The organism is Enterococcus sp. AZ120 (assembly GCF_050546165.1).
Lineage (GTDB): Bacteria > Bacillota > Bacilli > Lactobacillales > Enterococcaceae > Enterococcus > Enterococcus faecalis.
In genome coordinates, this window is the sequence record NZ_CP172950.1 from 280,172 (window position 1) to 337,842 (window position 57,671).

Below are 57,671 nucleotides of genomic sequence, written 5' to 3' on the forward strand. Positions count from 1 at the left end.
TCATCCCGCCACCGTGTAAATAGACGACATAGTTCGTTGGTTCAGTCGTAGTGGGGTAGATAGTAACTGTTGCGCCATTAGCGAGTGTTTGATTGTTTTTCAAGTGCACGTCTCCTCATCTTTATAATGTATGTGGCAATTTCATAATTTAACAATTGCAAGGGATTGGCTAAGTCAATATCAAGAAGTTGTTCCACTTTGTTTAAACGATAACGAATCGTTTTTGAATGAAGGAACATCGCTTCAGAGGTCTGTTTATAGTTGCGATTATTTTGGAAAAAACTGTACAAGGTTTCAAACAAATCGTAGTTGTTTTCGGCTAATTGATAAAGTGCGCGAGGAATTAATTCGTCTAAATTTTCCAATTGGTCTTCGCGGATAAAATTTTTAAATACCCCGATATCGGCTAAGGTGACAATTGGTCCGTTATAAAAAGTTTCATTAAAGCGCAGAATGTCCAGACATTCAATCAGTAGCTCTTTAATCCCTTCTCGTGATTTTAAACTGCTGACGGCAACGGTAAGCGTGTCGTTTTCTTCTAAAAGTTCAGCTAATAAACGGCTTAATTGCAGCTTTGTAATTTTTCCATCACTTTCATTGAAGTTAAAAAGGACCGCCGAATAATTTAGCTGATCGAAGAAGATGGATTTCACACGCAGGGTACGAAGTAAGGCAATAATTCGTTCTTTCATGAGTTGTGTATTGGTGTCTTTGGTAGAAAAAGCAATCGCTTGGTAAGAATCTAGCTCTTGCATTTGCACTTCACGAAGCAAACTGTTTAGCTCGTCAGGATTTTGCGGTGTATTTTGTAAAATAGCATCCGCTAAGTTGTTCAAACGAGTATACCGTTCTTTTTTTAACAAATTTTCGGTATTGAATTTTTCTTGTAAGACATCAATCGCATTTTCGATAATCACTAAATCCGTTTCTTTAACCTTTTCATCTTGTAAATAAACCAGAAGTAAACAATTAGTGGAATAACTATTGAAAATAGAAACTTCTAGTGCCAACTGTTTTTTGGGGTTGGCATGAGAATAAAGTGTTAAAAGAGAGTAATCATTTTTAGTGAACTCACTGTTTTTTAGTTTTTCTCTTGAGAGCACAATCGCATCATGGGGTAAGTCGCCATCGCTAATTTCCAGATGTTTATCCAACATTTTTAAAGCGAAGGGTAATTTAATGATGTCATAAAATTCTTGCATAATCGTCTCAACCGTTGGGTAGTGGCGCTCTAATTTGGTGAAACGTTGGCGCACATCGTAATACGTACGTAAGACATGCGACTGATAATTCAACAAAGGCTCGTAAATCGTAAATAGAATTTTTTCATAGCTAATGTCTTGTGTGATTTTAATTAAAGGAATTTCATAATTGAAACATAATTCGATAAACCACTCTGGAATCATTTTAATGAATCGATCTGTTTTCAAAATTAAGCCGCTGATGCCAATTCGGCGCATCTTTACGAAAAAATTTTCCAACTCTTTTTCGGGTAGATCATGCAATGCGTAGAAAGAAGTCAAAATTAACTGATTCTTTCTACTCCAGTTCTCGATATCAATCGCTTCTAAGACCATTGCCGAGTCAACTTCATTGTCTAAACCAATCTCTTTCGTCAAAATTTTACCTTTTTTTAAGTCACCTATCGATAATAACTCTCTTAATTTCATCGTTTTCTCCTTTTTTCCTCTTATGGATAAAAATTATACCATTTTTTTAGAATTATGTCCGATGAAAACACTTTCTCGTTTCGATACAATAGCATTGTAAGGAATAGATAGGAGGATGAACAATGTTACACACAGTAATTTTGAAAAACAATTACCAAGACTCCATCAACTTAATGTTATTGACCAATAAAATCAATGCATTAGATGGTGTAACCATGAGTCAAATCATGATGGGAACAGATGCCAACAAAGACATCCTTAACAACACGAACTTGTTAACGGATGAGGCCAATAGTGCATCTGCAAACGACATGATGATTGTGGTTGACAGTGAAAAAGAAAACATCATGGAAGAAGTTATGCCAGCGATTGATGAATTCTTAGATGATTTATCAGCAAAGGGAACTAGTGAAGAAGCACAAGCAGCAACTTCTTGGTCAGAAGCGTTTGATCTTTTACCAGAGGCGAATGTAGCGCTATTCAGTATTCCTGGTGAATATGGTGCGCCAGAAATGGAACGTGCCTTAAAAAATGATTTACACGTGTTCTCTTTCACGGATAACGTGTCAATTGAAGATGAAGTACGTTTGAAAAAATTAGCGCATGAAAAAGGCTTACTAATGATGGGCCCTGACTGTGGAACTGGTATTATTTCAAGTATTCCAATCGCCTTTACAAATGTTGTTTCTCCAGGAAACATTGGCGTTGTTGGTGCTTCAGGAACAGGGATTCAAGAAGTTACAACGATTATTGACCGCTTAGGTGGCGGAGTTGTTCACGCCATTGGTACTGGTGGTCGTGACTTAAGCGACAAAGTAGGCGCTATCACTGTGAAAGATGCTATTGTGGCCTTAGAAAATCACGAACCAACCGATGTGATTACAGTCATCTCTAAACCACCTGCAAAAGAAGTTCGTGATGAAGTGGTTGAATTATTACAAAGCATTTCAAAACCAGTCGTTGCGATTTTCTTAGGAGAAAAACCAACAAGTCACGAAGGCAAAGTTTATCTAGCTCATACATTAGAAGAAACAGCTAAAATTGCTGTTGATTTAGCAAATGATGTGGCTGTGAAGAAAAATTACTTTGAAGCATTAGCAAAACCAGCTGTACCAACATTACCAGAAGCTAAAGTTGTAAAAGGCTTATATTCAGGTGGTACATTAGCTTCTGAAGCGGGTATGTTAATTTCTGAAGCTTTAGACCTTGGCGGTTTAGTGAAAGCAGAAGGTTATGTCTTGAAATCTCACGGTTATGAAGTCATTGACTTAGGCGATGATATGTATACACAAGGTCGTCCGCACCCAATGATTGACCCAGATGTTCGTATCGAAAAAATTCGTGAATACGCACAAGATGAAAAAACGGGGATTATCTTATTCGATGTGGTGTTAGGCTACGGTGCTCATGAAGACATGGTTGGTGCATTGTTACCAGCAATTGAAGAAGCGCGTGCCACAGCCAAAGAAGCCGGACGTGATCTTTACTTTGTTGCAACTGTTTGTGGGACGACGAAAGATCCGCAAAATTACCAATCGTCGGTTGATCGTTTGAAAGAAGGCGGCGTTTTAGTTGCAGAAAGCAATGCTAAAGCTGTTCAATTAGCTCTATTGCTAAAAGGAATCGAAATTTCAGAAGACGATAAAGAAGTGGTTGCTTACAACGGACCAACTGTCGATGTACCAAAACCAGGCGAAAAAGTAATGGAACTATTAACAACCAAACCAAGAATCATTAACGTTGGGTTGCAAAGCTTTACAGAATCAATCGTTGATTACGGTGGCGAAACTGTTCAATTTAACTGGCGTCCACGTGCTAACGGCAATAAAAAAATGATTAAAATTTTGGATGCTTTGGAAGATTACAGTGAACAAATCGAAGCTGAAAATCACAAAGTAACAGACAAAATTAAAAATGCACAACCATTCTTAGTAGATGTGGTACCTGCAAAATCAGTGATTCCAGAATTAAATGATGACGCACAAAAAACATTACTTCATGCTGGACCACCAATCCAATGGTCTGAAATGACTGGACCAATGAAAGGTGCTTGTATCGGTGCAGCATTATTCGAACGTTGGGCAGACAACGAAGAAGATGCTTTGAAGATTTTTGAAGCTGGCGAAGTACGTTTCATTCCTTGTCACCATGTAAAAGCAGTTGGACCAATGGGCGGTATTACTTCTGGTAATATGCCAGTCTTTGTTGTAGAAAATCGCTTAGAAGGTAACGAAGCATACTGTATCTTGAATGAAGGTATCGGTAAAGTATTACGTTTTGGTGCTTATTCACAAGAAGTGGTTGATCGTTTAGATTGGATTAAAGATGTTTTAGGACCAACTATTGCGAAAGCTTTGAAACTTTCTGAAGAAGGCTTGAACTTAAACGTATTGATTGCGCGCTCTATTACAATGGGTGACGAGTTCCACCAAAGAAATATTGCCGCATCTTTGAACTTCTTAAAAGAATTGTCTCCATTAATTATCAAAACAGATATTCCAGAAGATCAAAAATACGAAGTAATCAAATTCTTAGCTGACACAGATCAATTCTTCTTAAATGTCATGATGGCAACTGGAAAAGCAATTGTTGATGGTGCCCGTAAAGATACCAACGGAACGATTGTCACAACGATGACTCGTAACGGCGTGAACTTTGGGGTCCGGATTGCAGAAACAGGCGATCAATGGCATACCGCACCAGTAAATACACCAAAAGGTCTTTACTTCACTGGTTTCAGCGAAGAAGACGGAAATCCTGATGTCGGGGATAGTGCAATTACTGAAACAGTAGGAGTTGGAGCAATGGCTATGGTAGCTGCACCTGGCGTAACACGGTTTGTTGGTGCAGGTGGCTTTGAAGATGCGTTAGCAACCTCAAATGAAATGGCAAAAATCTGTGAAGGACACAACCCAACATTCTCAATTCCAACTTGGGATTTCCAAGGAACTTGTTTAGGAATTGATATCCGTAAAGTGGTGGAATTAGGAATTACACCAATCATCAATACAGGGATTGCACACAAAAATGCCGGTGTTGGTCAAATTGGTGCAGGGACAGTTAGAGCACCTCTAGGCTGTTTTGAAAAAGCCCTAGAAGCGTATGCTGAGAAACTAGGCATTACGGTTGAATAACCAACTAGTCATTAGTGACTACATTTTTCCTATCCACCAATATGGCAAGATGGGAACCATTCACAGTGTTTTTGAACGTTCATTTAATCTGAAAGTCCAGGATCAATTAATCAATGTTGCAAACTTCCATAATTATTTATCAAGCTTTGGTATGTTTTTGCCAGATCAATTGTTTCAAGAAATCTTTCCGTATGTACAACAAGGTAATAAAGTCAAAATCACAGAAAATCAGTTGACCTTTTACAGTACAGTCGGCGTGAAAACGATCCAACTCACACCTGCCGAGGTCGTTTCTTTAAACATTACTCATTTCAAGTTAGAAAAAGACCAATTACGCTTGTTGCGAGACCGCTTATTAGCGAGAAACTTAGAACGTAGAATTGGCCTGCCTTTAGACGAACGAGCAAAGCATATTTTCAAAAAAATGAGCCAAAAACAAAAAGTTTGGACACTATCGGAATGGCAAGAAGTAACGAATTATCTGATTGGTCGGGGCAAAGGGTTAACCCCGAGTGGTGATGACATTTTAGTGGCGTATCAAACAATTCTGTTCATACTTGCTGATGAAAGAGCTGCGGCGTTAGCCGCTACTCTTTCGGCAGCAAATTTATCCACAACAGATGTTAGTAAAGGCTATATTGCAAGCTCGGCTAAAGGATATGTAAATTCATTGTTGTATCAGTTACTCTTGGATTTGGAGAACCATCGGGATAATAGAGTTGACGAAAATATTGACAGAATTATACAAATCGGACATTCCTCTGGTAAAGATATGTCATTTGGAATGTTACTAGCTTTACAATCTGTAGAGTTAGATGAGAAGTGAGGAGAAGACATGGAGAATAGTAAAAAAAATCAAGCAGTGCAAGTGAGCAATAGTTACTGGATTAAAGTCGTAGCCATTTTCTTCGTAGGCTGGATTTTAATGTACGCAACACGAACTATTTTTAATCCAGTGATGGGGGTCATTGGAGAACAATTTGGTCTAAGTAACACACAACTTGGTTTAGCCAATAGTATCTTCTTTTTAACCTATGCTGTTGCACAGATTCCTTTTGGGATGATTGGCGATAAAATTGGGCGGAAATTAGTCATTGCTGTTGGGTTTATCGTTCTTGCTATTTCTACTTATTTTAGTGGATTAGCGACAACCTTTGTTATGTTTTTAGTCATTCGTGCAATTGCTGGTATTGGTCAAGGAGCTTACTATGGCCCGCAATATGCGCTATCGACAGAAGCGATTCCAGCAAGTAAACGGACCATCGGTAATGCCATCATCAATAGTGGGATGGCCTTCGGTACATCAGGTGGGTACCTACTTTCAAGTAAGTTGGTTTTAGAAAATGGTGAACATTGGAGCAAACCATTCTTTATCATGGCGATTCCAACGTTTATCGTAGGAATTCTTTTCTATACAATTTTGAAAGAAAAAGTGATTCGTCCTGGTGAAGAAGCTGCACGAGCAGCTGCTGAAGAAGGACCACAAGAAAAGATCTCATTAAAAGAAATTTTCTCAAATCGTAATTTATTAGCCGCATTTATTTTATGTTTCACAAGTATTTATGCAAACTTTGTCATTATTACTTGGTTGCCACAATTTTTAATTGCTGAACGTGGCTTTACAGGAGCGAGCGTTGGTTTCATTTCATCACTTGTACCATGGGCCTCTATTCCAGGCGCCTTAATCTTCGCTCGTTTGAATGATAAAACAGGTGCGACGAAAAAATTAGTCTTTACATTAGTACCTTTAGCAATCCTATCTGTCTTTGCGATTGCTTTTGTAACAAGTCGGACATTGTTAATTTCTGTTTTAATTCTTTATGGGTTAACAGGGAAATTAGCGTTAGATCCAATTATGGTGACTTTTGTTACCAAACATGCACCAAAAGCGGCCTTAGGAACAACGTTAAGTGCCTATAATTTTATCGGGATGTCAGGGTCAATCCTAGCACCGTATGTCACAGGATATTTAGCAGATACAGCAGGCTCAATGCAAGTTGGCTTCTATCTTTCTTGTGTACTATTAGTTATTGGTTTACTAGCTTTTGCTTTCTTAGCTAAAGATGAAAGTAAACCGAAATTAGGTTAATTATCCCTTCGATAATGACTGAAACAATCAAAATGAGCAAGACAAAATCTTTCATTTCGTAAACAAATTATTTCTTATCCGTCGATACTGAAAAGATTTTGTCTTTGCTTTACTAAAAAGGAGCGAATCAATCAATGAGTTTAAACGTAATTGCCCTAGGTGGGAATGCTATTTTAGATACGGATCCAACAGATGAAGGCCAAAAAGCCGTCGTTAATCACGCGGCCAAATATATTGCAGAATTTGTTGCTAAAGGGGAACAAGTCATTGTCTGTCACGGAAACGGACCACAAGTAGGGAATTTGCTTTTACAACAAAAAGCAGGCGAAAGTGAAAAAAATCCAGCGTTGAAATTGGATACTTGTGTTGCGATGACACAAGGAAGCATCGGTTACTGGTTACAAAATGCTTTAACTAATGAGTTTGAAAAACGTAACATTGCTAAACCAGTTATCTCTGTAGTTACGCAAGTGCGTGTGGACAAAGAAGATCCTTCGTTTAAAAAACCATCCAAACCAATTGGTCCATTCTATACAAAAGAAGAAGCTGACGCGGAAGCAGCCAAAGATGGCTCTACGTATGTGGAAGATGCTGGCCGTGGCTACCGAAAAGTTGTTCCATCACCAATGCCTAAAGAAATTGTTGAAAAAGAGGCGGTTCGTGCTTTAGTAGAGGCGGACGTTTTAACTATCTGTTCTGGTGGCGGGGGCATTCCGGTCGTAGCAGAAGACGGACAATACGTAGGCGTGGAAGCGGTTAACGACAAAGATTTCTCTGCACGTGTTTTAGCTGAAAACGTTGATGCAGACCGTTTGATTATTTTGACAGGCGTTGATAACATCTACATTAATTACAATCAACCAGATCAAAAAGCATTAGAACAAATCAGTGTAGCCGAAGCAGAAGAATACATTAAAGAAGGTCACTTTGCTGCTGGTAGTATGCTACCAAAAATCGAAGCTGCCTTAGACTTCGTAAAAGGTGATGACAAACGGAAAGCAATCATTACTTCTATCGAAAACTTAGAAAACATCGATAAAGAAGCAGGAACTGTGATCAGTCAAAAGGGGTAGTTTACCATGAAAAAACCGTCCATGATCACCCAAATTGCAATTGCTGTTGTCGTAGGAATCCTCGTAGGACTCTTGATTCCTGCTAGCGGCAATTACTTGAAAATAGTTGGAGATGTCTTTTTGCGACTGATGCAAATGGCTATTCCTATCTTGATCTTAGGGCAAATTGTCCAAGCAGTTGGCAGTATTAATCCAAAAGAATTAACGAGCCTTGGGGGTAGAACAATCGCTGTTTTCGGGATTTCCTCCTTAGCTGCCGCTTTATGGGGCGTCCTAATGGCAGTCATTTTTAATCCAGGATACGGTGTTAAAATGACTGGCTTCCAAGATGCTTCTATTAAAGCGCAAGAAATCTCAATCACTGATACGATTTTAAATTTCTTTCCGAAAAATATTTTTGATTCACTGACTCAAGGATCGATTATTCAAATTATTGTCTTTGCATTATTTTTTGGTTTAGCACTGAATAAATACTTACAAAGCCATCCAGAGACGCAACTCTTCCAAATAATTGTGGACTTTAATGAAGTTATCATTACAGTCATTCGATACGTCATGTATCTAGCACCTCTGGGGATTTTTGCTTTAATTGCTTCAACAATTAGTCACTTAGGCCTTCAAATTATTTTACCGTTAGTGAAGTATCTATTGGTCTATGGATTAGGAACTATTTTATTTTTGGGCATCTGGATTTTGGTTATCACATTGTACTGTAAAGTAAGTCCACTACGTTTAATTACAAACATGAAAAATATGTCTGTGATGGCCTTGGCGACAACTTCTTCAGCAATTACTTTACCAGTAGCTTTGGAAGAAACAGAAACAAAATTAGGTTTAAGTAAGCGAATTACTAACTTAGTGTTGCCGTTAGGTATGTCATTAAACAGTAACGGTTCAGCGATGCATATGGCTTTTACTGTAATGACTATCGCTCAGATGTATCAGCTAGATTTTGATATTACGAAAATGATTTACTTAGCAATTACAGCAACGTTTGTCTCACTAGCAAACGCAGTTGTTCCCGGTGCGGGCTTAGTCTCACTGGCAGTGATTGTTCCGCAAATGGGTTTACCCATTGAGAGTATTGCAATTTTTGCAGGCGTCGAATGGTTTGTTGGCATGTTACGAACAATTTTAAATGTCAATTCAGATGTTTACTCTGCTATCCTAGTTGCAAAATCAGTGGATGAAATTGACTATACTGTCTTTAACAGTAGCAATAAGTAGTGAAAAAAGGGAGGAAATGCAAGGTCGAAGAAGAAAATCACTTGTTTTCTTTCCCTTTTTTAAGATTAATGATAAAGGAGCAAGCGCAATGGAAGAAATGGTTGTCGTTACACCGGAAAAATTAGAAAAGCTGATGAAACAAAAATTAGAAGCTGCTGGTTTACATTCTGAACATGCCGAAGAAGTTGCTCGACATTTAACTTTTGCAGATGCTAGCGGTATTCATTCACACGGGGCGGTTCGTATGGATTATTATGCGGAACGGATTGCAAAAGGCGGGATCACGATTGACCCCGAATTATCATTTGAAAAAACTGGACCGTCCACTGCCATTTTTCATGGCGATAATGGCGTGGGTCAATTTGTTTGTAACGAAGCATTAGCTGCTGCAGTTGACCTAGCCAAAGAATCAGGGTTAGCATATGTTGGCGTTTCTCAAACGAGTCATAGCGGGACGTTATCGTATTATGTTAAAAAAGCAGCGGAACAAGGCATGGTTGCTCTTTCGATGTGTCAATCTGATCCAATGGTGGTACCGTTTGGTGGTACAAGCAATTATTTTGGAACAAATCCAATCGCTTTTGCAGCACCTAGAGCAGGTCATGAACCAGTCGTGTTTGATATGGCTACGACAGTACAGGCTTGGGGAAAAATTTTAGATGCACGTTCAAGAGATGTTGAAATTCCCGACACATGGGCAGTAGACGAAAAAGGCCAGCCAACGACTGATCCTTATGAAGTACGAGGTTTATTGCCGATTTCAGGACCAAAAGGATATGGACTAATGATGATGGTCGATGTCTTAGCTGGTTCGTTGTTAGGCTTACCTTTTGGCAAACATGTCAGCTCCATGTATGCGGATTTAACGGAGAAACGGAATCTGGGTCAGATGTTTTTAGTCATTGATCCAAGCCGCTTTACAGATTCTGAACGATTTAAAGAAAATATTAATCAAATGGTGGAAGAACTTCATAGTGTGCCTACAGCAGAAGGGTTTCAACAAGTTTACTATCCAGGAGAAATTGGTCAGCTAAACTATCAAAAAGCCATGTCAGAAGGCATTGAAATTCCACAAAGTATTTATGATTATTTAGTTAGTGAGATTGTACATTACGATAAATATGGCGGGCAAGGTGCCTTTGCCAAATAATGAGGAGCGCAGAGAGTATTCGCTACTGCGTTGCTCTCGCCTTCTTTCTATTGGAGGAAAGTAAAATGAAAAAATCGTCAAAAGTAGCACTTATTTTTGCATTCTTAGTTAGTATTTTTGTGCCAGTTGCGGCCTTTGCTGATGAGATTGGGGATGTAGTTGCCCCGACAGGAATCATGGCATTAGTTGTGATTATTCCATTGATTGTTGTTTTGGTTCTATTGTTTATGAAAGTCGATATGATTATCGCTGGTTTAATTGGTGGCGTCTTAGCGATGCTGATTGGTGGCATTGGACTAGAAGAAGCGAATAAACAGATGTTGGAAGCTATCCCAATGATGTTAGGAATTACCGTTCCCATCATTAATTCAGCTGTTGCGATGGCGGTCTTTAAAGCAGGTAGTTATTCAGCTGCATTAACTTTAGCCAAACGAGGCACAAAAGGAAAAGTCGAGTATGTTTCAGCTTTTATTGTTATCTTATTAGCCGCAGCCACATATATGTCAGGAATTGGTGGCGGAAGTGCGATGGTTATTGCGCCATTGGCCTTTGCTGCAGTTGGCGTTGTTCCTGAATTAATTGCAGCAATGTCTTTAGCTGCTGCGGTATCATTTACAACATCACCCGCTTCATTAGAATCAAGTATTGTTTCAAAATTAGGCGATATCAGTGTCGGTTCATATGTTTCAACCATGCGACCTTACTGGTTATTCTTCGTAGCATTAGCGATTGTGTTAGCCTTTTGGGGAACGAAACATAGAAATGTTGGCTTTAAAGAGTCGGCAGATGATGAATTTGATAAAAAGAGCAATGGTGAATTATTTAAAATTACCTTGCCAGCCATTTTCTTATTGTTTGCTGTAATTTTTGGACCAATTGTGAATGATTTAATTGGTTTTGCCTTCTTTACGCCACTTGTATACATGATTTTAACATTAGTTTTAATTTTCTTATGTACAGATTTCTCAATGAACAAATCTGTCGAAGCGATGGTAGATGGGTCTACATATATTTTGACTCGTTTATTCCAAGTAGGGATTTTCTTAGCCTTTATTAATGTTATTGCACAAACAGGAACGTTTGCTGTAATCGCAGGTGTTGCTGAAAATGCACCAGCCTTTATTGTCGTGCCAGTTGCCATTTTAACAGGGATTTTAATTGGGATTCCAGCTGGGGCCTACGTAGGTTCTGTTTTAACTTTAGTGCTACCAGTTGCTGTATCGTTGAACTTCCCGCCGTTAGCATTAGGTTTTGTAGCAATGGGTGTTGGTTTAGGTAGTCAAATGAGTTTCGTTAATATTACTATGCAAGCTTTATCTTCAGGCTTCCAAATTCCAATTTTGGATGTTGTTAAAGGAAACGTGAAATGGTTAAGTATTGCCTCTGTACTATTATTAGTTATCGGTTTAATCTTTGGATAAAAAACAATTTAGGGAGTGGAAAACATGGATTTATTAATTAAACAAGTTCGTCTTCAAGACGGTGAAGCATTACAAGATGTAGCTATTAAAGAAGGTAAAATCATTGAAATCGCCCCAGTTATTACTGGCGATGCCAAAGAAGTCATCGAAGCAGATGGTCGTGTTTTAATCCCAGGTTTTGTAGAAAGCCATTTACATTTGGACAAGGCATTAATCGCTGATCGTAAACCAAATAAATCAGGTACGTTGAAAGAAGCAATTGAAGTAACCGCAGAATTAAAACCAACATTTACCGAAGAAGACATTTACGACCGTGCCAAACGTGCTTTAGAAATGTTAATCGTTCATGGAACCACGGCGTTAAGAACGCATGCAGAATTTGACCCAGCGCAAGGTTTTACTGGCTTCAAAACAATTATGCGTTTGAAAGAAGAATACAAAGAGTTAATTGACATGCAAGTAGTTGCGTTTCCGCAAGAAGGAATTTTTAAAGCCCCTGGAACAGAACAAATGATGTATGAAGCAATGGATATGGGCGCAGACGTTGTCGGCGGTATTCCTTATAATGATGCACCAGCGAAAGAACATATTGATTTAGTGTTTGAAATTGCTAAAAAATATGATAAAGATGTAGATTTACACCAAGATTTTGCCGATGAAGCTGATGATATGAGTATTGAATATTTATGTGAAAAAACCATCGCTGAAGGCTACCAAGGCCGTGTTTCAGTGGGCCACTTAACGGCATTGCATGCCTTACCTGAAGCAGAATTGGCGCCTATTATTGCAAAAATGGCGAAAGCAAATATTAGCGTGATGGCTTTACCAGCAACGGATTTACATTTAGGGGCTCGTGGTGATCAGTACAATGTTCGACGTGCGGTTACGCCAATTCGTAAATTACGCGATGGTGGCGTGAATGTCTGTATTGCTACGAATAATATTCGCAATGCTTTTACACCATATGGCACAGGGGATATTGTTCAAACAGCGATGTTAGCCATTCCTGTTGGGCACCTAGGTGGAGCGGATGACTTAAAAACAGTGCTACCAATGGTAACAACAAGTCCTGCTCGTGCGATGGGACTAGAAGGATACGGTGTCGCAGTTGGGAATAAAGCAGATTTAGTCTTATTAGACACAAAAGTGGTTGAACATGCGATTATTGATATTCCAGAACGGTTATATGTTATTAAAAACGGCCGTGTTACAGTCAAGACAGACAAAAAAGTCGAAATCATTCGTTAAGAAAAAAAACAAAAAGCTCAAAATGTTAGTTGTCAAAACTAACATTTTGAGCTTTTTTTGATAAAGGTAAAGCTAGGAAGGTGAAAATATGATTAATTTATCCTGTTTTAGCTATGATTCTCTATTGAAAAGTTTATTTTCAGTTTATTTTTGGTCGATTTTCCTTGATATATATAGAATCTTCAGGAAATGCTCCTGTCTGTTTAAAATTCGGAATTTCAGAAATTATTCTTTTTTGCTAAACTAGTTATAACTGGTTAGTAAAAAGAAGTATTGGACGAATAGCGCTGAAACAAGTGAATGATCCAAAGTATAAAGAAAAATGAAACCGATACCACAAGACAAGACTGTTGCTGAAAATGGTAAGTGATCATTCTGCTAAGTTTAGTGTCTTAATGTTTAGTTAACTAAGAATTGTTGGATTGTTCTTTAGAAAGAAGGGACAATATGAAGCGAAGTAAATGGAAAGAATTGATAGTAACGGGCATCTGCCATATATTAGTATTCCCCATACTAATACAGACAACTGTTTTTGCAGAAACATTACCAAGTACAAAACAAGTAAGAGAAGGAACCAATCATTCATTAACAGCAGAAAAAGCCGAAAGTGAACAACCACAGACAAAGGATAAACTACATGATGAAGAACCACTAGCATTGCCAAAAAGTGAGTTAATCGATAATGAGGCTAATGTTACAAGTCAAACGATTAGAGAAAGAATTGAGACGCCTAACCTAACTTATCGTTATGGATTTATTAATGAAGAGGGGCAGCTAGTAAACGCCAATGAGATCCTTCTACAGTATCATAGTTGGCAAGGCAATTCCCCAAATGGCATAAATGTGTGGGAAGGTGAAAGTCAACCAGTGACAGCATCTACAGTGGCTAATTTAAAAGAAGTGGTAATTCCAAGTGAGAAAGTAGCCGTCTATTCCGACATGTCAACGGTGCTTGCAGCGAGTAATCAAACATTTTTTTTACCAAGATATTATACTTCTTTAAGCTTATACAATAAGAAAGGGGAAATTGATCCCAATTATCCGCTGCCAACTATTTCCGACGCATCAGGAAACCAATATCCAACAACAATTTCGCAATTTGAATTGGAAAAAATATCTGCACAACAATATAGTCAGAAAACAGGAGTAACGTTTAACATTAGCGAGAGCCAAAAACTAATCGTTCCTTTGTACAACCAAGTGAAGGTTGATTCATCGAATCAATCTGGGCTATTGAATTACTTTAAATTTTCAGGGCCGGTTTATTATCATGTTACCAATCGCAAAGTGACAGAACATTTTGTGGATACTCAAGGGAAACCAATCCCTCCACCACCGGGGTTTAGACAAGGAAAGCAAACACTTATTGAGCGTGACCCTTACACCTTTAAACAGAAAGATCTTTTGCCAAGTAGCTATGAAATTGACTCAAAAACGTATCAATTTCAAGGATGGTATAAAGGGAAAACGAAACCTGAAAATTTAGAAAAAAGCGTAACGCCCAGTTATGATATTACCTATGACGACAATGATGATTTAACTGTTGTCTATAAGGAGATACCTCAAAAAAATTATACATTTGAGGATGTCAATGGTGTTGAAATTGCACCACCATCTGATTTTATTCAGGATCACCAACAACCAATAACTACGGATGGCTTTCGCTATTTAGCTGGAAAAAAACTGCCACAACAATACAGCGTTAACGGTAAAACTTATTTATATCAAGGTTGGTATCAAGATAAAACAAAACAAGAGAGCTTAGAAAAAACGAAGCGACCCATAAACTCCCCTGTTTTTAATGAAATGAACGCTATTACAGCAGTGTATAAGGAAATAACTGCAAAAGCTGAAATGCAAATAGAAGGACTAGTCAAAGTCATGCCAAGTGGTTATATACAAATTTGGCAGATTATGCTTACAAATGTGGGAGAAGTACCGTTAAAAAAAATAAACTTAAAGCCAGCAAGTGGTTGGTCACCAGGTCTAGCTCGGCCAATCCAAGTCACGATTCGTGTTGGATCTGAACCAAACAAAATTGTTCCTATTACTGATGAAAATTGGCGAGTTGGCATTGCTTTAAATACGGAAGTGCCTATTGGTCAGACAGCAACTATTATGATGACAACAATTGCTACAGGTGAACCAGATCAAGTGTTACAAGCGGCTGTTGAAATGAATGGAAATTTTTCTGCTGTTCACGCAGCTGATACTGTCAGAATCCAACCTAAAAATCAAGAAATTGTGGCACCAGATGAGGAAGGTTTTATCAGCACACCAACTTTTGATTTTGGTAAAGTCGCCATTTCTAGCAACACGCAGCAACATGGTTTAAAGCAGGCAGCAGATTATTATGAAAATGGTCAGGAAAATCCATATTTACGTTTGAAAAAATCACAACCCAATTGGGCACTAACTGCAGAACTATCCCCCTTTGAAGGAAGAGTGGATCAACTATCATCAATGACAAAGTTATTGTTAGGAACAACCAATGTTTCAGGTTTTATTCAGTACAATCAACCAACGGAAACCAAAGTTGCTCTTGGCAAAACAACCGCTATTCAATTAGTTGCCAACGGTGTAGCTAGCCATATTGTTGCCAATGGTCAGTTTGACGAAAGTGATGTTTATCAATTTGATTTTTCTTTTGATCAAATCAAATTAGAAATTCCAGCAAATCAAGGTAGAAAAGATCAAACTTATCAAGCAATGGTGACTTGGAATTTAGTGACAGGCCCATAAGTCCATAAAAAATAAGTTGAATAGTTTGATCAAAAACATTGCATAGAAATAATAAAAGGCGGCTCAACGAAGCGGCCTTTTTTTTGGTTCATTACCAAAATATAACGAATTTTGTAACAAAAACGTTTGCTAAAAAGAAGGAAAAATGATTAATTTTACGAAAAAAAGCATATATCGACAAAAAAGAAGCAAAATTTGAATAAAAAAAGAAAAAATATGAAAAAAAATCGAAGAATTGTTTAACAATTGAAAACACGTGAAAACTAGTCGTGACAAGGTGTAAAAGCCTTACAAAAGGTAAGTTTACCTATTATGGAGAAAGAAGGAGTGATCTGAAATGTTTTTGTAACATTTCTATTGCTTAATTGAAATATGGGTGTGGTAGAATGTTTTTGTCGTAAGAAAAGATTAAGATATTTTAAATAAACTTTAGAAATTAATTCGGAGGAATGACAAGTGAAGAAACGTCTATTTGCATCAGTATTACTATGTTCATTAACGCTATCAGCAATTGCTACCCCAAGCATCGCTTTGGCGGACAATGTTGATAAAAAAATTGAAGAAAAAAATCAAGAAATTTCATCATTAAAAGCAAAACAAGGGGATTTAGCTTCACAAGTATCTTCTTTAGAAGCAGAAGTATCTTCAGTATTTGATGAAAGCATGGCTTTACGTGAACAAAAGCAAACACTAAAAGCAAAATCAGAACAATTACAACAAGAAATTACAAACTTGAATCAACGTATTGAAAAACGTAACGAAGCAATCAAAAATCAAGCACGTGATGTTCAAGTTAATGGACAAAGCACAACAATGCTAGATGCAGTTTTAGATGCGGACTCAGTTGCAGATGCAATCAGCCGTGTTCAAGCTGTTTCAACAATCGTAAGTGCCAACAACGACTTAATGCAACAACAAAAAGAAGACAAACAAGCTGTTGTTGATAAAAAAGCTGAAAACGAGAAAAAAGTGAAACAACTTGAAGCAACAGAAGCTGAATTAGAAACAAAACGTCAAGATTTACTTTCTAAACAATCTGAATTAAATGTAATGAAAGCTTCATTAGCATTAGAACAATCATCAGCTGAAAGTTCTAAAGCTGGCTTAGAAAAACAAAAAGCAGCTGCTGAAGCAGAGCAAGCACGCTTAGCTGCTGAACAAAAAGCTGCAGCTGAAAAAGCTAAACAAGCTGCTGCAAAACCAGTTCAAGCTAAAGCTGAAGTAAAAGCAGAAGCACCAGTTGCCTCTTCTTCAACAACGGAAGCGCAAGCGCCAGCAAGCTCAAGCTCAGCAACTGAATCAAGCACGCAACAAACAACTGAAACAACTACACCAAGTACAGATAATAGTGCAACAGAAAATACTGGCTCTTCTTCAGAACAATCAACAACACCAAGTGGTAGTGAAAGTAATGGTGAGGGAACAGTTACACCACCAACACCAGAACCAGATAAAAAAGATCCAATTCCAACACCACCACCAGCTACAGGTGATGTGACGCTTGATGCATTGAACGTTCTACGTCAATCATTAGGTTTACGTCCAGTAGTATGGGATGCAGGTTTAGCAGCTTCTGCAACTGCTCGTGCAGCACAAGTTGAAGCAGGTGGTATTCCAAATGATCACTGGTCTCGTGGAGATGAAGTTATCGCAATTATGTGGGCGCCAGGTAACTCAGTAATCATGGCGTGGTACAATGAAACAAACATGGTAACAGCTTCAGGAAGCGGTCACCGTGATTGGGAAATTAACCCAGGTATTACGCGTGTCGGTTTTGGTTACTCAGGTAGCACAATCGTAGGACACTCAGCCTAATCAGCAATGATAAAAATAGACGTAAGCAGCTTCTGAAAAGAAGCTGCTTTTTTCATTACTATTTCATCCATCTCCGTTGACAAATTTGCTAAACGTGGTATTCTAATTATAATCTAATAATTTCCGTTGAATAGGAAAGTAAATACAAGACAGCTGGTAGAGAGACTTTGGTTGGTGAAAAAAGTTAGATGTCTGTATCGAAAAATGGCCTAGGAGGAATTTTTGTCGAAACGTAGGCAAAAACGTAATGTCTTTCGTTAACAAGACCGCTGATTATGATTGTCAGTTGAAGGGAAAGAGTCATCTTTCCGAAAAAAGGTGGTACCGCGATAATAATCGCCCTTTTACTAGTTACGGCTAGTAAAAGGGCGTTTTTTTATAAATAAAAATAGGAAAGAGTGAGGCAAATGAGTAGTCAGATTCCTTTTACAGTTGATCATGTGGGAAGTTTTTTACGTCCGGAAACAATTAAGAAAGCACGGAAAAAGGTCCAAGCAGGTGCGTTATCTCAAGCAGAGCTACGTCTTATTGAAGATGAGGAAATCAAAGCATTAGTAGCAAAACAAAAAGCTGGCGGTTTACGGGGAATCACAGATGGTGAATTTCGTCGCGGTTTTTGGCATATTGATTTCTTAGAAGGATTAAATGGTGTGACAGGCTATATCCCAGAAACGGGGTATAACCAAACCTTTCATGGAAAAGCAGCTCCGGCCTATAATATCCGCGTAGTGGATAAAATATCTTTTCCTGCGCAACATCCATTTTTAGAGGACTTTTCATTTTTAAAAGAGGTGGTGGAAGTTGGTGATGGCACGGTAGCCAAAGCAACGATCCCTAGTCCGACCATGATTTTACGTCAAGAAATTTTATCTAACGATGGCACCTCGCACATTCAAACAATTTATCCAGAGATTGGTGCTTTTTATAAGGATTTAGCACAAACATATAAAGATGCAATTGCGGCCTTTTACGAGAGAGGTTGCCGTTATTTGCAATTTGATGATACAAATTGGGCGTTTCTAGCGGATCAGACAAAACAAGAAGAATTACGAGCAAAAGGAATACAGCCAGAAGAAATTGCACAAGTGTGTACCACGATTATTAATGAAGCCTTAGCTGGTAAGCCAGAAGATTTAACTGTAACCACGCACATTTGCCGTGGGAACCATGCTTCGTCTTGGTTATTTTCAGGTGGTTATGAACCGATAGCAAAAGAATTATTTGCTACGAATTATGATGGTTTTTTCTTGGAATATGACTCAGATCGTGCAGGGGACTTTTCACCATTAAGACATTGGCAAAATAATGGCAGCAAAGTCGTTTTAGGTTTAGTTACTTCTAAGTTTCCTGGATTAGAAGAGACTGAACAAGTGAAAGCACGAATTGAAGAAGCCCAACAGTTTGTTCCTTTAGAAAACTTAAGTATTAGTCCGCAATGCGGTTTTGCTTCAACGGAAGAAGGAAATCGTTTGACGGAGAAAGAACAATGGCGCAAAGTTCAATTACTTCAAGAAATTGCTAGAGAAGTATGGTAAAAAAACTGGGACATAAGTCTAAACGGCTTATGTCCCAGTTTTTTCATTGTATTATTTTAAATATTGATCTTTAGTAAAATTCGTGTGTTCATACTCGCCGTTGTCACCATAAAAGCGGTTATAGCGTTGTTTGAATTTGCGGAATAAATAAATGACTGTCACTTTAACTAGGCAATACATTGGAATCCCGAAGATAACGCCCATTAAACCAAACAGTTCACCCATAACTAACAAGACAAGTAAAATAGTAATCGGATGGACTTTTAATTTATCGCCCATCACACGAGGAATAACAAAATCACCATGAATCAATTGGATGGCAAACCAGACGATAACGAATTTTACTACCATAAATGTGGAATCCTGAAAGGCAATAATCAATCCTGGAATAAAGGCAATAAATGGCCCGATATAAGGAATAATACATAAAATACCCGCAGCTAAAGCTAAAATGCTACCAAATTGTAAACCAATTAATAGAAAAGCTGGCCAATACATAATCCCTAAAACCAACGAAGCAATGACTTGACCTTTTAGATAATCGCCAATTTGAATGTTGGCAATTTGGCTATATTCATCAAAATCAGGACGAAAAGCTGGGGGAATGATGCCTTTTACAAAGCGATAAAACTTTTCTTTGTCTTTTAAAAGGAAAAAGGCGATGATAGGTCCTGTAAACAAGGTTAGGAAAGTAGAAGAGACTGCAGAAAAGACGCTTCCCAGACCTTGTGCGCCTGTTTGTAGGTAATCCCCTGCAAAGTCTTTAAAGGAGTTTGCAAGTTTGCCCCAGAGCTGATTAATCGACTCATTAGCAGATTCTAAATCTTTTGCAAAAGGTGTTTTAGCCATAAATTCTTGTACTGTTTGGAGCGTGCTTTTCCAAAAACTTGGGAATTGTTTGATTAATTCTTCCGTTTGGTCTTGGATAATTGGGAAAAGTTGCAGTCCAGCTAACACTAGTAATGCAATAATTAAGACATAGAGAATCGCAATCGCCCAAACACGGGGAATTTTTTTCTCAAGGCGTTTCACCATTGGATTAAGCAAATAAAATAGAATAATACCAAAAAGTACCGGGCCTAAGACGGCACTAAAAATAACAAAAATTGGTTTAAAGATAAATGAAACAGTGTTGAATAAAAAGATAGTTACAGCAATTAGACAAAGGATAGTTAATGTGTAAAGTAAATTTTTCCCACCTAAAAAGCGGATCCACTTGGTACTTTCTTTATCCATAAGTTGCTCCTTTCGTTAAGCTTTATTTCTAAAATGACCAATAATTTCAATGACACCCATGAAAATCAGGATAAATCCAAAGACTTGCATCAAAACTAAGAGACTTTTGAAGGGGTTGAAAACTAAAACAGCTCCAGCGATTAAAACCAGAATACTGTAGATAAGCGCGCCTGTTTGACGAGTATTTAAAGCAAAAGTCAATTGAACGAGGCCGTTTATAACGATACTAATCCCTAATAAAAACGGCAGAATCGAAACAATCACCGGTGCAAAAAATAAAAAGGCTACTGCTAAGACGACAAAGATTAAACCTGTTACGAAACCAAGCCCCCAGCTACCCGTTTGTTTTTTTATTTTGTAGTCATCATAAATATTAATTAACCCTAAAAGCATCAAATAACCAGCAATTAAATAACCGACGAACTGGAAGAAAGCACCGGGATTAAAGACAATGGCACTTCCGATAACGATAAAGACGGCGTCGCGCAATAGGGTATGGCGCCGAAAATTTTCTCTAAAAGTTTGGAACATAAAAATCCTCCTCAATGTTATTGTTTCTTTTATTCTAGCGGAAAAAAGAAAAAAGTGCGAGTGGTAGCTCTAAAAAGTGTTGGAAACTGTATCTTTAGAAAAAATAACATTAAAAATTAAAAAAGTCTTACAAATGAGCGAAAATTGGCATATAATGGAAAGTGAAATTTTATTTTAAGAAGGAGAGATTTGATGGATTTATTACCTTTATTAGGCGTATTGATCGTCATTGTCGGCTTCGCATTGAAATTTGATGCTATCTTGATTGTGATGGTTGCTTTAATAGTGACGGCTTTTACTGGCGGGCTTGGTTTGACATCAATGCTAGAAACACTAGGAACAACCTTTGTGAATAATCGAGGCATGGCTATCTTTATTATTATTATGTTAGCAACAGGAACGTTAGAAAGAAATGGCTTGAAAGAGTCAGCGGCTACGTTGATTAAACGATTCAAAAAGGTATCTGCTGGTGTGATTATTGACATTTATGGTGTCTTTCGGATTATCTTCGCCGCTTTTAACGTAAGTTTCGGTGGGGTAGCAGGTTTTGTGCGTCCGATTATTTTGCCAATGGCGTTAGGAACAATTGAATCAAAAAATTTACCAATGGTGCCAGAGTATGAAGAAGAACTAAAAGGGATGGCTTCAGCCATGGAAAATATCTGTTGGTTCTTTGGTCAAGTTTTGTTTGTTGGTGGGGCTGGGGCATTGCTTGTTCAATCAACATTGAAAGATTTAGGCTATGAAGTGACATTAGGTAAACTGGCTTTAGTGGAAGTACCAGTCGCCTTAGTTGCCTTAATTTCGGCAAGTATTTACTTTACTTTAAAAGAAAAAAGATTACGTAAAAAATATTATGGACAGGAGGGACTGAAATGAGTTTTTTCACAGATCCAAGTATTGATTTGAGTGCAAAGTTATTGGAAGTCCTTTATATTTTTATGGGGATTATCTTGTTATATACAAGTTTTCGTAGTTTTCGTGATAAAACCAATCAACATGCGTATGGGACTAGTTTATTCTGGGGGATTTTAGGGATCTTAATCGGTTTTGGTCGGTTTATCCCACCAGTTGCCTGTGGCGTACTTATTTTTGTGATGACAATTCCGGCAATTCTTCAAAAAGTGACAAAAGGAGAAAGTCGCTTACCTTCGAAAGAATACATGGAAAAAATGTCTCAAAAATTAGGAATGAAGATTTTTATTCCCGCACTAAGTATCGGGGTTTTCGCAATTCTTTTTGCCACATTGACTACTTTAGGAGCTTTAGTCGGTGTCGGTGTTGGTGTCTTTGTAGCGATTTTCATCATGATGTTCTTTTCTAAAAATAATACGCCGAAAGTATTTTTTGATGATGCGGCGGAAATGTTAGAAACAGTCGGTCCTCTTAGTACGTTGCCAATGCTATTAGCTTGTTTAGGTGCTGTTTTTACTAGCGCTGGTGTTGGTGAGATTATTTCAAAAGGAGTTAGTGCCGTAGTACCAGCAGGAAATGTCAATGTAGGGATTATTATTTATGCTGTGGGAATGGTTATTTTTACGGCTATCATGGGCAATGCCTTTGCAGCAATAACCGTGATGACAGTCGGAATTGGTGTGCCGTTTGTCTTTTCTTTAGGTGCAGATCCCGCATTAGTTGGGATGGTTGCCTTAACATGTGGTTTTTGTGGTACACTGTTAACACCGATGGCTGCGAACTTTAATATCGTACCTGTAGCCATGTTGGAAATGAAAGATAAGTACGGCGTCATTAAAAATCAATTGCCGATTGCACTTTTCATGTTAATTTTCCAAATTGTTTATATGATTCTATTCAAATAAGAAAGGATGATCGAAATGAAAGTTGTCGTTACTGGCTTTGATCCATTTGGAGGAGAAGCAATCAATCCTGCCTTTGAAGCAGTCAAAAAATTACCTGCTGAAATTGCAGGAGCTGAAATTATTAAAGTTGAGGTGCCAACTGTTTTTGGCACTAGTGGTGAAAAAGTGGCTGAAGCAATTGAAACCCATCAACCAGATATGGTGATTTGTGTTGGACAAGCAGGCGGCCGTCAAACAGTCACTGTTGAAAAAGTGGCGATTAATTTAGCGGAAGCGCGTATCCCGGATAATGCAGGACAACAACCAAGCGATGTGCCGCTGGTTGAAGATGGAGCAACAGCCTATTTTACAAATTTACCGATTAAAGCGATGGTAAAAAATTGTCATGACCATCAATTACCTGCAGCGATTTCTTATACAGCAGGAACCTTTGTATGTAATGATATTATGTATCACTTACTACACTTAATTAACACTAAATATCCAACTATTCGTGGCGGATTTATTCATGTTCCGTTCCTACCAGAACAAACAATTGATAAACCAACGTTTGCTTCTATGTCATTAGAAGCAATCACAGATTCTTTGTTCTATATGATTGAAGCAGCAGTAAAAACGCAAGAAGATATTCAACTACAAGGTGGCACAACCCATTAATTAACAGGAGCGTGGAACAAAAATCACTTTGGATTTTTGTTCCACGCTCAAAAACTGATAAACGGCGGGAATAGAAGCAACTCCTTCGGAAATAAGCCGAAATTCTCCAAAAATTAAAGAACAATTTTCGGAAATTCCTTCTTATTTCTCGGAGTTAAACGCTGCTGTCCCGACCTCTTTCTATTTTTACAAAAAGAAAAAGTAATTTTTGTTGGCGTGTGAAAAAAATTTTTTATACTATTTTCGTTGACAAGTCGGTTTCTTCTTGGTATATTGAGATTCATAAATTATTAGCCCAGTAGGAAATAGATGTTTTGTTCAGAAAGTCGATGGTTGCTGCGAATCGATCAAGTCTATTTGTGAATTACACTAATAAGTAGTAACAATTACATAATACATAAGCGAGAAGCAAGTAAGCTTCTAATTAAGGTGGTACCGCGGAGAGATTCGTCCTTATTCTTTAAGGATGAATCTCTCTTTTTATGTAGCTTTAGGAGGCGTTTTCAATGAGTTGTGGAGGGGTTATTCGTTATCATAAGATCCTTTAATGTCAGAGTATTCAGAAAAAAGATTAGAGGAGAGTAACGAAATGAAAGAAAAACAGAAAAAGAAGACCGTGAGTGTTCGAGAAGCAAGTATCGTATTATTAATTATTGTGGCAGCTATTGCAACAGGAGTAATTGGCTTAAAGATATCGCCAAATATTACTATTTTGTTTGTGATTGCATTGATTTTAGGCTACGCAATGTTTCGTAAAGTACCATTTGATCAAATGCATAAAGGGATTGTTGATGGCTTGAAGCCAGGAATTATTCCAATTTTTATTTTCATTTTAGTGGGGGCATTGATTGCCGTTTGGATTCAAGCAGGAATTATTCCAACGATTATGGTTTTTGGTTTTAAAATGATTAGTGTTAAATGGTTTGTGCCGTCAGTTTTTATTGTCTGTGCGATTGTCGGCAGTGCAGTAGGTAGTGCTTTTACAGTGATGTCAACAATTGGAATTGCCTTTTTCGGTATTGGCAGTACCTTAGGGTTAAATCCTGCTTTAGTTGTGGGGGCGATTGTTTCTGGTTCAGTTTTTGGTGATAAAATGTCACCTTTATCAGAATCAACAAACTTAGCCGCAGCGATTGTTGAAGCGGATTTGTTTAAACATATAAAAAACTTGATGTGGTCGACTGTACCAGCATTTATCGTCTCTTTAATCTTGTTTATGATTTTAGGACAAACGTACGCGAATACTAGTCTGACAGAAGTAGTTCAAGTTATTCAAGTATTGGAAGACCACTTTACCATTTCAATTTGGTCATTGTTACCATTAGCCTTAATGTTAATCTGTGCCTGGCGCAAAATTCCAGCGATTATCACGATTTTGTTGAACATTATTGTGGCAGTAATTATGATTATTATTCAAAATCCGAAAGTATCGTTGCAGGCATTAGGAAACACGTTGGAAAATGGGTTTGTTTCTCAAACGGGGAACGCACAAATTGATCAATTATTAAGTCGTGGCGGGATTATGAGTATGATGCCGACTGTGGCACTTATTATTCTAACGTTGTCTCTAGGTGGCTTATTAATGGAATTAGGATTGATTTCTGCGGTCATGGAAGTTGTTTCGCAGAAAATGAGCAGTACACCGAAATTGATTTTATCAACGTTATTAACAGGAATTGGCGTAAATATTTTTATTGGTGAACAATTCCTATCGGTTATTTTACCAGGGAATGCCTTTAAAGAAGTTTACAAAAAAGAAGGTTTGGATCCGACTGTTTTAGGCAGAACCTTGGAGGATGGTGGGACGGTTATTAACTACCTCATTCCTTGGGGGATTGCAGGTAGCTTCGTAGCGGGGACCTTTGGCGTACCAACGTTGACTTACTTACCATTTGTTTTCTTTAGCTTATTATCGCCTGTCTTCTCAATGGTCAGTGCATTTACTGGTTTAGGAATTAAGCGGTTATCAGCAGAACCTGTTACCGAAAAATAGATTGATTAAAATAGAACAGTTGATGGGGAATACTGTAGTTTCTCCCTGTCAATTGTTCTATTTTTCTTGTAAAAAAGGTTGCATTTTTAGAAAGAAACAGTTATAGTTGACTAGTCAATTGTTGACGAGTCATCTTTTTAAGGAGGAAACTATGTCGTTATCATTACGGGAAGTCAGCCAATTATTATGTCAGTTAAAGGTATTAGATCAAAAAATTACCAAAGTTTTTGAAGAGCAAGTTGGCTTGAGTTTGACTCGTTATGAGTTGCTGATGATTTTAAAAGAACGTCAGCCGTGTCTTCAAACGGAGATTCAAGAACACTTAAAAATCGATAGTGGTGCGGTCACTCGCCATTTGAAAATTTTAGAAGAGAAACAGTATGTGACACGACAGCGAAATCCAGAAAATAATCGGGAAGTGCTAGTGCATTTAACAGAAAAAGCACAACAAGAACTACAGCAATGTACAGCCAAGCAACAAACGGTAACAGAAATTATTCCCAGTACATTTACAAAGGACGACTGTCGCCAATTAAAAGAACTTTTGACAAAACTAGATCAAAGCATTACAACGAAAGAGGTATGATAGAATGACAACATATACAACGAATGATTTTTCAGAGATTGTTTTTGGCCGCAAATCGGTTCGGGTGTACGATGAAACCCATAAAATTTCTCATGAAGAAATGTTAACAATGATTCAAGAAGCGACCACTGCCCCTTCTTCTGTTAACATGCAACCATGGCGTTTTGTCGTAGTGGAAAGTGAAGCAGGCAAAGAAAAATTAAAACCCTTAATTCGCTTTAATACGCGTCAAAATGAAACATCTTCTGCAATGCTCTTAATTTTTGGTGATCTAAACTGCCATGAACGAGGAGAGGAGATTTACAATCAAGCCTATGCTAGTGGTAAAATGCCTAAAGAAGTACGGGACCAACAATTAGCAGCCATTATTCCCCATTATGAAAGTTTAAGTAGAGAACAAATGAATGACATCGTAAAAATTGATGCGAGTTTAGCAGCTATGCAATTTATGTTAGTGGCCCGAGCTCACGGATATGAAACAAATCCAATCGGTGGTTTTGAAGCGGAAAAATTAGCTGAAACATTTGGTTTAGATCAAGAGCGCTATGTCCCAGTAATGATTTTATCTGTGGGTAAGGGCATGGAAACTGGCTATGAATCTGTTCGTTTAGCACCAGAAAAAATCACGACATTTGAATAGGCAATAAAAAATGACGGCGTACGCTTACATCAACCAACACTCTTAAAGAAAGTTGGCTAATGCAACAGCGATGCCGTCATTGTCGTTGGATAAAGTGACTTCCGTTGCGATGCTTTTAAGCTCGTCAACGGCGTTTTCCATAGCAATCCCCGTGCCGGCCCATTCCAACATTGTATAATCGTTGTGACCATCACCAAAAGCAATTACTTCTTCAGCAGTTATGCCTAACTGTAGGGTTAGTTTTTCTAAAGAACGCGCTTTATCAATATTTTTAGCGGTAAATTCAAAATAGAAAGGAGCGGAAAAAGCAGCGGTGACGGTTTCTTTGAAAGGCGCGTAGATGGCCTCATGATATTTTTGTAAATAGGCGGGTTCACCAGCAATTAAAATTTTGTTCAAGGGAAAGTTTAGTCTGGCGGCTAAATCATGCCACTCATATAATTGAAAGTTGCCACCCCGTGATTCATATTCAATAATATTAAAATCACCAGTCTCTAAATGTAAGGTGTTATGAAAAACATCATTGACATACATAAATGTTTCATCATTAATCATTGGAATTACGTCAAATTGTTTCAAATGTTCTAAAATTTGTTGACTCAATGACTTTGAAATTGTCTGATTAAATAGTTGTTGCTGACTGCCGTGATGGGTGACACAAGCGCCGTTATAGGAAAGTAAGTGTCCATTATAATGAGCCATCTCCAATTCATCTGCTAAGGGCCGCATACCGTTAGTCGGGCGGCCAGAAGCCAAAATCAGTGAGAGGCCTTGTTTTTGTGCAGCTACTAATGCTTGTCGCGTTTTTGGTGAAATCTTTTTTTCTGAAGTTAATAAGGTGCCATCAATATCCATTACAATTGCTTTGATTGCCATAATTGGCCTCCAATCCGAAGAGTTTCTTTCTTTTAGTATAAAAGTTTTTTCTATTAATGTAAACGGATTCTCTTGTGAGGTGTATAAAAGAATTATTTTACAAAAATCTATACTATTTTTTTGTGAAATTTCATATAATAGAAGTATTCTAATTATCTACATAGAGAGCGAGGGACAAGGAATATGAAGGAAAAAGAAATGCATTCGCTCTTTTTTAAACATAAGTTTGTGAAAGTAACTCCCTATTTACGTCGTTTTGGTCATCGTTTGAGTGGGATGATTATGCCAAATTTGAGTATTTTTATTGCGTGGAGCTTATTGTCTTTGGTGGCTGGCTATACGACAGGGAATCTACGGCTAGCTCTTTCTGAAGTCGAAACGATAATGATTCGAGTTGTTTTACCGATTCTAATTGGTTTTACAGGCGGAAAAATGTTCGAGGAACAACGTGGCGGCGTTGTTGCTGCTATTGCGACAGTGGGCGTGATTGTTTCCACAGATGTTCCACAGTTGTTTGGTGCTATGTTTATTGGTCCTTTAGCAGGATATACTTTCGCCAAAATTGAACAAATTCTCTTACCGAAAGTTAAAGAAGGCTATGAGATGCTGACTAAAAACTTTTTAGCAGGAATTGTGGGAGGACTGCTTTGCTGTTTTGGTATTCTGGTTGTAGCTCCGGCTGTTGAAAGTGCTAGTTTTTGGCTGTATCAATTTTCTTCTTGGTTAATTGAAGCCAATCTTTTACCATTGGTTCACGTTTTCTTAGAACCTTTAAAAGTGTTATTTTTTAATAATGCGATTAACCATGGCTTATTAACGCCTCTAGGTTTAGAAGGCGCTAGTCAAACAGGTCAGTCCATTTTATTTCTATTGGAAACAAATCCTGGACCAGGCGTGGGCGTTTTGGTTGCTTTTCTGCTGTTTGGGCCTGTAGGACAACGAAAAACAGCAGGAGGTGCCACCATGATTCAACTGATTGGGGGCATTCATGAAATTTATTTTCCGTTTGTTTTGATGGACCCGCGCTTATTTTTAGCAGTAATTGCTGGAGGAATGAGTGGTACGCTTGTTTTTCAAATATTTAATGTGGGGCTAAGTGCTCCAGCTTCGCCAGGTTCATTGGTTGCGATTTTAGCCAATGCCCCGACTGATGCGAGGCTGGCGGTTTTTAGCGGAATTTTTGTTAGCTTTCTGTGCTCTTTTGCAATAGCAAGCTTGTTATTAAAACGTCAACGAGGAATTGAACCAGTTTCAATGATAAAGATGAAGGAGAAGGAGGAAGACCAAGTGGAAACAGTCACACCTAACTATCAGCAAATTTTATTTGTTTGTGATGCAGGAATGGGCTCAAGTGCCATGGGGGCTAGTTTGCTAAGCCGACAATTAAAAGCTGTGGACTTGGAGATACCTGTGACTTACCAGTCCGTTCATCAGATGAAGTGGCAGCCTAAGACATTAGTGGTCATTCAAGCAGAATTGAAACAGTTAGCACAAAAGTACGTCCCAGAAAAGGATATGGTGAGTGTTCAAAATTTTTTAGAAATTAAATCCTATTACCCGCAAGTTTTAGCCAAACTGACTGCTTCTTCTCAAGAGCAATCTTCACTTGGTTCAGAGTCTACTGAAACGAACTCGACAAAACAAATACAGAAGCTTGTTTTTTTATATGCCGAGAATGTTCGAGGATCGCAAACAATGGGAATGGAATTATTGCGGCAACAAGCGGCGAAACAAGGAGTCGCGATTGAAGTATCTAAAGAGCCACTGGAAACAGTCTTTTTTACCAAGGAGACAACCTACGTAGTGACTCGTGAACTGGCGCAAGCCTATCATTTAGATCTAACGCAACAAAATTTATACGTAGTTACTAGTTTTTTGAATAAGAAAGAGTATCAAGAATGGCTGGAAGGAGGAGCTGATAGATGTTTTTAACGACAAGAGAAACTGTTCTATTAACGGAATTAGTGAATAGTCCTACCCCCGTTTCAGTAAACCGCATGATGAATTTGTTAAAGGTTAGCCGCCGGACGGTATATCGTGAATTAGAAAATTTAGAAACCTCGCTAGCATCGATGGGCGCGACATTGGAAAAAGTAGCTCGTGGGCGCTTTTCGATTCAAGCAGATGAAGCAGCGATGACGGAAATTCAGGCTGCTATTTTAGGAGAAGAGACACAGGAACTTTCTACTTTGGCGCGGCAACATGCGATTTTATTGACATTACTGCAAACAAAAGAGCCAGTCTCTATGCATTATTTTCTGGAAACGTATTGTATTAGTAATACGACTTTTTATGCCGATATTAAACAATTAGAAACACGGATTGCTCGGATTCCGTTGACGATTTCTCGGAATCAAGGCTATGAAGTGACTGGTTCTGAAAAATATCGCCGTCTTCTAATGGCGAATATTCTAAGTATGGAAATTAATGAGTACCAATTTTTTCATTTTACCGAATTAACGACAAACGACCATTTTTTCTTTCAGTTTATTCATGCAGAACATTTAGCATTTGCACAAAAAATTGTTCAGCCAGAAGTAGAAACTTTATTTCCAGCATTAAGTGATCGCAAATTACAACATTTGATTTTAATGTTAACAATTGCGATGGATCGGGTCACTGCAGGTTTTTATTTAGCTGATGAGACCTATACTGGGCAGATGAATAAGGCCTTTCTAAATTGTTCTAAACGACTTTTTTCAAAAGTCGCTGCTGAAACGAAACAACTATACGCTGTCAGTGAGATTGTTTTTTTTGCTAGCTTATTAAGTGATTTTTCTAATTCTTTTGATGAAGATTTTTTTGATGAACATTTTGACACTCAGCTGGCTTATGCAGTGAAACAACTGATTGAAGCAGTAAGTCAAGAAACGGAAGTTAATTTTTTCGAAGATACCAATCTGTATAAAATGTTGTTGACGCATTTATCAGGTGTTTTTTCTCGGGCGGTTTTACAAGAAGAAGATTTAACAAATCCCATTTTAGAACGGATCATGAATCAATATCAAGAAATAGCTGCGGCTTTACGCCAAGCGTTGCCGCAAATTTTTCCGCAAAAGAATTTATCGGAAGAGGAAATTGCCTACATGGTACTTCATTTTGCCAATTCTTTAGAACGGAGTCCCAAAATTATGGAAGTTGATATTGCTGGTTTTTCTCCTAGCGGTTTGGCTTCGACAAGTATGCTGGAAATGCGATTACGGCGCTACTTTCCTTTTATCAACCAGATTCATTTTTTTCGGATTGCGGATTTAGGTAAGGTGAATGTTGAGGAAAACTATGACTTAGTGATTTCCACTTCGTTATTACCAGGATACAATGGTAAATATAAATTGATCTCACCGTTACTTTTAGACGATGAAATCCGCCAATTGAAAGAAGAGTTTAAGCGGATTAGTCACGAAAAACGCTCGCTTAGGAAAGCGCCTGTGAAAAAAATAGGTGGCGAAGAAAGCTACGAAACAGTGGTCGCTTTCATGGAAGAAATTAGTAAACTATTAGAAACATTTTTCATAGCAGATTTAAATAATCAAGCGGATTTAGCAGAAACCGTTCAACAAGCTCTCGCGCAACTTTCCGCAGATTTAATCACCGATAGTGCAATCGTCTGTCAGCAATTGATGAAACGTTACGAGCAAGCGCCTATTGGGATTCCTCAGACGGAAATGGCCTTATTCCATACCTCAAGTACAGCAGTGACACAGCCTGTTTTTTGTATTTTTAATCTGGCCCAGCCACTTATGATTGAAGGGATGGATAAAAAGCCGATGCAGTTACAACGTATGTTACTCATGCTAGCGCCAATGCCGATTGATGAAACAATCGGGAAAATTTTAGGAAAAATCAGTGGTGCGATTATTATGAATGATTTAAATACAGAAATTTTTCATTCAGGAAATGAAGCCATTGTTTATCAGTTGCTTTCGTCATTATTAATTGAAGAAATGAAAGGCTAGGTGTTGAGAGATGTTTGAAATTACAGCGGAGCAAATAATGTTGAATCAATCGTATGCTAGTTGGGAGGAAGCACTTGCAGCTTCTGGTGAATTACTGCTAAAAAATCAGTTGGTCACGCCTGACTATGTCAAAGCAATGTATCAACGTCAACAAAAAGTCAGCGTGTATATCGGTAACTTCGTGGCATTGCCTCATGCGGAAGGACAAGATGAACAAGTTTTAAAAGAAGGGATTTGCTTTATTCAAGTGCCTGATGGGGTCAACTTTGGTACGGAAGCAGATCGAAAAATAGCTACTTTGTTATTTGTCGTTGCTCTAAAAAGTCAACGGCAACTAAGCATGCTTCAAGAATTAGCTTTTTTCTGTTCAGATCTCGAAAACATTCAGCGGCTCAGTGATTGTCGAACAATAGATGAAGCGCAAAAAATTCTGGCTCAAGCCTAAAGTTACGTCTGAAAAAATCAATTCAATTTGAAATGTTCAATAATTATTGAAATAATTTTATATTAAAAAATAAAATATTTTAATTTAAGAGATCAAACAAAAAAGATAAGAAGATTCCTTGACAAAAAATAGGCCCTATGATAAATTTAAGGTAACTTGTGACAAAGTCGTGCATGGATGCACTAAAAAGACACCCTATCAGTAGTAGGGTGTCTTTTTTTGCTGTTTAGACAGCAGCGGCTGGAAGCAACTTGTTTATTCCTCGTTCTGTTTTTCCAACCAAATGGTTACAAGTTTCAGGACAATCCCGACAAAAATCGGCACAAGAATTTTTGTGACAATGTCGTACATGTGATGCACCTCCTTTCGAGGCAAGTCGCCAATTTGAGTATAGCATAAAAAGTTGTTCATTTATTATTGGAATTATTAAAAATGGAACAAGCACGTGTTTTCTGGTTTTCGTAACTAGAGAACACGTGCTTTTTTCTTTCAACTTTTGGCAAAATGGTTTGTGCCAAAGTACGACTTTTTCCAGATTCGGAAAGCGGATACAATTTAGTCAACAAGAAAAGTTACTTGAGAGAAGGGGAATAAAAATGGAACAAGTACCAGAAAAAAATAAAGTATCAATTAAAGCAAAAGTCCAAAGACTTGGCAGTACCTTATCTAGCATGGTGATGCCCAATATCGGGGCGTTGATTGCGTGGGGCGTTTTGACAGCGCTATTTATCCCAGATGGATATCTGCCAAATAAAGCCTTTGCCACGATGGTTGGCCCAATGTTGACCTATTTAATTCCATTATTAATTGGCTACACTGGTGGGAAAGTAATTGCAGGTGATCGCGGTGCCGTAGTTGGCGCAATTGCGACAATGGGCGTGATTGTGGGAACCGATATTCCGATGATGCTAGGTGCCATGATTATGGGTCCACTTGGTGGCTTTACAATTAAGAAATTTGATCAGTATTTCCAACATCGGATTAAAGCTGGTTTTGAAATGTTAGTAAACAATTTTTCAGCTGGATTGATTGGTTTTGCGTTAGCTTTACTTGGTTTTTCAGCGATTGGCCCAATTGTCGATGCGCTGACTGCTGCAATGGCACGTGGTGTGGAAATCATTTTAAATGCTCATTTGATTCCATTAACGAGTATTTTTATTGAACCGGCAAAAGTGCTCTTTTTAAACAATGCGATTAATCATGGCATTTTAACACCCTTAGGGACAGAACAAGTCTTATCGGCTGGCAAATCAATTCTTTTCCTATTAGAAGCAAACCCTGGTCCTGGGTTAGGTGTCTTATTAGCATTTATGTTTTTTGGAAAAGGTGCGGCAAAATCTTCTGCGCCGGGAGCAATAATTATTCATTTCCTTGGTGGTATCCACGAAATTTACTTCCCATATGTAATGATGAAACCGTTATTATTCTTATCGGTTATTGCAGGTGGCGCGACAGGTAGTTTGGTTTTCCAAACGTTAGATGCTGGTTTACGTGCGCCCGCTTCTCCAGGCTCCATTATAGCTATTTTAGCGATGACACCAATGGGTTCTTACTTACCAGTTATTTTAGGTGTTTTGGCAGCAACTGCAGTTTCCTTTGCAGTATCCGCAGTCATTTTAAAAGCAGATGCGAAAGAAGAAAGTGATGAATTTGCCCAAAAAGTGAAAGAAACCCAAGCTGCTAAAGCAGCATCAAAAGGATTAACTGTCACAAATGGTAGTGCTTCATTGTCAGGAATTCAACAAATTATTTTTGCTTGTGATGCTGGGATGGGCTCTAGTGCAATGGGTGCGTCTATCTTACGGAAAAAGGTCCAAGAGGCTGGTTTAGTACAAACTGTGACGAATCGGGCCATTAATAATTTGACCGATGAGGGAAATACATTGATTGTCACACAAGCGGAATTGCAAGAACGGGCCAAACAGAAAGCACCTAATGCAACCTTTGTAGCAGTTGAAAATTTCTTGAACTCACCACGTTATGATGAAATTGTGGCTGAACTATCAGGTACCAAAGAAAAAAACGACGCACAACCAACAGCCTCCAAAGCAACACCTGCTTCTGAAATTGAGGGAGATTTAGCAAATGTCAATGAGATTCTTTTGGTTCACGATGACCGTGTCGGGTCAGCAACGATGGGAATGAAAGTCTTAGAAGAAATTTTAGATAAAGAGAAAATTTCAATGCCGATTCGAAAAATTAATATTAATGAATTAACTCAACAAACACAGGCTTTAATTGTCACAAAAGCTGAACTAACGGAACAAGCCCGTAAAAAAGCACCGAAAGCGACACACTTATCAGTAAAAAGTATGGTTAATCCCCAAAAATATGAAACAGTGGTTTCGCTCTTAAAAGAAAGTGCCTAGAGAGGAAGAAAACAATGGAAAATCTTACGAATATTTCAATTGAATTAAATCAACAGTTTAATACAAAAGAAGAAGCTATTCGCTTTTGCGGCGAAAAACTAGTCGAGGCAGGCTGTGTTGAGCCCGCTTATATCGAAGCAATGATTGAAAGAGACCAATTGCTATCTGTTTATATGGGGAATTTTATTGCCATTCCTCATGGAACAGAAGAAGCCAAAAAATTAGTGAAAAAATCAGGAATCTGTGTAGTGCAAGTCCCAGAGGGCGTTAATTTTGGCACCGAAGAAGATGAAAAAATTGCTACCGTATTATTTGGGATTGCCGGAGTCGGTGAAGAACATTTGCAATTAGTCCAACAAATTGCACTTTATTGTAGTGATATGGATAACGTGGTGCAACTTGCCGATGCATTAAGTAAAGAAGAAATAACAGAAAATTTAGCCATTGCTTAAAGGAGAGAATAAGAATGAACGCAGTACATTTTGGAGCAGGAAATATTGGACGCGGCTTTATTGGCGAAATTTTAGCTAAAAACGGGTTTCATATTACGTTTGTGGATGTTAATGAAACCATCATTCAAGCGTTAAAAGAACGTAAAAGTTATACAATTGAATTGGCCGATGCCTCACATCAACAAATTAACGTTGAAAATGTGACCGGGTTAAATAACATGACAGAACCAGAAAAAGTAGTAGAAGCAATTGCGGAAGCTGATTTAGTCACGACGGCGATTGGTCCCAATATTTTACCAAGAATTGCTGAATTAATTGCCCAAGGAATTGATGCACGTGCTGAAGCAAATTGTCAAAAGCCGCTGGATATTATCGCTTGTGAAAATATGATTGGTGGTTCAACCTTTTTAGCAGAAGAAGTGGCCAAATATTTGAAAAACCCAGCTTATGCTGAACAATGGATTGGTTTTCCTGATGCGGCAGTTGATCGGATTGTTCCATTACAAAAACATGAAGATCCACTTTTTGTTCAAGTTGAGCCTTTTTGTGAATGGGTCATTGATGATACCAACCGAAAAGCCAAAGAGATTCAGTTAGAAGGCGTTCATTACGTTGCGGATTTAGAGCCGTATATTGAACGAAAATTATTTAGTGTAAACACTGGCCATGCTACAGTTGCCTATACAGGGGCGTTGTTAGGCTATCAAACCATTGACGAAGCGATGCAGGACGCCTTAGTGGTAGCGCAACTCAAATCAGTTTTGCAGGAAACCGGTAAACTTTTAGTGGCCAAATGGAATTTTGATGAACAAGAACATGCAGCCTATATTGAAAAAATTATTCAACGTTTCCAAAATAAATATATTTCAGATGCTATTACACGTGTAGCACGGACACCAATCAGAAAATTAGGTGCGCAAGAACGGTTTATTCGACCAATCCGTGAATTACAGGAACGCAATCTAGTGTCGCCGCATTTATTAGCAATGATTGGTATTGTCTTTAATTATCATGATCCAGAAGATGAACAAAGCCGTCAATTACAGGAAATGCTTGACCAAGAAAGCGTTGATACAGTGATCGCTGAAGTAACGGGCATTGAAGATCCAGAAACGGTTAAAAATATTAAACAAAACGTAGAACGCTATGCGCGACCACAAGTAGCATAATAACAAAATCCTTCTACCAAGATACTTCACATTTCTTAATTAAAGAAAAAAACAACCGCTCACTGATTAAAGTGAGGGGTTGTTTTTTACATATTGACTAAGTGGTTTTTGATAAAGCTCTCCTTTGAAGGCACCTGTATTGAAGTATTCAGCTAATTGGTAACCAATGAATGGGCCAGTAGTGAGTCCTGATGAACCAAGTCCGCTAGCAACCACAAGGTGGGGCAGCTCTGGCAAAGGACCAAAAAACGGAGCGAAATCAGATGTATAAGCACGTGTACCAACGCGGTAATGCATGGGTTGCTTAAAAAGCTGCTCTGCTTCTTTTAGAAATGGCGCAGTCCCAGAAGTTAGTTGTTGAAAAGCGCTAGCAGTCTTTTTTAAATCCCAGGCTTGATCATTTTCGTGGGTGGCACCTAATAAAATTTTTCCTTGATTAAAAGGAATTAAATCGGCTTCGCCATCTAACATAGCAACAGGCCATTGCTGACTATTTGTAAAAGGGGTCTCGAAAACTAACAATTGTCCTTTTTGGGGACGAATGTCCACAGATAAATTTAAAGTAGCGAGTAATTCCTTTAAATGAGGACCAGGTGTTAAAGCGAGAAAATCAACGCTCTTTTTTTCTGAATTTGTGACAATTTCCCACCCTTGATTCAGTTGACGAAAGTGCGCCCGTTGTGAACAAAAAGTGACCCCTTTAGCTTCGGCGCGTTTCTGAAGATGGTTTAGATAAGCTGGTCCATCTAGGCGACCGCCGCCAGAAATAAAAAGTGAGGGAGTTTCCTTAAGTAGCGGTAAGAACTTCGCTGTTTGAACCGCTGACAACATCGTGATTTCTCCAATTTCAGGTGCAGTTTGCTTACGCTCTTCTGCCAAATGGGCTAAGTCTGCCAAAGCGGCTGCCGGGCGCAAAATGACTGTCCCTGATTGACGATAAATATCCTCCGTCAGCTGAAAATCTTTGACTAGCTTTGGAAATAGGGCAGCGCCCTCTCGCGCTAATTGGTACCATTTCTTATTCCGACGTTTGGATAGCCAAGGGGAAATAATCCCGGCGCTCGCTTTAGTCGCTTGGCCGAGCCCTTCATCATAAACGGTAATGTCAAATTTTTGTGGATCTAAATAATTAGCTAACGTCATTCCGATAATGCCGCCGCCAATAATGGCAATTTTTTTCATGCTTCTTCTCTCCTTCGAACAGTTGTATTGTAACACAAAAAAACCGCCTCTAGACAGAGACGATTGGGAGATAACTTGTTAACGGGTCCTTCTGTGTGTGTAAATAGAATTGCCGCCTTCTAAAACGTGAACAATTTCTTGTGCCATTTCTGCCACAGGCACGGGATCATAGCCAATAAATAAGTTCTTTAAAAAGGGGATTTTCTTAAAAAAATAAATACATTTACTAAAAAGTATGGTGCCGGTACGTTCTTGACCTACAAGTAAACTAGGATAAAAAATCACTGCTTCGGCGACTTCTTGGTGGATTAGTTCCTCCGCTGCTAATTTGGCATCCATATATTTTCTCAAAGGGAAAGGAACAGTATTGGCTGAAATAAATAAAAACTTAGCTGGCTTTTTTTGTTGTGCTAAAAAAGAGCTGATTTTTTTCACTGGCGTCAGAATTAGCCGTTGATAGGTTTTCTTTTTTCGTGGATTTTCAAATAAAATACCTACTGTATCAATGACCCAGTCAGCACGCTGGACTTGTTCTTGCCAATTCGTGTCACGAGTAACATCGGAGCATACCCACTGCACTTGGTGGCTCCAAGATGCGGAGAGCGTGGCAGGCTTTCCATGACGTGAAACACTGATGACTTGATGTTGGCGTTGGACTAAAATTTTCGCGATTTGTTGACCTAAAAAACCGCTACCGCCAAAAATAATGACTTTCATGGCAAGCCCTCACTTTCAATTGTTTCTTCTAGTGTACCTTAAATAAAAAAAGAAGCAAAAAATCTCGATTGCGCATAGTTTAGTTATAAATAACATAAAAATAACCTTTTTAGATTGTTTAAATACAAAGACCCAACAATGGTTATTTATTGTCGTGAAATAAATAAAAAAATGAACAAAAATGAAATAAATCAGACTAAAGGCCTAGAGAAATGCCCTTGTTTATTGGATTCAAGCATGGTTAAATAGTTATAAGTGAACGACCGAGCAATTTAGTTTGTTGGGGAAAATAGACAGAATGAGGAGATGAAACGAAGAAAATGAAGAAGAAAACGATAATTATATTGGGGGCAGTTGCGGTAATTGCGGTTGGGGGCATCGTAACTGTGAATGCGTTAAATAAAAATGCACAACAAGTAGCTGTCAAGCAAGCGCCTAAAGATGACTGGGGAATTGACTATTTTGACGTTCCCGACTTGCAACAAATTTATATTAACGGTGTCATCCAACCGGAACAAATGGAAGCCTTTGCGCGTGATCAAAAAATAACAAAGGATCCAGAGATTAAGGTGAAAAACGGCGATGTCGTAGATGCAGGCACAGAATTATTTACTTATGAAGATGAGGCGGTCACAAAAGAAATTGAGGCACAACAAAATAGCTTAGCCAAATTAGAAACGAAGCGGGCGAATATCTATAATAAGTGGAATCGGGCCATTGATAAATTTAATAAAACTAAAGAAGAAGACCGCACGATGTCTGGTGATGATTTAAATGAACAATATCAAACAGAAGTCGATGCGGTAGATGAAGAGATTACCTTTACCAATGAAACCTTAGCGGATTTAGGAGCGAAGCAATATATTTCCACAAAGGCTAATTTCAAAGGTCGCGTATCAATTCCAGAAGTAAAAGATGCCAATTCACCGATTTTACGGTTAACTTCAGAAGATCTTTATTTAGCTGGAAAAGTGAATGAAAAGGACTTGACTAAAATTAGTGTTGGGCAAAAAGCTAAACTAACTTCTGTTTCCAACAATGTGGTTGTGGATGGCTCAATTTCTTATATCGATGATAATCCTCCTGAAGGCAACAGCGATGCTGCGAGTGGCAATCCAGAGGGCGGCACGACGATGTCTAGTTATAGCGTCAAAATTGCGTTGGCCAATTTAGACAAAGTCAAAAATGGCTACCATATGCAAGCAACCATTGATTTAGGCGATTTAGGGGCGATTGAGTTACCGAAAAAAGCGATTCAAAAAGAGGGTGAACAGGCCTACGTTTTAGTGAATGATTTTGGAACCATCATTCGTCGTGATGTCCAAGTCGGGCAAGAAAATGGCGACAAAATGGCGATTGAATCTGGCTTAGAATCAGCCGACCGAGTGGTTATTTCTTCAAAAAAACCAGTAAAAGTCGGTGATATTGTGGAATCAGATGCAGCGATTGCTTCTGATGAATCAGCAACCAACGAATCAATGACAGATGCGTCGAAATAGGAGGGCTTGATGGTGGAAGCAAACAATACAAATCAACCCCTCATTGAATTGCGGGACATTAACAAGTTCTATCCGGTAGGTAAGGAAAAACTACATGTTTTAAAAGAATTGAACTTGACCATCCATCAAGGAGAGTTCATTTTAATCATGGGGAAGTCCGGCAGCGGTAAGACAACGCTGATGAACATTATTGGTTTCTTGGATCGCTTAACAGACGGAAGTTATCATTTCTCAGGAACAGATGTTTCAAAATTGTCTGAAAATAAAAAATCAGCCTTTCGCAATGAATATCTAGGGTTTATTTTTCAACAATTTTTCTTGATTAATTCCTTAAATGTTAGTCAAAATGTTCAATTGCCCTGTGTTTATGAAGGGAAAAAAAGCCGCGCTGAGAAAAAAGCGATTGCTGAAAAATACCTAAAAATTGTCGGTTTGGAAACAAAAGCCAAATCAAAAGTTACTGAACTTTCTGGAGGACAGCAACAAAGAGTAGCCATTGCTCGTTCCTTGGTGAATGATCCATTATTGATTATGGCTGATGAACCGACTGGGGCATTGGATAGTGAAACGGGTACAGAAATTATGGAATTATTGAAAGAATTGAATGAACAGGGCAAAACAATTGTCATGGTGACACATGATGAAGATATGAAAAAATATGCCTCACGAGTGATTCATATGAAAGATGGTCGCTTTTTGGAAGAAGAGGTGATTAGATGATTGCTAATTTATTTGTTAGTACTTTTTTAAGCTTAAAGGCGCATAAGTTGCGGGTATTTTTAACGATGGTCGGGATTATTATTGGGATTACATCAGTCGTAACGATTTCTGCTCTAGGTGAAGGGATGAAACGTCAAGTTGTGAAGGCATCCAGTGCAGTGAACGCGGATGTTTTGAAGATTCATTATACAATGTCGGATGGTAGCAGTGACAATTTTATGTCCTATGAAGAGCCAGATTATACGTTTAGCCGAGTGGACTTGAAAAAATTACAAGACATTCAAGGAATTGAAAGTATTTATCCTCAATATGGTGAATCAATGATGGGGGGCGGAGACAATTTGTTTGTACCAATGGATTATTTTGGGGCGCAAGCGAATTTATCCATTACGTCGACTAAAGGGCAGAATGATATTTTATATGGTCGTGATTTTCAACCGAGCGATGCAAATACAGATGCGATTGTCTTAAATCATGATATCTTTGAAGCGCAAATTCGGCTTGATGATCCTAGCCAACTCATTGGAAAAGCTGTTTCAATTGGTGGTTATATGTACAAGGTGATTGGTATTTTAGCACCAAAAGATTTAGATAGTTTGGGTATGAATGATGATTGGGCAACTGCTATGAGCAGTTTTGTTTCTCGAGAATCATATAATAAATTAGCGAAAACAAAAGCAATTAGTGGCATCAATATTAAGGTTCGTGAGGGAGCGGACCGTGAAGCAATTTTAGGACAGGCAATCACCATTTTAAGTGAAAATCATCCTGAAGTGAAAGGAACGTTTAAAGAAAACGACCAAGACCAACAACTCCAACAACAAATGGAAGAAATGGTCACGGGTATGACAATGTTTCTGATGGCAATTACTGCAATCTCCCTATTAGTCGGGGGAATTGGCGTCATGAACATCATGTATGTGTCTGTCACGGAACGGAAACGAGAAATCGGGATTCGTCGGGCCATTGGTGCTAAACCACGAGTCATTTTATTCCAATTTTTAATGGAAGCAGCGTTTATCACATTGATTGGTGGTTTGATTGGTGTCGGCTGCGGCTACTTATTGGCAACTGTGGTCGGTGGGTATATTTCGATTACGCCAATTATTACGCCGTCCATCTTTGCCATTTCAACATTGGTTTCGGTCTTCACAGGTATCTTTTTCGGAATTATTCCAGCCATTGGTGCCTCGAGGATGGATCCGATTAAAGCGATTTATAATTAAAAAGAAGAGCTTGGTAGTCACATCTTGTTTGATGATCCTATCAAGCTCGCTTTTTTATTTCATGTCACTAAGAATTTTCTGAATCAATTCTTGTTGAAACTCTTTGGTATATTGTTCGGTGAGTTTCGCTTGTTCTTCTTGGGACATTGATGGATTCGCCATCATAGCAGCCATCATTTTTTTGCCAACTGTTTCAGTCCCTTCTTTTTTGATATCAGCGGCATGTTGTTCCATATATTCGCCTAATTTTTTGGCTTGATCAGCACTTAAAACTAGCCAGTCACTAGCAACGTTGAAGGTGTTTTCTTGTTTTGCAAATTGGTTATCGTTGTCAGCAAGGCCAAATAGTGTTTTGGCCCAAGACTCTTGATAGGACCATTTCGTCGTTTTTTGGACTAATGTGGCTTTTTGAGCATCTTTTTGAACCGTGTTTGTGACGTTTTCCGTTCCTGTTTTTTGTAGTTTCTTTTTATCTGGTGTGTTATATAAATAAACTTTTTCGGAACCATCGCCCAACGGCTGGTACAATAACATGTTGGGGCCATCTTTGCTTGAACTACTGCTTTTTAGTTCAAACGTTTTGTCCTGAGTAACTTCGGTCATACCAAAATGATCTTTATCGTTTAAAACGATAAGACTTAACGAAGCTAAGAACCCTAAACCAAAAATAACCATACAGCATTTATGCCAAACTTTTCGGCCAAATACATTCGTATAGGCAAAGCCTAACACGCAAAGGATTAAAAGGAAAATAATCATTATTTCATTGCACCTACTTCCTTAACAGGCATCGCTTCTTTTTTATTTAAGAAGAAAGTAATCGCCAAGCCGAGAACGCCAAAGATTGTTGCCACGAAGAAGGCTGCGTGATAACCGTTTAGTGTTGCGTTTGTTGCTTGGTCGCGATAAGTGAGTGGGGCTGTTTTTAATAAGTCCGATGCAGGTAAGCCGTCTTTGGTAACATTTGTTAAAACACTAATCAAAACAGCTGTTCCAATTGAGCTGGCTACTTGTCGGAAGGTGTTGTTTACAGCAGTCCCGTGACTTAATAAATTCATTGGTAAAGCATTCATGCCAGAAGTTGTCACAGGCATCATGACCATCGAAATACCAAACATCCGAATCGCATATAGGACAATGATATAAATAATAGGTGTTGCTTTTGTTAAGAAAGCAAACGGTAACGTTGCAGCTGTTAAAATAAACATCCCAGTAATCGCAAGACGACGGGCACCAATTTTATCAAAAATGCGACCAGTTACTGGCATCATAAGTCCCATGACTAACGCTCCTGGTAAAAGCATTAACCCTGAATGGAAGGCAGATTCGCCACGAATATTTTGGATATACAAAGGTAAAACCATTTCGGCGCCAATCATTGCCATGTTGGTTACGCCAGATAAAATGGCCGCAACAGTAAAGACTTTTGATTTAAAAACGCGTAGTTCTAAGAAAGGTTGTTCTAAATGCAATTGTCGATATGTAAAAAGACATAAAACAATCGCACCAACAATTAAGAATCCATAGACTTGCGGGCTACCCCAACCTTTATCACCAACGCTTGAGAAACCGTAAAGTAAGCTACCAAAGCCGAGAGTAGAAAGAATGACCGATAAGACATCGATACTTGGATTAGATAATTGAATGACATTTTTCATTAAAAATGAAGCTAAAATTAGGACTAAAACGACAATTGGAATGACCATCCCAAAAAGGTCACGCCATGTATAAGAATCAATAATCCAACCAGATAATGTTGGACCTAAAGCGGGTGCTAATCCGATAACAATTCCCGTTGTGCCCATGGCAGCGCCACGTTTTTCAGGCGGGAAAATTGAAAGCATAATTGTTTGTAAAAGAGGCATAGATACACCGACCCCTGCGGCTTGAACAAGACGTCCAGTCAATAACATGCCGAAGTCTTGCGCTACAAAACAGATGATGGTTCCGATTAAGAACGTTGACATCGCTGTTATGTATAATTTTTTTGAACTGAATTTGTTAATCAACCAAGCACTGATGGGAATCATAATGCCGTTCACAAGTAGGAATCCAGTGGTTAGCCACTGTACACTTGAAGCTGAGATATCAAATTCTTTCATTAATGTAGGTAAGGCCGTCGTTAAAAGCGTTTGGTTTAAAATCGTACAAAATGTTCCGATTAGTAAAACACCGACTAGTAACGACCGGTTATAAGGTTTTCCGTGAATATCCACAGGTTGTTGTGAAGTCACATATATCGCTCCTTTTTCTGTAAGTTTCAAATTAAATTGCATTAACTACTTTACAACTAATTAGAATCTTTGTCAACTTACTTGACAAAGGTGTAAAAAAAACTACAATTAAGGAAAGGATAAGGGAAAGGAAGTTAAACTAATGTGGTCAAAAATGATTCAGCGTTTGTTAAATGAAGAAAATTTGTTGATAGGAATTAGTGAACTAAGTGAAATTGCTGAAGTTTCGCCACGTCAACTTCGTTATTGGGAAGAAAAAGGGTATATTTCTTCCATTGCGAAAGACGCAAACGGTCCACGGAAATATCGGTTACATACAGTCGTCAAAGTGCATTGGATCAAGCGTTTTTTAGATGAAGGATATACGTTACAAAGTGCGGTGGAAAAAGCAGAAGAGCAGCATCGTAATGTGGGGATGACGAAAAAAATCTTTAGTCAAATGTTTCATGGTATCTCAGAAGTTTGTCCCAATTACGTAGCGATTGATTTGGGCGATTTCGATGAAGAACAAAAATTATATGTCGTATTTAATGAAACCACAGAAGTCAGTGAGTATCTTTTAATTCCTAAGGATGCAGATGTTTCTGATGAGTTAAAGAAAAGAAAATAAGAATGAAATAGGACTGGGAGAAAGACCGGAAGTGAAAGTAAAACGTTACTGAATGAATCTTCGAGTTCTTTTTTTCTTGCAATTTCTTTATTTTTCTATATAATTTCTTATATGGAAAAGGAGGGTTTCGATGAAAGAAACAAAACCTTACGGAACAGTCTTGTTAAAAGCGGCTAAAATCATGGACTGTCTAAGTTTACAACCCGATCAAACCTTACAGGAAATTGCAAAGAATACCGAAATGACGGCATCAACGGCAATCAAAATTTTAGAAACCTTAACATTAATTGGCTATGTTCAAAAAGACACGAACAAGACGTACCGCTTAGGAACAAAATTGATTCGCTATGCGAATCAAAGTGTGGAGCAAATCGATTTAGCTGAAATTGCGGTACCTTATTTAGAAAACCTTCAAAATACGGTCGATGAAACCATTCATTTAGGGATTTTAAATAATAATGAAATTCTGTATATCAATAAATTAGAACCGAAAAATCAAACGATTCGCATGTCCTCGAAAGTGGGAATTACTCGACCTTTGTATAATTCGGCCATGGGTAAAGCCGTTTTAGCAGAATTTTCGGAAGAACAAGTGCAACAATATTTAGACACGCAGACATTAATTCCCTATACTGAAAATACGATTACCAATCCCTTGCGTTTGAAAAAAGAATTAAAACAAGTGCAACAAACGGGGGTTGCTTACGATGATGAAGAAATTGAACAAGATATTTTCTGTAGCGGAGTATCTTTAATGAAAGATGGCGAAATTGCGGGTGCTTTTAGTGTAAGCATGCCGAAATATCGTTTGACAGAGGAAAATAAAACGACGATTAATCAAGCCCTTTTGGCAACAAAAGCAGCGATTGAAGCGAAATTATAGTAGAAAAAGAAAGACAAACAAAAGTCGATTGGGATTTTTGTTTGTCTTTCTTTTTTTATTTTTGTAAAAACGTTTGCATTTTCTTTTTTTATCTGTATAATGAAGTTGTGAATTTCTTTATAATAAATATATATTTCTAAATAAGAAATGAGGGAGTCTGTTGAAGCGAGTATCAATTTTACAAAAATTAGAAAATGCTGGCGTGATTGCTGTGGTTCGCGGAAAGACAAAAGAAGAAGCGCTAAAAGCTAGTCAAGCCATTGTAGCAGGCGGTATGCGGGGGATTGAGTTAACCTTTACTGTTCCTCAAGCAACAGAAGTGATTCAGGAATTAGTTGCGTTATACCAAGAGAATCCTGACGTAGTCATTGGTGCGGGGACAGTTTTGGATGCTACGACTGCTCGTTTAGCTATTGTAGCAGGGGCTGAATATATTGTGAGTCCAAGCTTCGATGAAGAAACCGCTAAAATTTGCAATTTATATCAAGTTCCTTACTTGCCAGGCTGTATGACCATCACAGAAATGAAAGAAGCACTGAAAAGCGGAGCAGATATTATTAAACTATTTCCGGGAAGTGTTTATGGACCGAGTGTTATTTCGGCATTTAAAGCGCCATTGCCTCAGTTAAATATTATGCCAACGGGTGGTGTCAGTTTGGAAAATATGGCCGAGTGGTTTGCTGCAGGTGTGACGGCCGTCGGTGTTGGTGGCAATCTGTTAGCGCCAGCAGCAACTGGGGATTTTGAAAAAGTTCGTGAGGTTGCCCAAGCCTATATGGAAAAATTCCAAGCAATCAAAGGGGTGTAGGCACATGGGGAAAGTCGTAACATTGGGAGAAATCATGTTGCGTTTGTCAACGCCTGTCGGAATACGCGTAGCACAAACAGAAAATTTCGCTGTACATTACGGCGGTGGTGAAGCGAATGTAGCGATTTCGTTAGCGAACTATGGCCACCAAGTGACTTTTGCTAGTAAAGTGCCCGATAATTCATTAGGAGAAGCCGCCAAAAAGCATTTAAGTCGTTATGGGGTTTCAACGGAATTTGTACGAACTGGCGGAACACGTCTAGGAACGTATTACTTGGAAACTGGTACAGGAGAACGAGCAGCCAGTGTTGTCTATGATCGCGCCTATTCAAGCTTTGCTCAAATCGAAGAAATGGAATGGGACTTACATGAGCTGTTTTCAGGAGTAGAGATCTTTCATATTTCAGGGATTACAGCGGCGTTATCAAAAAATTGGCAAAGTATGACGGTTGCGTTAGTTAAAGCAGCGAAGCAAGCAGGGTGCCAAGTAAGTTTTGACATTAATTATCGAGGGAAACTTTGGTCCCAGAAAGAAGCGAGCGTGGCATTGAAGGCCATTCTTCCATTTGTTGATATTTGTTCAGCTGGGGTATTAGATGCTCGTTATTTACTGGAGATTCCAGAACCAGAGGAAGAACTTGAAGACGCATTAACGTGGTACTACCGAAAAATGCAAGAACGTTATCCCAACATTCAAGTATTTTATTCAACCAAACGTCAAGTACACTCAGCGACAGATAATGAATTAATCGGAACGCTATGGTACAAAGGTGCGTATTATACGTCCAAATGTCATCGATTACAACCGATTGTTGACCGTGTCGGTGCCGGTGATGCGTTTGCTGGTGGGGTTTTACATGGCATATTAGCTGCCTATGATCCACAAACCTGCATTGATTTTGCGACAGCGGCTAGTGCGTTAAAACATACTGTCCATGGTGATTGTAATCAATTTAGTCAAAAAGAAGTCCTTGCTTTTTTGGCAACGGGCTCAGGAAAAATAAATAGATAGGAGATTTTAGTTATGCAAAATATGGAAACACGTTATACACATAGTCCGGCGGATATCCGTCACTATTCAACAGAACAATTGAGAGATGAATTTTTAGTAGAGAAAGTTTTTATTCCAGGTGCAATCAGCTTAACCTACACACATAATGATCGGATGATTTTTGGTGGTGTGACACCGACCACAGAAGAATTAGAAATTATTTTGGACAAAGAATTAGGAGTTGATTATTTCTTAGAACGTCGTGAACTAGGAGTTATTAATATTGGGGGACCAGGCTTTATTGAAATTGATGGCGCCAAAGAAACAATGAAAAAACAAGATGGCTATTATATTGGGAAAGAAACAAAACATGTTCGTTTTTCTTCAGAAAACCCTGATAATCCAGCGAAATTTTACATTAGTTGTGTGCCAGCACATCATAAATATCCCAACGTAAAAATTAGTATTGATGAAATTACCCCAATGGAAACGGGTGATCCATTAACATTGAACCAACGTAAAATTTACCAATACATTCATCCGAACGTTTGTGAAAGTTGCCAGTTACAAATGGGCTACACCATTTTAGAACCAGGTAGCGCTTGGAATACAATGCCTTGTCATACACATGAACGTCGTATGGAAGCGTATGTTTATTTTGATATGGAAGAAGATACGCGGATTTTCCACATGATGGGTAAACCAGACGAAACGAAACATTTAGTAATGAGTAATGAACAAGCAGCTATTTCACCAAGCTGGTCAATTCATTCTGGGGTTGGTACAAGTAATTATTCCTTTATTTGGGCCATGTGCGGAGAAAATATTACGTACACAGACATGGATATGGTTGCAATGGATCAATTAAAATAAACCAAAGAAAGAGGAGAAAACATGGAATTTAAAATGAATGATTTTCAATTAGATGGAAAAGTAGCGTTAATTACAGGTGCTGTTTATGGGATTGGCTTTGAGATTGCGAAATCCCTAGCTGAAGCAGGAGCAACAATTGTTTTTAATAACTTATCTCCTGAATCAGTTGAACAAGGCTTGGAAAATTATCGGGCCGCAGGGATTGAAGCGCGTGGTTATGTGTGTGATGTCACTGATGAAGAGCAAGTTCAAGCGATGGTCGCTCAGATTAAAGAAGAAGTCGGCTCTATTGATATTTTAGTCAATAATGCGGGAATTATTAAACGAATTCCAATGGTGGATATGTCAGCAGAAGAGTTCCGTCAAGTGATTGATGTTGACTTGAATGCGCCATTTATTATGGCAAAAGCGGTTATTCCAGATATGATTGAAAAGGGTCATGGCAAAATTATCAATATCTGTTCAATGATGAGTGAACTAGGTCGTGAAACAGTTAGTGCGTACGCGGCAGCAAAAGGCGGACTAAAAATGTTAACGAAAAATATTGCTTCTGAATATGGACAATATAATATTCAATGTAATGGGATTGGACCTGGCTACATTGAAACGCCACAGACGGCGCCATTAAGAGAACCAGGGCATCCATTTAACGAATTCATCTTGGGACGAACACCTGCTAATCGTTGGGGCACACCAGCAGACTTAGCTGGCCCAGCAGTTTTCTTAGCATCTAACGCTTCTGACTTTGTTAACGGACATATCTTATATGTCGATGGTGGAATTTTAGCTTATATTGGAAAACAACCATAAATAAGTAACAAAAAGCGGACATACCTAAAAAGGATGTCCGTTTTTTGTTATTTACTCATTGATTGAATTGGTAAAAACCGTATCTAATTTTTAAAAAAAGTCAATTTTTGACAGTAATTCGTCAAGATTAACTATATAATTTGCTAACATTCCTTGCTAAACTAAAATTACAAAAAAATGAAAGCGTTTCATTTGCGCTGGTGGGATGGAAAAGGAGTTTTGATTGCCGATGATTATTAAACAGGAACAATTCATACCAAAAGATACAGTAGAAACAACGATTGACTTATTAATTAGAAATTTAACAACGATTAAAGATAACACAGGTGAATTTCTGTTAGATTTTGATGGTTTAAAAGTTGATGACAAAAGTTGGACGATTTGGAACTGGCCGCAAGGCGTTGGGTTGTATGGTATATATAAGAATTATCGAAATACTAAAAGTGAAAAAGCTTTACAAGTAGTTAACGACTGGTTTGAAGGTCGGATGCAAGAAGGCGCGCCGCCTAAGAATGTGAATACGATGGCTCCGCTTTTAACAATGGCTTATCTATATGAAGACACTAAAGACTCTAAATATATACCTTACTTAGAGCAATGGGCGGAATGGGTGATGGAAGAAATGCCCCGAACGAATGAAGGGGGCTTGCAACATGCGACATATGGACCAGAAAATAAAAATCAATTATGGGATGATACGTTAATGATGACTGTCTTACCTTTGGCAAAAATTGGTAAGTTGTTGAATCGACTCGATTATTTGGAAGAAGCAAAGCATCAATTTTTAATCCATATTAAATATTTACAAGATAAAAAAAGTGGTCTATGGTATCACGGTTGGACTTTTGAGGGAAATCATAACTATGCGGAAGCACTGTGGGCAAGAGGGAACTGCTGGATTACGATTGCTATTCCAGAAATTATTGAAATCTTAGAGTTGCCAAAAGGAGATAGTTTACGGGAATTTTTATTAAGTACCCTCAATGCGCAAGTGGCAGCTTTAGCGAAATACCAAGATGAATCTGGTTTATGGCATACATTAATTAATGATTCAAATTCGTATTTAGAATCTTCTGCTACAGCGGGATTTGCTTATGGGATTTTAAAAGCGGTTCATAAAAAATATATTTCTTCTGAATATGAAGAAGTGGCAAACAAAGCAATTGCTGGCTTACTAAATGAGATTGATGAAACGGGAGAAGTACAACATGTGTCAGTTGGTACAGGAATGGGTGATAATTTAGATTTTTATCGCACAATTGGAATGACAGCGATGCCTTATGGTCAATCATTAACAATCCTATGTTTGACTGAATTGCTTGTTTCTTATTGCTAGAAAAGTAAGGAGAAAAGTTCATGAAAAAAAGAAAGGTTTTATTTACAGCAGTTATGGTATTGGCAGGATTACCGTTGCTAAGTGGTTGCGGCAAAACAGAAGCTTCGGCAAATGATACGGTAGTCTTGCGCTATGCGTATGCTAGTAACAGCCAACCAGTTATCGATTCTATGAAGAAATTCGGGGAATTGGTAGAGGAAAAAACAGATGGTAAAGTTCAAATTGAATACTTTCCAGATGGTCAATTAGGAGGAGAAACAGAACTAATTGAATTAACACAAACAGGTGCAATTGATTTTGCAAAGGTCAGTGGATCAGCCTTAGAAAGTTTTTCTAAAGATTATTCTGTATTTGCCATTCCGTATATTTTTGATAATGAAAAACATTTTTTTAAAGTAATGGATAATCAAGCGCTAATGCAACCAGTGTATGATTCTACAAAAAAATTAGGATTTGTTGGTTTAACTTATTATGACTCTGGTCAACGAAGTTTTTATATGAGCAAAGGGCCTGTTACATCTCCAGATGATTTGAAAGGTAAAAAAATTCGGGTCATGCAAAGTGAAACCGCCATCAAAATGGTAGAACTTTTAGGGGGTTCGCCAGTACCTATGGGTAGTTCGGAAGTATATACTTCTCTACAATCTAATCTAATCAACGGTGCAGAGAATAATGAGTTCGTTTTATATACAGCTGGCCATGGCGGTGTGGCTAAGTATTATTCTTATGATGAGCATACTCGAGTGCCAGATATTGTGATTATGAACGAGGGGACAAAAGAACGTTTGACAGCGAAACAAGAACAAGCGATTGAAGAAGCAGCAAAAGAATCGACCGCTTTTGAAAAAACGGTCTTTAAAGAAGCGGTTGAAGAAGAAAAGAAAAAAGCACAAGCAGAATATGGTGTTGTGTTCAATCAAGTAGACAGTGAACCATTCCAAAAACTTGTTCAACCGTTGCATGAATCATTCAAAAATAGCTCAGAACATGGCGAACTGTATCAGGCTATTCGCCAGTTGGCGGACTAATTAAGGAGGTAATTATGAAAGGTTTTAGAAAATTTTTAAATCGACTTTTAGAAATACTTGGATCAATCATTCTTGCTGCAATGGTTTTGGTCGTTTTGTACCAAGTGTTTGCCCGGACAGTGTTAAAAAATCCTAGTACCTTAACAGAAGAATTTGTTCGCTTTGCATTGGTCTGGCTGGCGATGTTAGCTTCTGCTTATGTGGTTGGAAAAAAGGGACATTTAGCAGTAACTTTGTTAAGTGAAAAATTACAAGGGAAACAAAAACGCTTTTTAGAATTTATTGTTCAATTGTTGTTCCTACTTTTTGCAGGAGTGATTATGATATTTGGCGGTTGGAATGGTGTAGTAATTACGTTAGGACAAATTTCACCATCTTTGGCAATTCCTATGGGTTATGTCTATTTAGCCGTTCCAGTAGCAGGTGTTTTGATGTTTATTTATAGTTTGATGAATTTGCTAGAGTTATTCACGCAATCAAAAGATTCTTAATGCGTTTATAGAAGAAAAAGAATAGGAGTAAAAATATGGCTTTAGAAGCAGGCATTATCTTATTTGTAGTTTTTGCAGTCTTATTGGTAGTTGGTATGCCAATTGGTATGAGCATTGCGGCATCTTCAATTGCAACATTGTTATTAGTAATTCCTTTTGAAGCAGCTGCATTTACCTCAGCTCAAAAAATGGTCTCTAGTTTAAATAGTTTCTCTCTCGTAGCAATTCCGTTTTTTATTTTTTCTGGTGTGATTATGAATAATGGGGGAATTGCCCAAAAGTTGGTAAATTTTTCTATGTTATTTGTTGGTCGTGTTCCCGGCGCGCTAGCACATACTAATGTGTTAGGGAACGCATTATTTGGTTCGATTTCTAGCTCTGCAATTGCAGCATCTACTGCTATTGGTGGCGTACTAATTCCGCAACAAGTAAATGAGGGCTATGATCGGAAATTTGCAACGGCTGTAAATATTGCCTCTGCTCCTACAGGAATGGTTATTCCACCAAGTACAGCGTTTATTATGTATTCATTGGTGGCTGGCGGGGCCTCTATTTCTTCTTTATTTTTAGGAGGTTATTTGGTAGGTTCTTTGTGGGCGTTAGGAATTATGGTGGTAGCCTATGTTATTGCAAAACGTCATAATTATCCTACTGTGGCAAAAGCAAAAAAAGGAGAAGTCAGCAAGGTTCTGCGAGAAGCGGTTCCCAGTGTATTGTTAATTGTCATTATTATTGGTGGTATTTTGACGGGGTTATTTACAGCGATTGAAGCATCAGCAATTGCTGTCGCATACTCATTATTGATTTCAATGTTTTACTACAAAACAGTGAAAATAAACGATTTACCTAAAATGTTAAAAGAGGCTGTCTTGATGAGTGGAACCATTATGTTCTTGTTGGCAACTTCTTCAATGATGTCTTTTGCGATGGCTTTTACAGGGATACCAGAAGCAATCAGTACAGCTATTTTAGGAATCACAGACAATAAATACTTAATTCTATTATTAGTAAACGTTGTCCTATTGTTTGTGGGAATGTTTATGGATGTTGGTCCAGCTATTTTGATTTTTACGCCAATCTTTTTACCAATTGTTATGAATGTTGGGGTGGATCCAGTTCATTTTGGTTTATTTGCGATTATGAACTTGTGTGTTGGTTCAATTACACCACCTGTTGGAACAGGATTATATGTTGGTGCTAGTGTTGGGGGTGTTAAAGCTGAGCAAATGCTGAAACCACTAGTTCCATTTTATCTGGTAATCTTAGCAATTTTACTTTTAATCACATATGTACCTGAACTTGTCATGTGGTTACCAAATCTAATTTCTTAATTCAATACAAATTGTCTAACAACCCCAATTGAGCGAAATATAAGTTGTTCAATCAACTAGATTTGGTAATTTACTATAAAATATTGAGTTTAGGAGGCATAGAAATAAAAAATCTCTCTATGACGTTATGTGTCATAGAGAGATTTTTTAGAAGCCACTTTTACGGTATTGACTAGGAGTTAATCCAGTTCGCTTTTTAAATAATCGACTAAAGTAGGCATAGTTTTCTAAACCAACATCTACAGCAATTTCTTTCACTGTTTGATTAGAATAGCGTAGTAAATCTTTTGAATAAGAAATTTTTTTACTAATTTGATATTTAATTGGCGGTAATCCAATGTATTTGGAGAACTCTTTGTTCAATTGATATTTATTTAAATGAAAGAGTTGAGCCAAGTCTTCTAAAGAAATTGTTTCTTTGAAATGTTGATCAATGTAAGCTTTCATTTCCAAAACCAATGATGGAATCGTTTCGTAGGTAAAGTCTTGACGATACTTTTGCAACAATAATTCGTTCAGTAATTGATGAATTAAAACGGAAGACTGGTAATCAGTTTGCGCATGTTGTAAATCTTGTAATTGTAATAGCTGCTGAATGATTAAATGAATAGGATTATCTTCTGGAAGCTGATTAGTGGAGAAAACTGGTGAACCATTTTTCATAAATTCTTGGAAAAAAGCACCAGAATTTCCTCCTTCAAAATGAATCCAGTCCATTTCCCAAGGATCTTCGCTGGTTGCTTGATAGTATTGATAATCCCGACAGTCAATAAAGAATAAATCACCTCTCTGTAAGCTGTATGTATGATAACGATAGCGTAATTCCCCAGTACCATTTAGCGTGAATTTAATTAAGTATGATGGTAAATGTGCCCGCTCCGTATAATAAGGGCGCGAGGCTTTAAACTGTCCAATTTCCTGTATGTAATAAAAAAGTGTGCGACTTTTGCTGCTAGGTGTCAAAATATGTCGCTTAGAATCGTCTGACCAAGAGTAGTCGGCTTTTTCCCAATAATCCATAAGAACCTCCTAATTACCAAGATAGTACAATTATATCTCAAAATTGTGAGAGGTGAAAGCGCTATTTTTTGTTTATGATGAATACATAAAGTTAGTCTAACGTACAAAAAATAAAAATAGTGAAAGGATTGACAACTATCAACAAAGTGAAAAAAGAACAAGTTGAAAAACGAACCTATTTAGCGGTTGATATTGGCGCTTCTAGCGGTCGCATAATGAAAAGTCAACGCTTAGCGAATGGTCAGATAACAATAGAAGAAATTCATCGTTTTAAAAATGGTTTTCATCAAAAAGATGGGTATCAGCGTTGGGATATGGCTAGTTTAGTTCATGAGTTACTGCTTGGTCTGCAAAAAGTTAAACAATTAGGTATCAAGGAATGCTTTATTGGAATTGATACTTGGGGTGTTGACTATTGTCTGCTGGATCAATCTGGACAACTTTTGGACGAACCGATTGCTTATCGAGATGGACGGACAGAAGCAGCTGTAACAAATTTTTCAAAAGGCTATTCATTAGAAAAATTGTACCAACAAACGGGGATTCAAGTTCAGCCTTTTAATACCATTTTTCAGTTATTTGTAGAGGAAAAGGAACGTTTGGCTGCAGCCAGCCAATTGTTGTTAATCCCTGATTACTTAGGTTATGTCTTTACTGGAAAAGCAGTCATCGAAGCAACCAACGCTTCCACCACGCAACTGTTGAATGCTGGAACGAAACAATGGGAAAGTGAATTACTGGATTTCCTAGGAATTGATGAAACACTATTTCCAACATTAGTAGAGCCGGGCACGATTTTAGGCGACCTGCAAACAGCGGCTTTTCCAGACTATGATTTACCAAATGCAACGTTGATTACGATAGCTAGTCATGATACAGCTTCAGCAATTTTAGGTACGCCAGGCATTGGCGATGACTGGGCGTACATTAGCAGTGGTACTTGGTCTTTATTAGGCATTGAAACGACTGTTACAACAATTTCTGCTGAAGCTTTCCAAGAAAATTACACGAATGAATGGGGCGCCCAGAACACAATTCGTTTCTTAAAAAATATTATGGGTATGTGGCTAATTCAAGAAGTGGCACGGCACCAAAACTACCAATATAGATATGCTGAATTGGCCGCCTTAGCTGAAAAAGAACCAGCATTTCAACAATTTATTGATGTAAATGATCCTCGTTTTTTAAATCCGGGAAATATGATTACTGAATTACAAGCCTATTGCCGTGAAACACAACAAACAGTTCCTGAAAGCCCTGGTGAACTCGCTCGTTGTATTTATGATAATTTAGCATTGTGTTACAGCGTAGAACTAGAAAAATTAGCTCAATTAACAGGAATCGAACGGAAAATTACAACTTTACATGTTGTCGGTGGTGGTTCCAATAATCGTTTATTGAACCAGCTAACTGCTGATGTTGCTAATGTTACAGTGAAAGCGGGACCTGGGGAAGCAACTGCTTTAGGTAATCTTTTGATGCAGATGATTGCAACAGGTGAACTTAAAGATATTCCAGCAGCTCGTACTTGTATCCAAACATCTTTTCCCACGGAAATCTATCAAGCAAATCCAATTGATTCAACAATAAAAAATCGCTATCAAGCATTTATGAAAAGGAGCTCATTATGACAACCATTACACAAAAATATGAAGAAGCGAAAGAAAAATATGCCAGTATTGGCGTAGATACCGAAGCTGTATTGGAAAAAATGGCTGATGTCAAAATTTCAATGCATGTGTGGCAAGGAGATGATGTGAGAGGCTTCTTAAGTGAGGATGAACTTTCTGGCGGTATTTCAGTTACAGGGAATTATCCAGGCGTTGCTCGAAGTCCCCAGCAACTACGTCAAGATTTAGAAAAAGCGTTTTCTTTAATTCCAGGAAAACACAAATTGAATTTGCATGCTATTTATTTAGACACAGAGGAAAGGGTGGATTTAAACGAACTGGAACCAAAGCATTTTGAACCATGGGTGACTTGGGCAAAAGAAAATGGCTTAGGATTGGACTTTAATCCAACCTTTTTCTCGCATCCAATGTACCGCGATGGCTTTACTTTAGCTCATCCGAATCCGCAAGTTCGAGACTTTTGGATTGAGCATGGGAAACGTTCACGAAGAATTGCTGAATATTTTGGAAGAGAATTAGGACAAGTAGCTGTCAATAACTTTTGGGTGCCAGATGGCTTTAAAGATAACCCAGTTGATCGTTTAACGCCGAGAAAGCGGCTAATGGCTTCGCTAGATGAAATTTTTTCAGAGGAAATTGATCCAGCTTATACAGTCGATGCGGTGGAAAGCAAGCTCTTTGGGATTGGTTCAGAAGCCTATACAGTTGGGTCTCATGAATTTTATATGGGCTACGGTTTAACGCGGAATAAATTAATTTGTTTAGATGCTGGTCATTTTCATCCAACAGAAGTGATTTCTAATAAGTTATCTTCATTATCCTTATTTGGCGAAGGAATGCTATTACATGTCAGTCGTCCAGTTCGCTGGGATAGTGACCACGTTGTCATTATGGATGATGAATTGCAAGAAATTGCCAAGGAGTTAGTTCGCAATGATTTATTAGGAAAAACACACGTGGGCTTAGATTTCTTTGATGCCACAATCAATCGTGTTGCCGCTTGGGTGATTGGCACCCGCAATACACAAAAAGCGTTAATGAAAGCGATGCTTGAGCCAACAAACGTTTTAAAAGAAGCTGAATTGATAGGAGATTTTACCACACGTTTAGCCTTAACGGAAGAGTTAAAAGACTTTCCATTTGCCGATATCTGGAACTACTACTGTCAAGAAAATCACGTACCTATCGGCTTAGATTGGTTAACGGATGTTCAAGAATACGAAAAAGTGATTTTACCAACTCGTCAATTGCCAACAGGTAAAGATAGTTGTCGTTTTTCATAAAATTAACAAACGAGAGGAACTTCTAAAATGAAAAAAATGAACGTGTTACAAGCACCATTTGTGGAAGAAATGGTCAAAACGACCAAAAATTTATATCGTTTAGGTTGGGATGAACGAAATGGCGGAAATATTTCGTATTTATTAAAAGAGGAGGAGATTTTACCTTTTCTAAATCCAACACAAGTGCTCCGAAAGATTCCAATGAAATTTGATGCAACGAAATTAGCAGGAAAATATTTTATCGTGACAGGCTCAGGAAAATATTTTAAAAATGTCTGTGATGCACCAAGCGAAAACTTAGGGATTTTACGAGTTAGTGAAAATGGTCAAGAATTAGAACTATTGTGGGGCTTAGAAGATGAAGCTGTGCCAACGAGTGAATTACCTAGTCATTTTATGAGCCATATTGCTCGTTTAGCTGTTGATCCAGAAAATCGCATTGTCATGCATAATCATGCGAGTCATTTATTAGCAATGAGTTTTACTCACGAATTAGATGAAAAAGTCTTTACTAGAACATTATGGCAAATGTGTACCGAATGTTTAGTAGTATTTCCAGACGGTGTTGGTATTATTCCGTGGTTGGTTCCTGGAACGAATGAAATTGGTGTAGCAACGGCTGAAAAAATGAAAGAATCTCGTTTAGTTTTATGGCCGCAACATGGTATTTATGGTACTGGCCGTGATATGGATGAAGTATTTGGTTTAATTGAAACTGCCGAAAAAGCCGCTGAAGTGTACACTTATGTTTGTGCGCAAGGAGGCGTTCGCCAAACAATTTCAGATGCAGATTTATGGCGCTTAGCAGAAGCGTTTGGTGTGACACCGAAAGTTGGCTATTTGGAAGAGAAAGTATCAAAACGGAGAAAGCTATGATAAAAAAAGCCTTTTGTATGCAAGTATATCCTGATCAACATGCCGAATATCAACGACGTCATGAGAAGTTATGGCCAGAAATGCGTCAAATGCTGAAAGAACATGGGGTAATTAAGTATCAAATTTTTTTAAATCCTGAAACCAGTACACTTTTTGGTTATTTAGAAATAGAAGATGAAGCTCGCTGGGAGCAAATAGCACTGACACCAATCAATCAAAAATGGTGGAACTATATGGAAGATATTATGGAAACAAATCCTGATTGCTCGCCGGTGACGGCTGAATTAA

At 38.1% G+C, this 57,671-nt stretch carries 51 protein-coding genes and 2 other annotated features (2 of these 53 running past the window's edge); of the genes, 40 read left to right on the forward strand and 11 right to left on the reverse strand.

What is annotated here, in order from left to right:
- Positions 1-103, reverse strand: partial view of an alpha/beta hydrolase gene (locus tag IGJ46_RS01450; RefSeq protein WP_070416041.1) — the 5' end (the start) only. Its footprint begins 710 nt before the window's first position; the window shows 103 of its 813 coding nt (coding positions 1-103); its start codon is at positions 101-103; its stop codon lies beyond the left edge, outside the window.
- Positions 78-1,670 (reverse strand): PucR family transcriptional regulator, encoded by a 1,593-nt coding sequence (locus tag IGJ46_RS01455; RefSeq protein WP_002355248.1) that lies wholly within the window; start codon positions 1,668-1,670, stop codon positions 78-80. Before IGJ46_RS01455 ends, IGJ46_RS01450 begins: the two co-directional genes overlap by 26 nt.
- A gap of 122 nt (positions 1,671-1,792) precedes the next feature.
- Between IGJ46_RS01455 and fdrA the strand changes: the two genes are divergently transcribed.
- The 11 genes from fdrA (at position 1,793) to IGJ46_RS01510 (ending at position 19,104) form a co-directional block, all read left to right on the forward strand.
- Complete coding sequence (fdrA, locus tag IGJ46_RS01460; protein WP_010820621.1) at positions 1,793-4,804, forward strand: DUF1116 domain-containing protein; 3,012 nt, start codon at positions 1,793-1,795, stop codon at positions 4,802-4,804.
- Positions 4,797-5,630 carry a DUF2877 domain-containing protein gene (locus IGJ46_RS01465; protein WP_002355250.1) on the forward strand — a complete coding sequence of 278 codons (834 nt, stop codon included), beginning with the start codon at positions 4,797-4,799 and terminating at the stop codon, positions 5,628-5,630. The genes fdrA and IGJ46_RS01465 overlap by 8 nt, the downstream gene beginning before the upstream one ends.
- A gap of 9 nt (positions 5,631-5,639) precedes the next feature.
- A complete protein-coding gene (locus IGJ46_RS01470; protein WP_218391387.1) occupies positions 5,640-6,893 on the forward strand; it encodes an MFS transporter in 1,254 nt (417 codons plus the stop codon).
- A gap of 134 nt (positions 6,894-7,027) precedes the next feature.
- On the forward strand, positions 7,028-7,966 hold the full coding sequence (arcC, locus tag IGJ46_RS01475; RefSeq protein ID WP_002355252.1) for a carbamate kinase: 939 nt from the start codon (positions 7,028-7,030) through the stop codon (positions 7,964-7,966).
- Positions 7,967-7,972: 6 nt separating this feature from the next.
- The gene (locus IGJ46_RS01480) at positions 7,973-9,193 is read left to right on the forward strand and encodes a dicarboxylate/amino acid:cation symporter (RefSeq protein WP_163402440.1); all 1,221 of its coding nucleotides are present in this window, start codon (positions 7,973-7,975) and stop codon (positions 9,191-9,193) included.
- Between the two features lie 88 nt (positions 9,194-9,281).
- Positions 9,282-10,343: an ureidoglycolate dehydrogenase gene (allD, locus tag IGJ46_RS01485; RefSeq protein ID WP_002413499.1), complete on the forward strand. Its 1,062-nt coding sequence runs from the start codon at positions 9,282-9,284 to the stop codon at positions 10,341-10,343.
- Positions 10,343-11,764 (forward strand): hypothetical protein, encoded by a 1,422-nt coding sequence (locus tag IGJ46_RS01490; RefSeq protein ID WP_002385370.1) that lies wholly within the window; start codon positions 10,343-10,345, stop codon positions 11,762-11,764. The genes allD and IGJ46_RS01490 overlap by 1 nt, the downstream gene beginning before the upstream one ends.
- A 24-nt stretch (positions 11,765-11,788) precedes the next feature.
- Positions 11,789-13,012, forward strand: coding sequence for an amidohydrolase family protein (locus tag IGJ46_RS01495; protein ID WP_002392493.1), 1,224 nt, complete (start codon positions 11,789-11,791; stop codon positions 13,010-13,012).
- Positions 13,013-13,459: 447 nt separating this feature from the next.
- On the forward strand, positions 13,460-15,754 hold the full coding sequence (locus IGJ46_RS01500) for a WxL domain-containing protein (protein ID WP_218391388.1): 2,295 nt from the start codon (positions 13,460-13,462) through the stop codon (positions 15,752-15,754).
- A 456-nt stretch (positions 15,755-16,210) separates the two neighbouring features.
- Positions 16,211-17,569 (forward strand): PcsB-like coiled-coil domain-containing protein, encoded by a 1,359-nt coding sequence (locus tag IGJ46_RS01505; RefSeq protein ID WP_002372402.1) that lies wholly within the window; start codon positions 16,211-16,213, stop codon positions 17,567-17,569.
- A 117-nt stretch (positions 17,570-17,686) separates the two neighbouring features.
- Positions 17,687-17,916 (forward strand) — a binding site (T-box leader).
- Between the two features lie 60 nt (positions 17,917-17,976).
- A complete protein-coding gene (locus IGJ46_RS01510) occupies positions 17,977-19,104 on the forward strand; it encodes a 5-methyltetrahydropteroyltriglutamate--homocysteine S-methyltransferase (RefSeq protein WP_218391390.1) in 1,128 nt (375 codons plus the stop codon).
- Positions 19,105-19,155: 51 nt separating this feature from the next.
- Here IGJ46_RS01510 and IGJ46_RS01515 read toward each other — a convergent pair whose 3' ends face one another.
- Positions 19,156-20,340 (reverse strand): AI-2E family transporter, encoded by a 1,185-nt coding sequence (locus IGJ46_RS01515; RefSeq protein ID WP_002355262.1) that lies wholly within the window; start codon positions 20,338-20,340, stop codon positions 19,156-19,158.
- Positions 20,341-20,355: 15 nt separating this feature from the next.
- Positions 20,356-20,871, reverse strand: coding sequence for an HdeD family acid-resistance protein (locus IGJ46_RS01520; RefSeq protein ID WP_002381189.1), 516 nt, complete (start codon positions 20,869-20,871; stop codon positions 20,356-20,358).
- Positions 20,872-21,063: 192 nt separating this feature from the next.
- On the opposite strand from IGJ46_RS01520, the gene IGJ46_RS01525 reads away from it, so the two are divergent.
- The 6 genes from IGJ46_RS01525 (at position 21,064) to IGJ46_RS01550 (ending at position 26,567) form a co-directional block, all read left to right on the forward strand.
- Positions 21,064-21,750: a DUF969 domain-containing protein gene (locus IGJ46_RS01525; protein ID WP_002355265.1), complete on the forward strand. Its 687-nt coding sequence runs from the start codon at positions 21,064-21,066 to the stop codon at positions 21,748-21,750.
- Positions 21,747-22,691: a DUF979 domain-containing protein gene (locus IGJ46_RS01530; protein ID WP_002355267.1), complete on the forward strand. Its 945-nt coding sequence runs from the start codon at positions 21,747-21,749 to the stop codon at positions 22,689-22,691. The genes IGJ46_RS01525 and IGJ46_RS01530 overlap by 4 nt, the downstream gene beginning before the upstream one ends.
- A 15-nt stretch (positions 22,692-22,706) precedes the next feature.
- Positions 22,707-23,348 (forward strand): pyroglutamyl-peptidase I, encoded by a 642-nt coding sequence (gene pcp / locus IGJ46_RS01535; protein ID WP_002355269.1) that lies wholly within the window; start codon positions 22,707-22,709, stop codon positions 23,346-23,348.
- Between the two features lie 282 nt (positions 23,349-23,630).
- Positions 23,631-23,806: a binding site (T-box leader), on the forward strand.
- 89 nt (positions 23,807-23,895) lie between these two features.
- Positions 23,896-25,341: a Na+/H+ antiporter NhaC gene (gene nhaC, locus IGJ46_RS01540; protein WP_002383673.1), complete on the forward strand. Its 1,446-nt coding sequence runs from the start codon at positions 23,896-23,898 to the stop codon at positions 25,339-25,341.
- A gap of 151 nt (positions 25,342-25,492) precedes the next feature.
- Positions 25,493-25,927: a MarR family winged helix-turn-helix transcriptional regulator gene (locus IGJ46_RS01545; protein ID WP_002362972.1), complete on the forward strand. Its 435-nt coding sequence runs from the start codon at positions 25,493-25,495 to the stop codon at positions 25,925-25,927.
- A gap of 4 nt (positions 25,928-25,931) precedes the next feature.
- Positions 25,932-26,567, forward strand: coding sequence for a nitroreductase family protein (locus tag IGJ46_RS01550; RefSeq protein WP_002358386.1), 636 nt, complete (start codon positions 25,932-25,934; stop codon positions 26,565-26,567).
- A gap of 42 nt (positions 26,568-26,609) precedes the next feature.
- Here IGJ46_RS01550 and IGJ46_RS01555 read toward each other — a convergent pair whose 3' ends face one another.
- Positions 26,610-27,443, reverse strand: a complete 834-nt coding sequence (locus IGJ46_RS01555) for a Cof-type HAD-IIB family hydrolase (protein WP_137274061.1) — start codon at positions 27,441-27,443, stop codon at positions 26,610-26,612.
- A 183-nt stretch (positions 27,444-27,626) separates the two neighbouring features.
- On the opposite strand from IGJ46_RS01555, the gene IGJ46_RS01560 reads away from it, so the two are divergent.
- From IGJ46_RS01560 to IGJ46_RS01570, 3 genes are read left to right on the forward strand one after another with little or no spacing between them, the layout of a single operon-like run.
- Complete coding sequence (locus IGJ46_RS01560) at positions 27,627-29,375, forward strand: PTS transporter subunit EIIC (protein WP_218391392.1); 1,749 nt, start codon at positions 27,627-27,629, stop codon at positions 29,373-29,375.
- Complete coding sequence (locus tag IGJ46_RS01565) at positions 29,366-31,399, forward strand: BglG family transcription antiterminator (protein ID WP_002355275.1); 2,034 nt, start codon at positions 29,366-29,368, stop codon at positions 31,397-31,399. Before IGJ46_RS01560 ends, IGJ46_RS01565 begins: the two co-directional genes overlap by 10 nt.
- 10 nt (positions 31,400-31,409) lie before the next feature.
- Entirely contained in the window at positions 31,410-31,844 is a 435-nt protein-coding gene (locus IGJ46_RS01570) for a PTS sugar transporter subunit IIA (RefSeq protein ID WP_002358391.1), read from the forward strand.
- A gap of 255 nt (positions 31,845-32,099) precedes the next feature.
- On the opposite strand, the gene IGJ46_RS01575 is transcribed toward IGJ46_RS01570, so the two are convergent.
- Positions 32,100-32,195 carry a type I toxin-antitoxin system Fst family toxin gene (locus IGJ46_RS01575; RefSeq protein WP_122975133.1) on the reverse strand — a complete coding sequence of 32 codons (96 nt, stop codon included), beginning with the start codon at positions 32,193-32,195 and terminating at the stop codon, positions 32,100-32,102.
- Between the two features lie 245 nt (positions 32,196-32,440).
- On the opposite strand from IGJ46_RS01575, the gene IGJ46_RS01580 reads away from it, so the two are divergent.
- The 3 genes from IGJ46_RS01580 to IGJ46_RS01590 are packed head-to-tail and all read left to right on the forward strand — an operon-like array spanning position 32,441 to position 35,834.
- Positions 32,441-34,213 (forward strand): PTS mannitol-specific transporter subunit IIBC, encoded by a 1,773-nt coding sequence (locus IGJ46_RS01580; protein ID WP_002405272.1) that lies wholly within the window; start codon positions 32,441-32,443, stop codon positions 34,211-34,213.
- 14 nt (positions 34,214-34,227) lie between these two features.
- Positions 34,228-34,665: a PTS sugar transporter subunit IIA gene (locus IGJ46_RS01585; RefSeq protein ID WP_002355279.1), complete on the forward strand. Its 438-nt coding sequence runs from the start codon at positions 34,228-34,230 to the stop codon at positions 34,663-34,665.
- A gap of 14 nt (positions 34,666-34,679) precedes the next feature.
- On the forward strand, positions 34,680-35,834 hold the full coding sequence (locus IGJ46_RS01590; RefSeq protein ID WP_002355280.1) for a mannitol-1-phosphate 5-dehydrogenase: 1,155 nt from the start codon (positions 34,680-34,682) through the stop codon (positions 35,832-35,834).
- A 66-nt stretch (positions 35,835-35,900) separates the two neighbouring features.
- On the opposite strand, the gene IGJ46_RS01595 is transcribed toward IGJ46_RS01590, so the two are convergent.
- Both IGJ46_RS01595 and IGJ46_RS01600 read right to left on the reverse strand, forming a co-directional pair.
- On the reverse strand, positions 35,901-37,016 hold the full coding sequence (locus IGJ46_RS01595) for an NAD(P)/FAD-dependent oxidoreductase (protein ID WP_174083960.1): 1,116 nt from the start codon (positions 37,014-37,016) through the stop codon (positions 35,901-35,903).
- A gap of 78 nt (positions 37,017-37,094) precedes the next feature.
- Complete coding sequence (locus tag IGJ46_RS01600) at positions 37,095-37,733, reverse strand: NAD(P)H-binding protein (RefSeq protein ID WP_002358396.1); 639 nt, start codon at positions 37,731-37,733, stop codon at positions 37,095-37,097.
- Positions 37,734-38,053: 320 nt separating this feature from the next.
- On the opposite strand from IGJ46_RS01600, the gene IGJ46_RS01605 reads away from it, so the two are divergent.
- The 3 genes from IGJ46_RS01605 to IGJ46_RS01615 are packed head-to-tail and all read left to right on the forward strand — an operon-like array spanning position 38,054 to position 41,178.
- Positions 38,054-39,232, forward strand: coding sequence for an efflux RND transporter periplasmic adaptor subunit (locus tag IGJ46_RS01605; protein ID WP_002355284.1), 1,179 nt, complete (start codon positions 38,054-38,056; stop codon positions 39,230-39,232).
- Positions 39,233-39,241: 9 nt separating this feature from the next.
- Complete coding sequence (locus tag IGJ46_RS01610) at positions 39,242-39,952, forward strand: ABC transporter ATP-binding protein (RefSeq protein WP_002383683.1); 711 nt, start codon at positions 39,242-39,244, stop codon at positions 39,950-39,952.
- Positions 39,949-41,178, forward strand: a complete 1,230-nt coding sequence (locus IGJ46_RS01615; protein WP_002355288.1) for an ABC transporter permease — start codon at positions 39,949-39,951, stop codon at positions 41,176-41,178. The genes IGJ46_RS01610 and IGJ46_RS01615 overlap by 4 nt, the downstream gene beginning before the upstream one ends.
- Before the next feature lie 54 nt (positions 41,179-41,232).
- On the opposite strand, the gene IGJ46_RS01620 is transcribed toward IGJ46_RS01615, so the two are convergent.
- Both IGJ46_RS01620 and IGJ46_RS01625 read right to left on the reverse strand, forming a co-directional pair.
- On the reverse strand, positions 41,233-41,937 hold the full coding sequence (locus tag IGJ46_RS01620) for a DUF4811 domain-containing protein (RefSeq protein ID WP_002364955.1): 705 nt from the start codon (positions 41,935-41,937) through the stop codon (positions 41,233-41,235).
- Positions 41,937-43,454, reverse strand: coding sequence for an MDR family MFS transporter (locus IGJ46_RS01625; protein ID WP_002385351.1), 1,518 nt, complete (start codon positions 43,452-43,454; stop codon positions 41,937-41,939). Before IGJ46_RS01625 ends, IGJ46_RS01620 begins: the two co-directional genes overlap by 1 nt.
- 100 nt (positions 43,455-43,554) lie before the next feature.
- Between IGJ46_RS01625 and IGJ46_RS01630 the strand changes: the two genes are divergently transcribed.
- The 10 genes from IGJ46_RS01630 to IGJ46_RS01675 all read left to right on the forward strand — a co-directional run bounded on the left by IGJ46_RS01630 (position 43,555) and on the right by IGJ46_RS01675 (position 52,573).
- Positions 43,555-44,022: a MerR family transcriptional regulator gene (locus IGJ46_RS01630; protein ID WP_002383688.1), complete on the forward strand. Its 468-nt coding sequence runs from the start codon at positions 43,555-43,557 to the stop codon at positions 44,020-44,022.
- 130 nt (positions 44,023-44,152) lie between these two features.
- Positions 44,153-44,905 (forward strand): IclR family transcriptional regulator, encoded by a 753-nt coding sequence (locus tag IGJ46_RS01635; RefSeq protein ID WP_002355294.1) that lies wholly within the window; start codon positions 44,153-44,155, stop codon positions 44,903-44,905.
- Between the two features lie 160 nt (positions 44,906-45,065).
- Positions 45,066-45,713, forward strand: a complete 648-nt coding sequence (locus IGJ46_RS01640) for a bifunctional 4-hydroxy-2-oxoglutarate aldolase/2-dehydro-3-deoxy-phosphogluconate aldolase (protein ID WP_002367887.1) — start codon at positions 45,066-45,068, stop codon at positions 45,711-45,713.
- 4 nt (positions 45,714-45,717) lie between these two features.
- On the forward strand, positions 45,718-46,725 hold the full coding sequence (locus tag IGJ46_RS01645; RefSeq protein WP_002385349.1) for a sugar kinase: 1,008 nt from the start codon (positions 45,718-45,720) through the stop codon (positions 46,723-46,725).
- A gap of 12 nt (positions 46,726-46,737) precedes the next feature.
- Positions 46,738-47,577 (forward strand): 5-dehydro-4-deoxy-D-glucuronate isomerase, encoded by an 840-nt coding sequence (kduI, locus tag IGJ46_RS01650; protein WP_002355301.1) that lies wholly within the window; start codon positions 46,738-46,740, stop codon positions 47,575-47,577.
- Between the two features lie 21 nt (positions 47,578-47,598).
- The gene (locus IGJ46_RS01655) at positions 47,599-48,387 is read left to right on the forward strand and encodes a gluconate 5-dehydrogenase (protein ID WP_002362994.1); all 789 of its coding nucleotides are present in this window, start codon (positions 47,599-47,601) and stop codon (positions 48,385-48,387) included.
- Positions 48,388-48,616: 229 nt separating this feature from the next.
- Positions 48,617-49,723 carry a glycoside hydrolase family 88/105 protein gene (locus IGJ46_RS01660; protein WP_002385348.1) on the forward strand — a complete coding sequence of 369 codons (1,107 nt, stop codon included), beginning with the start codon at positions 48,617-48,619 and terminating at the stop codon, positions 49,721-49,723.
- A gap of 20 nt (positions 49,724-49,743) precedes the next feature.
- Positions 49,744-50,751, forward strand: a complete 1,008-nt coding sequence (locus IGJ46_RS01665) for a TRAP transporter substrate-binding protein (RefSeq protein ID WP_016626090.1) — start codon at positions 49,744-49,746, stop codon at positions 50,749-50,751.
- Between the two features lie 14 nt (positions 50,752-50,765).
- The gene (locus IGJ46_RS01670; RefSeq protein ID WP_002355305.1) at positions 50,766-51,242 is read left to right on the forward strand and encodes a TRAP transporter small permease; all 477 of its coding nucleotides are present in this window, start codon (positions 50,766-50,768) and stop codon (positions 51,240-51,242) included.
- Between the two features lie 35 nt (positions 51,243-51,277).
- On the forward strand, positions 51,278-52,573 hold the full coding sequence (locus IGJ46_RS01675) for a TRAP transporter large permease (RefSeq protein ID WP_002355306.1): 1,296 nt from the start codon (positions 51,278-51,280) through the stop codon (positions 52,571-52,573).
- Between the two features lie 147 nt (positions 52,574-52,720).
- Here the strand turns inward: IGJ46_RS01675 and IGJ46_RS01680 are convergent, their stop codons facing one another.
- Positions 52,721-53,593, reverse strand: coding sequence for a helix-turn-helix domain-containing protein (locus IGJ46_RS01680; protein ID WP_002355307.1), 873 nt, complete (start codon positions 53,591-53,593; stop codon positions 52,721-52,723).
- Between the two features lie 119 nt (positions 53,594-53,712).
- Between IGJ46_RS01680 and rhaB the strand changes: the two genes are divergently transcribed.
- The 4 genes in view from rhaB to rhaM are tightly spaced (at most 27 nt apart) and all read left to right on the forward strand, a layout consistent with a single transcriptional unit that may run on beyond the window.
- Positions 53,713-55,224, forward strand: a complete 1,512-nt coding sequence (rhaB, locus tag IGJ46_RS01685; protein ID WP_050590274.1) for a rhamnulokinase — start codon at positions 53,713-53,715, stop codon at positions 55,222-55,224.
- Complete coding sequence (rhaA, locus tag IGJ46_RS01690) at positions 55,221-56,507, forward strand: L-rhamnose isomerase (protein ID WP_002370212.1); 1,287 nt, start codon at positions 55,221-55,223, stop codon at positions 56,505-56,507. Before rhaB ends, rhaA begins: the two co-directional genes overlap by 4 nt.
- Positions 56,508-56,534: 27 nt before the next feature.
- Positions 56,535-57,383: a rhamnulose-1-phosphate aldolase gene (gene rhaD / locus IGJ46_RS01695; RefSeq protein WP_002363003.1), complete on the forward strand. Its 849-nt coding sequence runs from the start codon at positions 56,535-56,537 to the stop codon at positions 57,381-57,383.
- On the forward strand, positions 57,380-57,671 hold the 5' portion of the coding sequence (rhaM, locus tag IGJ46_RS01700; protein WP_002361185.1) for an L-rhamnose mutarotase. 20 nt of this gene lie beyond the right edge of the window; only the first 292 of its 312 coding nucleotides appear in the window; the start codon lies at positions 57,380-57,382; its stop codon lies beyond the right edge, outside the window. Before rhaD ends, rhaM begins: the two co-directional genes overlap by 4 nt.

Bases quoted from the DNA above. Each gene is read 5' to 3' on its own strand.
- IGJ46_RS01630 (WP_002383688.1), top strand. From the start codon at position 43,555: ATGTGGTCAAAAATGATTCAGCGTTTGTTAAATGAAGAAAATTTGTTG.
- IGJ46_RS01575 (WP_122975133.1), bottom strand. From the start codon at position 32,195: ATGTACGACATTGTCACAAAAATTCTTGTGCCGATTTTTGTCGGGATT.
- IGJ46_RS01670 (WP_002355305.1), top strand. From the start codon at position 50,766: ATGAAAGGTTTTAGAAAATTTTTAAATCGACTTTTAGAAATACTTGGA.
- pcp (WP_002355269.1), top strand. From the start codon at position 22,707: ATGAAAGTTGTCGTTACTGGCTTTGATCCATTTGGAGGAGAAGCAATC.
- IGJ46_RS01600 (WP_002358396.1), bottom strand. From the start codon at position 37,733: ATGAAAGTCATTATTTTTGGCGGTAGCGGTTTTTTAGGTCAACAAATC.
- IGJ46_RS01680 (WP_002355307.1), bottom strand. From the start codon at position 53,593: ATGGATTATTGGGAAAAAGCCGACTACTCTTGGTCAGACGATTCTAAG.
- IGJ46_RS01675 (WP_002355306.1), top strand. From the start codon at position 51,278: ATGGCTTTAGAAGCAGGCATTATCTTATTTGTAGTTTTTGCAGTCTTA.
- arcC (WP_002355252.1), top strand. From the start codon at position 7,028: ATGAGTTTAAACGTAATTGCCCTAGGTGGGAATGCTATTTTAGATACG.
- rhaD (WP_002363003.1), top strand. From the start codon at position 56,535: ATGAAAAAAATGAACGTGTTACAAGCACCATTTGTGGAAGAAATGGTC.
- kduI (WP_002355301.1), top strand. From the start codon at position 46,738: ATGCAAAATATGGAAACACGTTATACACATAGTCCGGCGGATATCCGT.
- IGJ46_RS01590 (WP_002355280.1), top strand. From the start codon at position 34,680: ATGAACGCAGTACATTTTGGAGCAGGAAATATTGGACGCGGCTTTATT.
- IGJ46_RS01495 (WP_002392493.1), top strand. From the start codon at position 11,789: ATGGATTTATTAATTAAACAAGTTCGTCTTCAAGACGGTGAAGCATTA.
- nhaC (WP_002383673.1), top strand. From the start codon at position 23,896: ATGTCAGAGTATTCAGAAAAAAGATTAGAGGAGAGTAACGAAATGAAA.
- IGJ46_RS01550 (WP_002358386.1), top strand. From the start codon at position 25,932: ATGACAACATATACAACGAATGATTTTTCAGAGATTGTTTTTGGCCGC.
- IGJ46_RS01530 (WP_002355267.1), top strand. From the start codon at position 21,747: ATGAGTTTTTTCACAGATCCAAGTATTGATTTGAGTGCAAAGTTATTG.
- fdrA (WP_010820621.1), top strand. From the start codon at position 1,793: ATGTTACACACAGTAATTTTGAAAAACAATTACCAAGACTCCATCAAC.
- IGJ46_RS01520 (WP_002381189.1), bottom strand. From the start codon at position 20,871: ATGTTCCAAACTTTTAGAGAAAATTTTCGGCGCCATACCCTATTGCGC.
- IGJ46_RS01585 (WP_002355279.1), top strand. From the start codon at position 34,228: ATGGAAAATCTTACGAATATTTCAATTGAATTAAATCAACAGTTTAAT.
- IGJ46_RS01490 (WP_002385370.1), top strand. From the start codon at position 10,343: ATGAGGAGCGCAGAGAGTATTCGCTACTGCGTTGCTCTCGCCTTCTTT.
- IGJ46_RS01655 (WP_002362994.1), top strand. From the start codon at position 47,599: ATGGAATTTAAAATGAATGATTTTCAATTAGATGGAAAAGTAGCGTTA.
- IGJ46_RS01525 (WP_002355265.1), top strand. From the start codon at position 21,064: ATGGATTTATTACCTTTATTAGGCGTATTGATCGTCATTGTCGGCTTC.
- IGJ46_RS01560 (WP_218391392.1), top strand. From the start codon at position 27,627: ATGAAGGAAAAAGAAATGCATTCGCTCTTTTTTAAACATAAGTTTGTG.
- IGJ46_RS01615 (WP_002355288.1), top strand. From the start codon at position 39,949: ATGATTGCTAATTTATTTGTTAGTACTTTTTTAAGCTTAAAGGCGCAT.
- IGJ46_RS01545 (WP_002362972.1), top strand. From the start codon at position 25,493: ATGTCGTTATCATTACGGGAAGTCAGCCAATTATTATGTCAGTTAAAG.
- IGJ46_RS01580 (WP_002405272.1), top strand. From the start codon at position 32,441: ATGGAACAAGTACCAGAAAAAAATAAAGTATCAATTAAAGCAAAAGTC.
- IGJ46_RS01665 (WP_016626090.1), top strand. From the start codon at position 49,744: ATGAAAAAAAGAAAGGTTTTATTTACAGCAGTTATGGTATTGGCAGGA.
- IGJ46_RS01455 (WP_002355248.1), bottom strand. From the start codon at position 1,670: ATGAAATTAAGAGAGTTATTATCGATAGGTGACTTAAAAAAAGGTAAA.
- IGJ46_RS01625 (WP_002385351.1), bottom strand. From the start codon at position 43,454: ATGCAATTTAATTTGAAACTTACAGAAAAAGGAGCGATATATGTGACT.
- IGJ46_RS01645 (WP_002385349.1), top strand. From the start codon at position 45,718: ATGGGGAAAGTCGTAACATTGGGAGAAATCATGTTGCGTTTGTCAACG.
- IGJ46_RS01480 (WP_163402440.1), top strand. From the start codon at position 7,973: ATGAAAAAACCGTCCATGATCACCCAAATTGCAATTGCTGTTGTCGTA.
- rhaA (WP_002370212.1), top strand. From the start codon at position 55,221: ATGACAACCATTACACAAAAATATGAAGAAGCGAAAGAAAAATATGCC.
- IGJ46_RS01555 (WP_137274061.1), bottom strand. From the start codon at position 27,443: ATGGCAATCAAAGCAATTGTAATGGATATTGATGGCACCTTATTAACT.
- IGJ46_RS01620 (WP_002364955.1), bottom strand. From the start codon at position 41,937: ATGATTATTTTCCTTTTAATCCTTTGCGTGTTAGGCTTTGCCTATACG.
- IGJ46_RS01595 (WP_174083960.1), bottom strand. From the start codon at position 37,016: ATGAAAAAAATTGCCATTATTGGCGGCGGCATTATCGGAATGACGTTA.
- IGJ46_RS01605 (WP_002355284.1), top strand. From the start codon at position 38,054: ATGAAGAAGAAAACGATAATTATATTGGGGGCAGTTGCGGTAATTGCG.
- IGJ46_RS01610 (WP_002383683.1), top strand. From the start codon at position 39,242: ATGGTGGAAGCAAACAATACAAATCAACCCCTCATTGAATTGCGGGAC.
- IGJ46_RS01500 (WP_218391388.1), top strand. From the start codon at position 13,460: ATGAAGCGAAGTAAATGGAAAGAATTGATAGTAACGGGCATCTGCCAT.
- IGJ46_RS01570 (WP_002358391.1), top strand. From the start codon at position 31,410: ATGTTTGAAATTACAGCGGAGCAAATAATGTTGAATCAATCGTATGCT.
- IGJ46_RS01510 (WP_218391390.1), top strand. From the start codon at position 17,977: ATGAGTAGTCAGATTCCTTTTACAGTTGATCATGTGGGAAGTTTTTTA.
- allD (WP_002413499.1), top strand. From the start codon at position 9,282: ATGGAAGAAATGGTTGTCGTTACACCGGAAAAATTAGAAAAGCTGATG.
- IGJ46_RS01660 (WP_002385348.1), top strand. From the start codon at position 48,617: ATGATTATTAAACAGGAACAATTCATACCAAAAGATACAGTAGAAACA.
- IGJ46_RS01515 (WP_002355262.1), bottom strand. From the start codon at position 20,340: ATGGATAAAGAAAGTACCAAGTGGATCCGCTTTTTAGGTGGGAAAAAT.
- IGJ46_RS01565 (WP_002355275.1), top strand. From the start codon at position 29,366: ATGTTTTTAACGACAAGAGAAACTGTTCTATTAACGGAATTAGTGAAT.
- IGJ46_RS01470 (WP_218391387.1), top strand. From the start codon at position 5,640: ATGGAGAATAGTAAAAAAAATCAAGCAGTGCAAGTGAGCAATAGTTAC.
- IGJ46_RS01635 (WP_002355294.1), top strand. From the start codon at position 44,153: ATGAAAGAAACAAAACCTTACGGAACAGTCTTGTTAAAAGCGGCTAAA.